Consider the following 57671-nt stretch of genomic DNA (forward strand, 5'->3'; position numbering starts at 1 on the left):
CATCATTCCAAGTGACTAATGTAAATGACTGCCCTGACCTATTCTTGTTAATTTGCATAAAAGGAATTCCATGCTCACGTAAATAATATGTAAACCGTACTTGCTCTTTCAATTGTTCATTTGATAACGTTCCAAAAGCTGGATTGATCGTTCGATTGCTATTTATAAACCTTGCGGAATATCGCTTTCCATTCACCATAATTTTATAGTGTAAATCTGTATTCCAACTATTATTATGTAATTCTTCTTCCACTGCTAGTGAATGAATTTCTTTAAAATAATTCATTACTACATTTCTTATTATGTGTTTCACCCCGTTCTCTCCTTCCATACAAAAAATTAGGGTGCATGTAATTCATTGCGCTCCCCATAACAAAATGTATTTCACTTCATTAAGCATAGCTAGGATATTTCAAATAGGAAATAGAATTATAGAAAATAGTAGATGGGAGGCCTATTATTGAAGAAATTAACATTCGGTATAATTGGAGCATTAAGTATCACCTTATTAATTGGATGTACAAGTAATTCAAATGAAACGAAAGCTTCCAATAAAGAAGCATCCATAACAGTGAAAGAAAAAGAAATTGCATCCGAAAACGTTATGTTTGAACAAAAAGAAGTGAAAAAACTTGAGATTAGTCCTGTGAATTCAAAAAGTAGTAATCAAGTAGTAAATACAGAAAATATGAAAACAATTTTCACAAGTATGGAAAGCGCAGAGAAAAAAACACTCCTTCTAGATCAAGAGGCCAAAAACTATATACATTCAAACATGAAGGTTACTTATCAAGATAATTCTATACAAAAATTCTTTGTTTGGATAGAGTCTGATGGTGACATCGTAATAGCAAAAGCTAGCGCTGAAACACACGGTGAAGGTTATGATATACGTGAAGATAATTCTAAAAAAATCATTCAGTTTTTCGAAAAAGAACCCCAGCAATAATTACAATACAAACAAAAAAGCCGCATTTGCGGCTCATAAACATATGTAACTATCTCATGCCTTACCGTTTAATTGCATCCACAATTAACGATGGGCAACCAAGTTTATCTCCTTGATTTCTAGGATCATATCTTTTTGATCGAAAAATAACACCATCGTTTGCGTCCGATTCATTGTAATAAAATTGCCCATTTTCATCACAGTATTCCAGTAAAACTACTTCAAATCCAGCTGTTTCAAACATTTTCGTTAATGTTTTATAATTATAAACGATTTTATGACTTGCAGCTGGATGGTCTTTCGGGCCAGGTCCGCCTACTTGCACTATATTTTGATATGTTTCATCTTGGAAAAATGCATCAGGGACACCGCACCGAATATGACCTGACGGTTTTAAAAACTTATAACAAATGCTAGCTGCTTTTACCCCTTCTTCAAAAGTAAGATGCTCCCATACATGTTCTGCTAAAATAGCTGAAATGGAGTTATATTCAAATCTTTCTTCCCACATTGTTTCAACTAATAAGTTAAGATCATCTTCTTGCGTTTGAATCCAGCCCGGATTGTTATTAAATGCCCCAGCTGCTACTACTACTTTCATTTCGTCTTGTTTTATTACCATTATTTTCACCTCGTATGAATTTTAAGTCGTTAGATTTTTCGTAAAATCGGATCTGAATGTCCTTTTCTTACATGTATAAATTTAGAAAACTACTTCTATATTCAACAAATTATTCAAATAGAAAATAATATCTTACATAATTAAAAACATTTGTAAACCCTACATTTTCCACAACTGCAACAGAAGACTTGTTCAATTCCATACAGTCCCAATATGGAATAATATCATTCTCCAAACAATCTTTCACAAAACTATGCGCTATCTTTTGAGCTAATTTCCTCCCCTGGTAACCCTCTATTGTTTCAATATCTATGCAGTGTATATTTTCAAATACAAACCCTGAAAAACAAACACTCACAATTAAATCGTCATAAACAATGCAATAACCGATTCCCTCATTGAAAAAACGATCCGATGAAGACCAAAACTCTAGAATTTTTGATTGTAAAAAATCAATATTCTTAAATGTATTATTACTATTTTCATAGAGAGCTTTACTCATTTTCAGCACAGTATATTCCTGTTCAATTTCAGGTTCATGATGATTTTCATAGTCCGTTTGTTTTAGCGTATACACTCTTTGATTCCAACTCTTTAAGTTACGGTGCTGAAATATCCCATCTATGGTTTTATTCCAGTTCGAATGATTACCAATTGCTTCAAAACAATCGAGTCCAACCTTCTTTGCTTCAGGTATTATCATTTTATCGATAAAATCATTTATTACATTATTAAATTCTGCGTTTTCAGCATCTCCAATAAAAAAGAAGCCATCATTATTACCTAACCAAATGAGTCCCGAATTAGGAGAAGACACGTTATCTACAAATATACGACCAGGATTCACTCCTGCAATTACAGCTTTGACTTCTAATTGACCGTGTTCATTTACTAAACTATTGCATTTATAGAAATCATTCTTGCTTAGTTCACAAATCATACGATACACCACCTTCTTTAAACTGTTCTATTCTAACTTTATCATTCAAACAGAATATTCTCAATTCGATTCGAGAACGGGTTAAAGCGATACAATAAATGAAATATACAGTAAAAAAGAGCCAATCTCCTATGCAATAGAAGATTGACTCTTTCCTTTATTCACCAAGTCAAAAAAATTGTTTCATACGTTGCAATTCAGACTACCCTTTTTCCTATCGGATCATCAAATCCCCAATGAACTTGTGAGGGTATAGTTGGGCACATATAATCCGTATGACTACAAAGAGTAACGACTAAATCAACACTATTTAAAACTCAACCAAGCATCCGCCCAGTCCGCATGATCATTTCCATTACCGTTACCTGCATCATCAACGACTAGTTTTAATTCTTTTTTACCTGTAAGATCAACATCAACAACCTTTGCTGGGGTATTATAGTACATTGTACCGCTATTAAATACTTCTGCCCCATCAAGCAGCACTTTAAATACGACCGAACCGCCTTTACCACCAGGCTCCTGGTCGATTCCTACGTATGAATGAAATCGTTTGTAAGTTGCATTTGATATGTCGTACGTAATTTCTGACTTCGAATGCGTTCCGATTCCTTTTTTGTACGTAATCGGTCCTGTCGTTCCAAGTAATGAAAGTGGGTTTTTATCAGTGCTTTTATCTTTTTGAACCGTTGCCCATCCAGCAGTTGCTTTTACCCATGAAATGTCACTAAGATAGATGCCGCCGGAAGCAACTTGCACTTTCGTTGATGTTACCACCGCATTCCCCAATTTTACAGAAACTCCAACTTCTTTTACTCCTTTAAACTCGGATGGCGGAGTTATAACAAATGAATATGTCTCCTCTCCTCCTGCCGATAATTGAAAGTCTGTCGCTAATGGATGTGCATTCCAGCCTTCTGGTAATTGCAATTCAATTTTTCCAGGTGTCACTTTTTCCTTTATTTCATTTTGGACCTTTACCTTTAATGTAGTCGAACCACCTTCACTACTAATTGGATGTGGGTCAACATTTGCCGAAATTAGCTTTACTGCTGGCGTTACTTCTATTTGATTGGATTTACGAATCGTCCCGCTATCTGTAGTTACCTCCGCTTCAATGGAATACTTATTAGCAACTACATCAATAGGGACAGGTAAATCTGCCTCAATTGTTTTCGATTGCCCTGGTTCAACGCCTTCAAAAGCTACTTTAATTGGCTTCACATTCCAGCTCTCTGGAGCCTTTACAACCACTTCTCCAGCTGAAGATTTCAACGTACCAAAGTTTGATAAGTTTGCCTTTACCTTAACTGTATTTCCTGCTGTTACACCGTTCGGAGATTCTAGATCGAAACTAAGCATAGACTCAATTTTATACTTTTTACCTGCTTCCGTTTTAAATGAAATCGTATCGCCATCCTTCGTAAATGGCACCGGTGTATTCGTCCCAACTTTTGTCACAGTAAACGGCGTATTGAACATTGGACTTTTTAACTTTACATCGTTTCCGTGATCAGAAGTCACCTGAATAACTGTAGGCGTGCCATTTTTCCAATCCGCATCAATCGTAAATGCACCGCGTGCTCTTAATCCTTTATAAGAACCGTCTTTCCAAGCTTTCGGAAGTGCAGGCAATAGTTGAATGGAGTCGGTATGGCTTTGAATTAACATTTCAGCAATTCCTGATGTTGCGCCAAAATTCCCATCAATTTGAAACGGCGGATGCGTATCAAATAAGTTGCTGAGCGTACTTCCAGTAAGTTGCCCTTGCAGAATTTTATACGCATGGTCACCATCTAACAAACGTGCCCATAAGTTAATTTTATTCGCTTTACTCCAGCCTGTTCCCTCGTCACCACGATGGTTTAAAGTAACTTTAGCTGCCTCTAGCCATTCTGGTGTATTGTGATTAATCATACTTCCCGGATATAGCGCAACTAACTGGGATATATGCCTATGCGTTTCGCCAGGGTCATCTATATCGTCCTTCCACTCTTGCACCTGACCATATCTACCAATTTGAATTGGCGGGAATAATTTATCCCTTTTCGCCTTTAACTCATCCCGAAATACATTATCAACCTGTAAAACTTCACTCGCTTCAATTACATTAGAGAACAATTCATATACTAACTGTTGGTCAAAGGCACATCCATTAGAAATGCCACCAAGCTCTGGAGACCAGCACGGAGAAACAACTAACTTCTTATTTTGATCTTCTACTAAAAACTTACTATGAAACACTGCCGCTTCTTTCAGTATCGGATAAATCTTTTCTTGTAAGTATTGTTTATCATTCGTAAACTTGTAATGCTCCCAAAGGTTTTGACCAATAAAGGCATTCGCACTAGGTGCCCATCCCCAGCCTAATCCCCATCCAGGCGCAGTAAATCCAAATGGATTATTCATCGTGTTAACGGTCCACCCGCCGCCTGTAACACCAAAATGTTTTTCTGCTGAAACCCTTCCCGGTTCTCTCAATGAATCAACATAATCCATTAATGGCTCAGCTGTTTCAGACAGATTTGTCACTTCTGCAGGCCAATAATTCATTTGGAGATTAATATTAAAATGATAATCACTTTCCCACGGTGGTGTGTTCGAATTATTCCATACTCCTTGTAAATTTGCAGGAAGCGTTCCTGGTCTTGAAGAAGAAATAAGCAAATATCTTCCATATTGGAAGAATAGTTCTTCTAAATACTTACTGTTTTCTTTACTGTAAGATGCTAGTAATTCATTTGTTGGAACGGATGGTTTTTCTCCTCCTAAATTTAAAGAAACACGATTAAATAAAGAGTAATAGTCTTTTATATGTGTATATTTTAAAACCTCATAACTCTTGTTAGAAATAGCGGACATAATTTTTTCAACCTTTTGATGTGGATCTTCCCCCTTATAACTCGGGTACTTATTTTCATAATCAGTAGCTGCAGTCATAATAATTGTTAAACTATCTGCATTTGCTACTTTAATTTTCCCATTCTCTGCTGTTAATGTACCACCTTCATTCAGTACTTTAAATTCCGATTCATATTTCATTCCATTATTCGCTATTTGTCCTTTTATCGTGATTTTGTTATCTTTGGACGTTACTTGCCCTCCCTGTGCACTCGTTGGTCTAACATCTAATGAAAGCTGTTTCGATTCACTAGCAGTTAAACGCATGACCATAACGCGATCAGGGTAACTTGCAAAATATTCCCTATTATATTGAACACCTTTATAGTTATAGGACACCGTAGAAATTCCCTCATTTAAATTTAATTCCCTGCGATAATTGGAAAATGAAGACCCATCTGGCATATTAAAATCTAAGTATATGTCCCCGAAATTTTGATAGGAACCAAAGCCTTTTTGGAGACCTGTGAGAAATTGCGTAGATTCCCTTTCTGCTCCTGATTTATCACCTTTTGATAACTTTTCTCTAATGCTACCTAAGTGACTCGCTGCCCCATCACGATTCCCGTACGTATACTCACTTGTACTGCTTGGTCCGCCAGTCCAAAGCGTTTTTTCATTAAACTGAATACGTTCTTGTTGGACTCCACCAAAGACCATTCCACCCATATAGCCATTACCGATTGGCAATGCTTGTTTTTCCCAATCTTTTGCTGGCTCATTGTACCAAAGTGATAGTTTCTTCCCCTCTGGTTTTGGATTTTCAATCGTAATAGGTGCTGTTGCTTTTGCTTTACTAAACTCTCCAGTGCTTCCTAAAGAAAATAATAAAGTACTAAAAAGCAATCCCCCTGTTAATACGTTTCTCAGTTTCAAATTTCCATCCCCTTTTGAAAAGCGAATGTAAAATGTCCCCTTCTGCACATTGACTTCTTTTATTCTCTCCTTGAAATTCGCTATTCTTTTATATGGAAGTATAAGAGGCAAAAAACATTTTCCTCTTATACTTCTTTTGAAATACCTTTTCACAAACGTAATAGTTATCTAGTAAATGCTGCTGTTACACCACCATCAACTGTAATCATACATCCCGTTGTTTTATCTGCCTTTGAGGAGGCAAAGAAAGCAATCGATTCAGCAATATCCCTCGAATAAATATTAACTAATAATGTTGTACGTTTACGGTAATGTTCCTCTAATTGATCAGGTTCGATACCATATGCTGCGGCACGTTCTTCGCGCCACTTTGAACCCCAAATAGCTGACCCTTGCAACACCGCATCGGGAAGAACTGAATTTACACGTATGCCATACTCACCGCCTTCAGCTGCAATACATCTCGCTAAATGCGTTTCGAGTGCTTTTACAGAACTGTATGCCGAAGCATTTTTCCCGGCATACACAGAATTTTTCGAGCCGACAAATACCATATTCCCGCCAATTCCTTGCTGTTTCATTTGCTTGAACGCTTCACGCGCCACTAAAAAGTAGCCTGTTCCAAGTACGTTCATATTTAAATTCCATTCTTGAAGTGTCGTTTCATCAAATGGACTAGACGTCGCAAGTCCTGCATTATTCACGATACTATCAACGCCTCCGTAAGTAAGAGCTGCCTGCTCAAATGCCGCCTTTACTTCTTCTTCTTTTGTTACATCCATTTTCACAGCAGTAGCACGACATGCGCCGTACTTCTCGTTAATTTCAGCCGCAACTTTTTCTGCCCCTTCAAAATTCAAGTCAGCAAGCACGACATGCGCACCTTCTGAAACGAGGCAGCGTCCCGTTTCACTTCCAATTCCGCCAGCACCACCTGTAATAAATACAACTTTGCGAGAAAATTCCGCTTCAGCCGGTGCTAACGATAATTTATACAGCTCTAGCGGCCAGTACTCCACATTGTAAGATTCATTTTCATTTAAAGAAACGAAACGTCCGAGCGTTGTAGCACCTTTCATTACCGAAATTGCCCTATGATACAGCGCACCACTTACTTTTGACATTGCCACATTTTTACCGGTATTCACCATACCGATACCAGGAATTAAAATAACGCGAGGTGCAGATTCAAACATTTTGTCTCCTTCGTATTTGTTACGTTCAAAGTAAGCTTTATACTCATCTTTAAAGTTTGTAACACCAGATTTAATACTCTCTATTAATCCGTCTACGTTTTTTGTTTGCGGATCCCAATCAATATAAAGAGGACTGCGCTTTGTATGAACTAAATGATCCGGACAAGCTGCTCCAACTTGCGAAAGCTCTCGTGCATCGTGGCTGTTTACAAATTGAAGTACTTCATCTGTATCATCATAGGATAATAACATTTTCTTCTCATCACTCACTGCCCCGCGAATAATCGGCATTACTTTTGCAAGAATGCTTCTACGCTCTTCTACTGAGAGTGTTTCGTATTTTTTACCTCCGAATACAGTATTTTCATTCACTCGTTCATTGATGTATTGTTCTGCCTCATTAATAACTGCAATTGTTCTTTCATAGCTTTCCTTCGCCGTATCTCCCCAAACGACTAGCCCATGTTTTTCCATTAACACGAGTTCAGCATTTGGATTATTTTTCACGCCTTCTGCAATCATTTTAGATAACGTAAATCCAGGTCGCACATACGGAACCCAAACGAAACGATTGCCGTAAATCTCCTCCGCAATTTGTCTTCCATTATGTGCGCAGCAAAGACTAATAATGGCATCTGGATGTGTATGATCCACATGTTTAAAAGGTAAAAAAGCATGTAATAATGTTTCGATAGATGCACGTGGATGCTTACTGTCAATCATACAATGAGCTAAATACTCTACCATTTCTTCATCTGACATTTCTTCACGCTCCATTAATAGGCGAATGTCTTCCATTCTTAAACCTGTAAAATTTTGTGCTTTCATCGTTGCTAAATCGGATCCACTTCCCTTAACCCACATCACTTCTATATCGCGGCCGCGGAAATCTTTTTCAAATGTCTTTACCGATGTGTTTCCGCCTCCCCAATTACATACAGCACGGTCTGTTCCAATTAAATTTGAACGATATACTAATTCGTCTACTCCTTGCGATAATTGTGATGCCTTTGTTTCATTCCATAAACTGTTAACCATCTTTTTACCCCCGTTGTTTTTTTATTGTTCTATTATTTCGGATACGAAAATAGTGTGTATCCATATGTTCAAGAGTTTCCTATTACTTGCGATTTTTTTAAACACTACAATTGTTACACTTTCATTCCAATGCGAAAAAATATGCTCTATAGTACCCCCCGACGTACTACGATCAGGGGGAATTTTTCACTTACTGATATAATGGACCAAAGTTTTGGCAGGCACGGTAATCTGCAGCTTCTGGATCTTTTGTTCCGAACATCCCCCATGCACTCGGTCTGAAGATGTCCTCTTCTTTGACGTTATGCATATTCACAGGAATTCGGAGCATGGAAGCAAGAGTAATTAAATCACTGCCAATGTGGCCGTAGCTTATTACACAGTGATTAGCACCCCAATTATTCATTACTGTGTAAACATTTTGAAAGGCACCTTCTCCCGTTAAATTTGGCACAAACCAAGTTGTTGGCCAAGTTGGATCTGTTCTCCCATCCAATACGTCGTGAACCTCTTCTGGTATTTCAACCGTATAGCCTTCTGCAATTTGTAAAACAGGTCCTAATCCTTTCACAAGGTTGAGACGAGCTGCTGTTACAGGCATATTTCCTTTTGTTAAGAAATCGCTCGAGAACCCGCCCCCGCGGAAATATCCTGTTGAAGCTGGTCGCCAGGAAGTAGCTGCCAAACATTTTTGCGCTTCTTCCTCTGCAATTTCCCAAAATGGTTTTATAGCAGGCTTTCCATCTTTCGTTTGTTGTCCTGTCCCGTCAAGTGCAGCCGAACCGGAGTTAATCATATGAATAAATCCATTTGCCGCCAATCCTTCAGGTTTATGTCCTGTCACGCGTTCTACTGCCTCTGGGCTCCAATACGTTCTTACATCTGCAAAAACTTGAGCTGTATTTGTTAATAAATGGCCAAATAGCATCGTAACTCCATTTAAACTATCATTTTCAGTAGCCATAATGTATGGCGGGCGAATTCCGTTCCAATCAAATGAGGAATTTAAAATCGTCTCCATAAAATCACCATTCGGGAAATGATCCGTCCATTGACGCTGGCCTTGGAAACCTGCGGAAATCGCGTTATGCCCTAGCGCTTCTTCACCATAACCAAGTTCCTCTAGTTTCGGATTTCCAACCATGAGATCTCTTGCAATTAACGTCATTTTCACGCTAGTTTCCCAGTCTTTATTCTTTTGCTCCCTTGATCGTTGCATCTCTTCCGCATTATTATCTGGACCTTCTAGGCAATACTCCTTCACCCAGTTTAAGGCTCTTTCATATTCTTCCTTATCATAAATCTCTTCATCTATCCTTCTGACAAATTCGGTCATATCAATATATTCATTTCTCATTCCTAAATAATCTTGGAAAAACTCGGGGTTAACGGTACTACCGGCAATCCCCATAGATACAGATCCCATCGAAAGATACGATTTTCCTTTTAAAGTAGCAACGACAAGACCAGACTTTGCAAATTGAAGTAATTTTCCCTGCACATCTTCAGGAATAGATGTATCACTTAAATCTTGCACATCTTTCCCGTATATGCCGAAAGCCGGAATACCCTTTTGATTGTGGGCAGCTAAGACAGCTGCAAGATACACTGCCCCTGGACGTTCTGTTCCATTAAATCCCCATACTGCTTTTGGAATGTCTGGATTCATATCCATCGTTTCAGAACCATAGCACCAGCATGGTGTAACAGTAATAGAAACACCAACTCCCTCTATCACAAATTTTTCAGCCGCTTTGGCCGCTTCCGCCACACCGCCAATACATGTATCAGCGATGACACATTCTACTGCCTCGCCATTATAATGGCGCAAGTTTTCGGTTAGTAGATTTGCTACCGATTTTGCAAGATTCATCGTCATATCTTCAAGAGATTCACGTACACCATTTCTTCTGCCATCAATTGTTGGTCTAATTCCGATTTTTGGTAATTTATTATAAAATCTATTATGAACTGTTTTCATTTTAAAGCTCCCTTCTTACTACATTGTTATCGATTATTTCAAGAAAACGGCCGTATGCTTCCTGCCATTCTAATTGATTTTGAGGTTGATAATGTTTAACAGGAAACGAGTTTTCAACAATGTCTCTACCTTCCTTTAAATCCTTTATTTTTCCTAGCGCGATCCATTGCGATAATGAATTTCCAATCGCACTCGCTTCAACTGGACCCGCTACAACAGGGCGGTTAGTCGCATTTGCGGTAAATTGACAAAAAAGATCATTCTGAATACCACCGCCGCCCATGTGGATGACTTCTATTGACTTACCAGTTAACACTTCTAGCTTCTCTAACACCCATCTGTACTTGAATGAAAGACTCTCCAAAATACAGCGGAGGAAACTCCCTTCCGTTTCAGGCGGCTGTTGACCACTCTTTATACAGAAATCTCGGATTTGTTTTAGCATATTTTCCGGATTGAAGAAAGAAGGATCATCTGGGTCTATGAAATGTGCAAATGGCTTTGTATTTCGAATCAACGTTTCTTCTTCTTCGTAAGTAAAAAGCTTGCCTTCTTTTGCCCAAGTCCCCCTACATTCTTGCATGAGCCATAACCCCATAATATTTTTAAGTAGTCGAAACTCGCCATCTGCCGTTCCTTCATTTGTAAAGCCCCATTCCAAAGCCTGTTCATTAATGACCGGATCCTTCACTTGAACTCCCATTAAGATCCATGTACCACAACTCATAAAAGCAGAATATTCTGACTTTATAGGCAATGCGGCAAGAGCACAGGCTGTATCATGTCCTGCACCAGCAATAACTTTAACAGGCTTCATGCCAAATTCGTTATGAATGGAAGAAAGTGTCGGACCGAGAGTTGTTCCTGGCATCACAATATTTCCCATGATTTCTTTAGGTAGCTTTAACTTAGTCATAAGGGCGGTATCCCAATTATGCTCATGAATGTGAAATAATGATGTCGTTGTACTAATCGTATATTCATTCGCCTTTTCGCCGGAAAATAAATAACTCAATAAGTTTGGTGTTAATAATAGAGTTTTTGCCTTTTCTATCAAATCTGGGTTATTCTTTTTTATCGTATAAAGCTGGCAAATCGTATTAATTGCTGCTGGCGTGACTCCTGTTCGAGAGAACAAAACATCCCTCGGAATGACTTCCGTAATTTCTTTTAAACTATCATTTGTATGCGGATCTCTATAAGAATAAGGATTGCTAAGCAATTCTCCTGTTGCAGAAAGAAGTCCGAAATCAACGCCCCACGTATCGATAGATAAACTTTCGATCGACTTATGACCGTTTTGAATACTTTTCCCTATTCCATTCTTCATTTCTTGGAAGATCCTTAAAATATCCCAATAGTAATGACCAGTTGCGTAAATAGGGCGATTGGAGAACCGGTGAACTTCTTCAAGATAAAGGCGTTTCCCATCAAATCCACTTACCATTAAACGCCCATTAGATGCACCTAAATCAAAAGCCCAAACTTTTTCCATTCCTTCACACCCCTCGGAAACACTTCAATTACTCCGCATCTTTTAATAGTTGTAATCTATATTTCTCAGAAGATAGATTTCTTAATTCGTGACATTCTTCCTCTGTCAAAATTCTTGGCACGCCCACCGTCGATGCAATCGTATATACTTTGGCCGCTTCTTCTAGAATTTGCATGAGAAAATATGCTTCTTTCATTGTTTTACCAACCGTAAGTACTCCATGATTCCTCATTACGACTACATCATTTTCTTCAATCACATTTGATACAGCGTTAGCCAATACTTCTGTAGTCGGAATCATATATTCAAGATAAGATACGCTTTTGATCATTGCTGGAAAATCTGGGAATAGACTCGGAATGGTATGACCAGTACATGATACACCTACCGAATAACTTGGATGAGCATGTAAAACAGCTGTTATATCAGGACGTTTACGAAAACATTCCAGATGCATTAATATTTCAGAAGATGGTTTTAAATCATCCAATATCTCACCAGTTTCAATATTGACACGTACCCACTCGTGGTCTTCTATCTCTTGCAAATCAAAACCGCTAGGAGAGATATACATCATATTTCCGTCTCTCATACTTAAATTTCCACCTGCTCCTACTACAAGACCCGTTTGGACAATCTTATTTGCATATAATTTCAAATCATTTATTACACTCGACAATAGTATGCACCTCAGTTTCTCTCTTATTTGCACCGCTAGTTTCGATTTAGATTTTATTGATATAGAACTTCCTTAATTTTTGGATCATCAATGTTCTTTTTATCGTACCAATAGAAACCAGTGTCAATTGTTTTGGATACTTGTTTCCCATCTAGGTTCCCAACAGCTGCTTTAACAGTTTCATAACCAATTCCAATTGGATTTTGCGTAATCGCACCTGCCATCACTCCGCTCTTAATCGCATCAATTTGTAGTTTTCCAGAGTCAAAGCCAACTACTACTACACTCTTTTTGTTCAATTCTTTAACAGCATTTACTACCCCTATCGCAGAACCTTCATTTGTACCGAAAATCCCTTTTACATTTGGGTGCGCTTGCATAATTGCCTTAGCAGCGTCAGTCGATTTTAATTGATCGCCGCTACCATATTGAATATCGACAAGTTTAATGTTCGGATACTTTGATTTGATTGTATTTACAAAGCCATCTCGGCGTTCAACACCTGTTTTACTTGTCTGGTCGTGAGCAACTACTGCTACTTCTCCTTTTTCACCAATTAATCCAGCCATTTTCTCAGCTGCAAGAGCTGCCGCCGCTTTATTATCTGTTGCTGCTGTTGCAACAGGTATATCTCCCTCAACGCCTGAGTCAAATGCAACAACCGGAATCTTTTTGTTTTTTGCTTGTTCTAATAAAGGAAGAGCTGCCTTAGAGTCTAATGCCGCAAACCCAATCGCATCTGGTTTTTTATCAAGTGTGCTACGGAGCATTTCAACTTGTTTATCCACCTGCGCTTCCGTTTCAGGACCTACAAATGTAATATTCACCTTATACTCATCTGCTGCTTGCTCAGCCCCTTTTTTAACTGCCTGCCAAAACTGATGCTGGAAACCTTTTGAAATAATCGCAACATAGCGCTTGCCGTCATCTTTTGCAGGAGCATCACTATCCTTACTTCCCGTGCTTGCATTATTTGAAGAACACGCTCCCATAAACATTGAGATTGCGAGAATTGATGATAAAACGATGCACTTTTTTGCTTTTTTCATCCAAAACTCCCCCTATATATTGTTTTATTTAAAAACAGTATCGCAGTTAATTCTTTGCTTTTTTGTTTCGTAACACATCTGCGTAAACTGCCAATAAGATAACCGCTCCAACAACTACTGTTTGCCACTCTTGCGGTACGGAAAGGATTTGAAGACCATTTGTTAACACACTCATAATCAATGCACCGATAACCGTACCAAGAATTGTTCCTTTACCACCACTTAAAGAAGTTCCTCCGATAACGACTGCTGCGATTGCTTCCAATTCATATCCCGCTCCTAAAGCTGGCTGGGCAGAATTTAGACGAGATGCCATTATGATCCCTGCAACACCAGTAAAAACACCTGCAAGCATGTAGATAATGATTTTCCACTTATCAACATTCACTCCTGAAAGCCTAGTTGCTTCTTCATTGCTTCCTAGTGCAAATGTATACCTTCCGATAATCGTTTTATTTAAAATTAAACTTGCGAAAATAGCCATTCCAAAAAAGATGAAAACAGCATTCGGAATAGCAAAGCCAGGGATAATAGAACCCATCGCAATTTTGTTAAAGCTTGGTATAGAAGTGAAATAAATTGGAGTGGCTTTCGAAATAACAAGTGCCAATCCTTTCGCGATCATCATCATCGCTAACGTTGCAATAAATGGCGGAATCTTCAATTTTGCAATTGCAGCTCCAGAAATTAAACCTACTACGGCACCTATTAAAATACCTCCGAGTACAGCTACCCAAACTGGTAAACCTAAGTTGACAGCAAACACACCTGTCATAACCGAAGACAAGGTTAGTACGGTTCCACACGATAAATCAATTCCACTTGTAACGATAATCATCGTTGCCCCTAAAGCAAGGATGCCTGTAACAGCTGTTGATAAAAAGATGCCTATAATATTATCAAATTGCAGAAAATTAGCTGAAGCAATTGAAAAAATGACAACAAGTACAATTAAACTTGCAAATGCTAGAAGCTGCTGAAGAGCATTTGTATTCATCCCTTTCCTCATCTTCCCTTCAACTGGAAGTTCGACTACCTTTTGTATTTCCATTCTTGTTCACTCCTTTATCATCCGTTAGTATCCATTACATAATACGTTTTGTTGCAAGAGTCATAATCGCTTCTTGCGATGCTTTTTCATCATTTTTCAATTCTCCTGTTATTTTTCCTTCACACATGACAATGACACGGTGACTGATTCTTAAAATTTCAGGAAGTTCCGAAGAAATCAGAATAATAGATTTTCCTTGCTGTGCTAAATCATGTAGTAACTTATAAATTTCGTCTTTTGCCCCAATATCAATCCCGCGAGTAGGCTCATCAAAGATTAAGATATCTGAATCTCTAGTCAACCACTTGCCTATAACAACTTTTTGCTGATTCCCTCCCGAAAGATTTTTCACTAATTGATTACCTGATGGTGTTTTTATTTTTAACCTCTTAATTAATTCCTCAGATTGTTGATCCACTTTCGATACATGCATCCAGCCGAAAGGTTTCACATAATCTTTCATCGATGCCATTGCAATATTTGTTTTGACATCCATCCCAACTAGAAGTCCAAACTGTTTTCGATCCTCAGATAAATATCCAATCCCATGTTGCACTGCATCGGAAGGATTTTTAATATTCTGTCTTTTTCCTTTAATAAAAATCTCCCCTGAATCTAGTGGGTCTGCCCCAAATATGGCACGGGCTACTTCTGTTCTTCCAGCACCCATCAATCCAGCAAAGCCAACGATTTCCCCTTTATACAGTTCAAAACTTACATCTTTTATCGTGTTCCCTCTCTTTAAATTTTTTACTTCAAACACCTTTTCTCTCGATCTCTCTTTCATTTCTGGTTTTTGATTGTTATCAATTTTCCTTCCAACCATCATCGAGATAATTTGTTCAATCGTTGCATCCTTTGTATGCATCGTTCCTATATATGTACCGTCTCGCATAATCGATACACGGTCCGTAATTTTCTTTAGCTCTTCCATACGGTGAGAAATATAAACAATTCCTACACCGTCCTCCCGTAATTTCCGAATCATCACAAATAATGCATCGATTTCAGTATCCGTTAAAGCTGCTGTTGGCTCATCCATAATCAATACTTTTGAATCAAAGGATAGAGCCTTAGAGATTTCTACCATTTGTTGTTTCGCAACTGTTAAATTGCCTACCAATTCTCTTAGGTCTAGATGAATGTTTAACCTTTCAAATAGTTTTTTTGCTCTGTTATTTAGTTCTTTTTCATCCAAAAAAAGATTAAATAGCCCTTTAGGTTCTCTTCCAATAAAAATATTTTGGGCAACTGTTAAATGCGGAGCTAAATTAAGTTCCTGATGGATTATACTGATTCCAAGTCTTTGTGCTGCTTTTGTATCGGGAACCTCGATTTCTCTTCCTTCGTATGCAATCGTTCCAGTATCCCTTTGATAAATCCCTGTTAAAATTTTCATTAATGTAGATTTTCCGGCTCCATTCTCTCCCAAAAGTGCGTGAACTTCGCCTTTTTTCAATTCAAACCGCACATTAGAAAGCGCTTGCACTCCAGGGAACGCTTTACTAATTCCATCCATTTTCAGTAGCAATTCACTCATCCTATCACCTACTACCCTATCAATTTTTTATTCAAATACTATATTAGTTTCATCATGCGTTAATCCGTAACCACGCCCTTTTTTAAAATCATATTGGCATAGAGAGCACTTTCACTCGTTGCAACAATCGCATACGCCTTCTTTGCCCTCTCATAAAACGCAAAGCGGTCAATCATCTCAAACCCATCAAAATGAGTATCATATTTTTTAATTGTCGCATCATACGTTTCCCAAATGGAGGGAGATACATGATCCCCCTTTACAACCTTCATTAACGAAACAGAATGATTACTATACGTATCGAGTGGAAAGAATTGCAAAATTGCCTGTAATACTTCAAGAACCCCATGACCTTCACATCGAATGAGCTTCGTCCCGCAAGAGGCAGCGGGGAAATTGCCATCCGCTAAAACAATCTCATCCCCATGCCCCATTTCTAAAAGAACTTTCATTAAATCTGGACTAATTATTTTCGGTATTCCTTTTAGCATTTCTATCTCCCTTCCGATTTTTATCTTAACGAAAATACATTTCAACTACTTACACTTTGTGCATCTATTAATAACTTTGGTGTAAATATTTCATGAAAGGGACCTTCTTCATTATTTAAGCGTTTCAGTAATATATCGCCTACCCTTTCTCCCATTTCATATGGTTTGTGAGCGACTGATATAATCCCAGGCGCTTGTAATAATTGTGCGGCTTCCACATCACCAAAAGAAGCGATCACGATGTCCTCTGGTACAGAGTAGCCTCTCCTCGTTAATTCAAGAAGAACACCAAATGCCATTTCATTGTTCAAAGATAGAATAGCTGACGGTTTCTCAGTGAAATTAAGAAAATAATCAACTGCTTTCATACCACCTTCTCTTGTGAAAGTGCTATTAAACGTATAGTTTTCATCTTCTTGAATCCCAAACTCTTCTAAAGCTTTCTGAAATCCTTCATAGCGCTCTTTACCTGTACTAACGTTTAACAATCCATTTACAAGACCAATCGACCGATGCCCCTGTTGTAAAAGATAGCTCGTTAATGTATAAGCACTTTCAAAATTACTTTCTACAACCGAATCTAATTTTGAATCTCCAATCTCAACAGTCCGATCAACTAAAACGATTGGTACACCAGCTTGATGAATACTTCTCACTCTTTCTTCACAACCTCCAGCAGTAGCCAATACAATCGCATCCACCCGCTGTTCCACTAATAGTTGCAACAATTTATCCTCTTTTTTAGGATTTTCATGACTGCTACAGAAAATAAGGTTATAGCCCTTTTGCTGTACAATATCTTCAATCGCCTTTGAAATTGTCATGTAATAATGGTTTGTAATATCCGGAATCACAACACCAATCGTGTATGTTTTATCTTGCTTTAAACTTCTAGCAATCGCATTTGGTTGATAATTCAATTTTTTCACAGCTAAATGAACACGATCTTTAATGTCGTCACTTACAAATCCACTTTCGTTTAACACACGAGATACTGTAGCTGTAGACACATTCGCTTCCAATGCAACATCTTTAATTGTAGACTTAGCCATTTCATCACTCTTTCTAAATTTTCAAGAAATCGTTTACTTCAGTTTTGTTTAAACCCTTATTTTATCCATGTAAACGATTACTTAGTAGTTTACATGGATAATAATAATTTAATTTTCAGAATATTTCAAGGCTTTTTATAAACATTTTTTTCACAAAAATACACCTATTCATCAGATAACCTGAAAAACGTGAATGGAGTCGTTTTTTTCGTGATTAAATCCACGTTTATTACACATTCTACTGCCGTCATACCGTTCTATTTTGAAGTTTCATAGTACATAAAAAAAGAGCCAAATCGATTGAGTTGGCTCTTTCCTTTATTTACTACTCCCCTGTTTCAGAAAATCGTTTTATACGTTCACCAATTTCATCACGAACACGTTGAAATTCGGACCATTCTTTTCCTGCTGGATCATCAAATCCCCAATGAACACGATTCACATCCGGCGGAGTAGATGGACAAACAGAATCCGCATGACTACAAAGCGTAACGACTAAATCAGCACGATTTAAAATATTTGCATCAATTATATCTGATGTTTGATTTGTTATGTCGACATTTACTTCGTTCATTGCTTTAATTGCGTTTGGATTTACTCCATGTGCTTCGATTCCTGCAGAATATACATTCCACTTATCTCCTAAATATTGTTTGCCCCATGCTTCTGCCATTTGGCTTCGGCATGAATTTCCTGTACATAAAAAGTAGATTGTCTTTTTGTTCTCCATGTTGTTTTCCACCTTTATTTTTAAATTTAGACTGATTGATCATTAAAATATTTACGTTTAAACCAAAAAGCAACGTTTACAAGTGCAATCATGACAGGTACTTCAACTAAAGGACCGATAACAGCTGCAAATGCTGCGCCCGAATGAATACCAAACACACCAACTGCTACAGCAATCGCTAACTCGAAATTATTGCTACCTGCTGTAAATGCTAATGTTGTAGTCACCGGATAATTTGCACCAATCTTTCTTCCCATAAAGAAAGAAACAAAAAACATTACGATAAAATAGATTAATAACGGAATCGCTATTCTTACCACATCTAGTGGCACGCTAACAATCATCTCTCCTTTTAAAGAGAACATAACGATGATCGTAAATAGCAATGCGAGTAGTGTAAGTGGACTAATTTTAGGTATAAACACCTTTTCATACCACTGTCTTCCTTTTAACTTAACGAGTACAAAGCGTGTCAACATACCTGCTATAAAAGGAATTCCCAAATAGATAAATACTGATTTTGCTACTTCTATCATTGTAATATCGACAATAGCCCCTTCAATCCCTAACCATTCTGGAATTACCGTTACAAACACGTATGCATAAACCGAGAAGAATAACATTTGAAATACCGAATTAAAAGCGACTAAACCTGCCGCATATTCTTTATCACCATCAGCTAGATCGTTCCAAACAATGACCATTGCAATGCAACGTGCTAACCCAATCATAATGAGACCGACCATGTATTCTGGTTTATCAGGGAGAAAAATAATTGCTAACACAAACATAAGTACCGGACCAATAATCCAGTTTTGTATTAAAGATAGAACTAACACTTTAACATCTTTAAATACTCGGCCCATTTCCTCATAGCGAACTTTCGCTAATGGTGGATACATCATTACAATTAAACCAACAGCAAGCGGAATAGACGTCGTTCCAACCTGTAATGTATTCAGTCCGTCTACTACACTAGGGGACAAAAACCCTAAACCAATCCCAACAGCCATCGCTAGAAAGATCCATAGTGTTAAATATCGGTCTAGAAAAGATAAACGTTTCATTTTATTTTCCATCTCCTATTAACAACAAGAATTTTTAGCTACCTCATTTGAAGTCGTGCAACAAGATGGATCTTCAATTTTATGAACATCACTATGTGCTTTCGTATAAAAGAACTCCCACTCATTCCCATCAGGGTCTGTTACCCAAAACTTATCTTGCACTGCATAGCAACAAGTCGTATCCATCTCATCACGCGCGAAGAAACCTTCTTTTTCTAATCGTTCTTTATGTAATGTAATTTCTTCAGCTGTATCCACTTGGAAACCAAAATGATTTACCTGATTTCCATTCACTTCATCTCGCACATTCAGCGTGAAATTAAGTCCTGGCATCTCTAATAGAAATTTTGCATAATCCGTTTTCACTTTAACTGGTGATACACCAAATACTTTTTCATAAAATTCAATCGACTTCTCTAAATTCATAACGTTTATACCGACGTGAACATATCTCATACCTTATTCCTCCTCTTTACATATCCTTAATCAAGTTTTTTTGATTAATATCTCAAAATTTTAACAGCAGCTACCTTTGCCTGTTTTTCTAAAGATACAGCACAATTCTTCTGATAATAAATTATTCACTTCCGCATCATTTAAATCATAATAACTCCACGTACCTTTTGTTTCTTTTACAATTAAACCTGCGTCTAATAAAATCTTTAAATGATAGGACAACTTAGATTGTGTCATTTCAAAAATCTCTGTTAAATCACATACACACGTCTGGCCTCGCTGACAAAGTTCATACATGATTTCTAGACGTTTCTGATCCGCCAACGCTTTAAACTTTTTCTCATAGAGCTGAAAATCTTGTACCACTGTAGTTCACTTCCCTTCATCAACTTTTTTTGATGTTTATAGTATATATGTAGATGAGTTCTATATGCAACTAGTTAATCAAGTTTTTTTGATTTATCAAAAAAACTTCCTCGCATCATCACTTTGCTACAACTAAAAAAGGCCATAGCCTTTTCAAAAATGAAAAACTATGGTTCTTTTTACAACTTAATAGTTACAACATTTCCGAGAAATGGAGTCTCTATAACTATTTTTAATTTTAATTTGATCATTATAGAGTAGTGCCCCGTCACCCTCAATCTAAGAAAAACAAATACCCCAAAATGAGAAAAATCAATATAACTCTTGTTTTTGGTGCATATTCATAAAAAGCACGTTACCCTTTCTCATTAACATAAGAGAATAGTAACGTGCTTTTTATTTCAAAAATAGTCTAAATCCTTAAGTTGATGGTTGTGGGGCGGGACCCTAATAAGAACGGTATCTAAGGTTGTATGAGTGGTGTTCGTTCCATTCCAAAGGCCTCTGCCGACGATTAACTCAAGTACCGGTTTCGGATAACCCCCATGTGATGAAGCTCGTGTCCTGCAATGCTGTACGCGAGGGCGCGCGCCGTAATGCTTAGGTTGTTGGCTGTGCCCTTGCGGATCCACGCCTCCGCTGGTAGCCCGCGCAGTAATGTAATCGTTGATTGCCGTACGGCCCGGTAGTCTTCGGCCAATTGCGCGGTTGTCCAGCTTCCGAAAGGAGGTATGAATAATTCCTGATCGAAACCGGTCAAAGGCGTCTGGTCCCCTCTTGCGAACCGGAGCAGGCGGTAGGTCATGACGCGTTCCGCGTCTGTAATGTGGCCCACAACTTCTTTCAGTGTCCATTTTCCTTCCGCATACCGATATGCGGCCTGGCTTTCGGTCAACGATGCCAGGAGTTCGGTCATTTGCTTTTCCTGAGCGAGCAAAATGTCGATGATGTTACCGTCTGGCACCAAACGGATATATTCGCCGGAGCTCCCAGCGTATTCTTCTTCTGACGGTCTTTGATTCATGCGTAGTCACCTCTTTATGTATATATAGAAAATTATAGCACTCGTCTATGTCTAATCAATTCGTGAAATGATAAAACTTCCCTTCTAATAAATGAGGATAAGCAACTATTTAGTCGGTCGCCACACTATCCTGATTCGTTAGCACAATAAGCAATGCTAATCAATAATGCATAAAAATTAGAAGTTATACAATATTTCAAAGTTATGAATATATATTAGTTTATTCCACAACATACATAAATACATTTTGTCGAAACTATTAAAAAGGTAAATTTTCTCTAGCTGGAGAATTAATAATTGTTTTACCAATATGTAAACATCTCAATTTAAAACTAAAGGAGAACAAAATGGGAAAAATAATTGTATCGATGTACCTCTCACTAGATGGTGTCATGGAGGAACCAGCTTGGACTGCTCCATACTTCAATGAAGAAGTAGCAAAGTTTCAATCCAATTTACTGTTTGAAAGTGAAGCTCTTCTACTAGGGCGAGTAACCTATCAAGGTTTTGCAGCTGCCTGGCCTTCTATGACTGATGAAGAAGGTTTTGCTGATAAGATGAACAGCATTCCTAAATTTGTTGCTTCAACAACTTTAGAAAAAACCGAATGGAATGCAAATCTTATCAAGGATAATGTTATAGAAGAAATATCGAAACTGAAGGAACAGCCCGGTCAGAACCTTTTAATCTATGGCAGTGGTGATCTTACACAAACATTAATGCAACATGACCTCATTGATGAATATCACTTTATAGTCAATCCCGTTATCGTAGGAAGCGGAAAGCGTCTCTTTAAAGACCAGAGCAATACAAAAGCATTAAAACTTATAGAAACAAGAACGACCAGTTCAGGTGTCGTTATTCTTTCCTATCAGTCGGAGAAAAAAGAATAATTATTGATAAATTATATAAACAAAAAAACTCATCAGAATAAATCCTGTTGAGTGTTTTCAAACAATGGACAAAACTTTTTTACATCCTGGCTCACTAGGATGTAACCATGAACCATTTCGCTCAACACGGTATTGTTAATTTTGATGCTGGGCAATTCTCTGTTGAATTGAAAAAAGTACCATATGATAACGAAAACTTTATAAATCAATACTTAAAGTTACAAATTCCAGATTATAAAACCATTTTAAAGATTTTTTATGGGAAGAACATATAATCTAATTAAACTAGTAGCTCTATTGACTTCCGAGTTTAATGATTATATAAGAGGAACTAAGATTTTGCACTATCTATAAAACAAAAAAGACGTTATCCTTCCTGTAGAATTATAGGAAAGAATAACGTCTTTTATTCATTTTAAGAGTATTTCTTTTTATTAGCTTAAGAGCGATATGGCTGTACTCCTATAATAAGATCGGGTTTTAAAGGGTCTTTTTTATCGTAATATGTATTATTGTAATACGTATTATTGTAAAATATTGTATATGATTATTTTTTTAGGAGTGTTGAGACATGAGATATTTGATTTATGGAGCAGGAACAATAGGTACAGCCTATGCTTGGTTGTTATCACACCAGCATGAAGTAGACGTTTATGTGAGAAACGAAGATAAAAAAAAGGAATTTCAAAAAAGGAAACTGTATGTAAAAGATCTGCGTGTAAAAGAAACAACGTACAGCGAGAAAAATATTTCTGTAAATTGTATAACAGAAATAACTAATAAATATGATGGTATTTTAGTAGCTGTTAATCGGTATCAATTACGTAACATACTCCCACAACTTAATTCTTTAAAAGAAAACACTAATTACTTTGCTTTCATGCAAAATAATTGGAATATAAAAGAAGACTTGGAAGATTACTTTAGTGATGAAGAATATATTATAGCATTTCCATCTTCTATAGGTGGAGGACGTGAATCTAATAAAACAGAAATAATTATCTTTGATGAAGCAACCAGATTAGGTGGTTCAACTAAAGGAAGTATAAATAATATGGAGGAATCGCTAAAAAGAGTTAATATTAAAACCAAGTTTGATAAAAACATATTTGATTGGTTAAAAGTTCATTATTTACAACAATCTATTACAGCAGGAGCGGTTCTTGAAGCCGGTTCATATTTAAAATTTGCAAACGATTATAAAAGCGTAAAAAAAATGGTTTTAGCTTTTAGAGAAGGAATCAATGTATGTAAAGCTTATGGTGTACCCACAAATAAAATATTTCCGTCTAAATTCTTTAACCTTCCCCTTTTCATAGTTGCACACTTAATACAAAAAATGTTTTTATCTGAAAATACTATGGAAATGGTGGAAAATCATATGAAAGAAGGCTTATCAGAATGGGTATATGGATATAACGAAGTATTGAAAGAAGGATTAAAAATGGAAATATCTATGCATGATTGGGCTTCATATGAACCATACATTATGTCATGGCTCAAAAAATCTTAAAAACTTCGATATTTCATTTTAATGTTTCACATTATTTTACATAAATGATATCAAATTTGATAGGGCAAGACAAGAATTCGTTCTTTTTTGAGTCACTCACAAAAAACCAAGGTAAATCCAATCATTTTGTCGAGTTTTCCTTGGTTTTTAATTAATGAAAAATTTTATATCTCTACTGTTACTCATAAGAATTCAGGTCATTTTTTTCGTTTTGGGGTATTTGCTTTTCTTAGCTTGATAGCGATGGGGTAGGACCCCAAAACAGTACGATTTTATTTCAAAGACACAACGATCTTACTACACACTTTTTATTTATCCCACACTCTCATCTACTAGTATTACTATTTTTTATTACTAATGTTGCCGTTTCACTCGGATGGCTAAGAGGAAAATGATGGCCATATGGAACAAAATCAACCTTACCAAGATGCGATGGAGCAGAATAGGCTCTGTCATAATCCCCCCAAATAATGTGAAGATTATACTTTGTTACTTCATTGAAATCACCTTGATCGTTTTTCAGTAGTAAACTGTTAAGCTGAACCGTAGTATTTAAAATTCTAGGAGAAGTAAAACTTTTACTTATCTTTTCAATATAATGTTCAGGGATGCTCTCCATACTTTCAAACAAACCATTACTTAATAAATAACGCCCTATCAAATTAGTAGTTGCCAGTTTTAATGTCCATTTGTTCATAAATTGAGGAACATTTAGGGATTTAGCATTTTTTTTAACAACAGGTGGCTGAAGTAAAGTGATTGCATACTTCTTATCTATGTACTCTTGTACCAATGCTTCCAGAAGAATAAACGCACCGAATGAATGTCCAATTAGATGTGCACCATTCGTAGCTTTCTCCAATAACTTTTTCACTACATTCAAATAGATATCTAGAAGATTTTTCTCTCGTTTAAAAGGAGAACATCCCAAACCTGGAAGATCCAAAATCCATACAGGTTGACCAGTTTTTTCATGAAGCTCTTGTGCTAAAGGAAATAAATCCTCTCCATCACTCAATAAACCATGTAATAATATAAACGGTTGACCCTCTCCTTGTAATTGGTAAAGGGTATTGTTATCGCATAATGTTCGTTTAAATAAATGATTATGCTGGCCATTTTGATACATCATTCGATAATCCAGATCAGCTACTACGGCAGGGAGAAATTTCATTACACTCGTCTTCTTAAACCAATCTCCTCCCATAATTTTTTTCGCTGAAACATTTGAAAATTTTTGTTTTGTAATAAAATTCAGTCCATCAGAAGGAATTTTTGTTATTTTACTTACTCCACTATTCATAATTGCTTTCATAAGTGGCATCGGGACAGAGATTTTTGGTGCCCTCATATTCATACTTTCCGACATAATACTTAATAATTCAGCAATGTTTTGATCGTGCTGTTTGTCTTCAACAAGTGTATATGTTTGAATAGTCGGTTGCTCCAATCTGAAAACCTGCACAATAAACTTCGCAAGCTCATCGTTTGAAATAAGTGGTAACCTATATCCCTTACCTCCAGGAATCACTGGCATGATCCCTCTTCGCATACTCATCACAAGCAAACCTAATCCTGCTATCTGCTCTGTACTCCCTGTTTTACTACTACCGACTACAGTTGGCGGATTAATTACAGAAAGCGGATAACCTACTGTTGATGCCTGCTGACGGATATAAAGATCTGCTAAAAATTTTGTTCTCTCATATGGATTTTTTATTTTTAAATAATTGTTTCCTTCTTTAAACACATCAATTGCAATCTTGCTATTTTTATCATCAAAGGGACTCATATAACCTACAACATGAATAAATTGTTGCAAACCCTTCAATTGATGAATACTTTTAGCTAATTCACTAATATGTTTGGCGCCATTTAAAAATACGGAAGCTGCCTCTTTACTTGTCGCTTGAATATCCATGGGGCCTCCTGCGTGAATAATCACATCCGTTTTCAATACCCTCTCCTTATCTTCACCACTTAGACCTAAATCTATTTTCGTCAAATCACCTTCAATAAAGTGCATAACATCCTTTTTTAAGATGCCTCTTTCTTGAAAAATGCTTGTTGCTTTACTTTTCGACCTCACTAAAAGAAGAATTTTAACATCCTCTTTGGCTAATTCTTTCACTAATTGCTTTCCAATAAAGCCTGTTCCACCAGTTAAAAATACTGTTCTCATATAAGATCCCCTTTTTAGTACTACTTAGTACTAATTTGATGTAAAAAAAATGCTTCTTTTATCGAAGCAATTTTAAAAAATGATCTGCTGTTTTCGTGATTACAGTTGCATCCTTCAATGTTTCTGAAATAAATAACGCCCCTTCAAGATTTGTAATAAAAAGGGATGCAACCTCATCAATATGAATCGTATTTCTGAATTCTCCATTCTCTATCCCTTGTTTAAGTAATAGAGAAACTTTCTTTTGTAATCCTGTAAAAAAAAGACCTATTTTTTCTTTTATTTGCGTGGCCTGTGTAGGACTTTGAATATAAAGAGTAATAAATGGACAGCTTCCCTTATACTCTCTCGATTGAACTCCTTGTGATAATTGCTTTAAAAACAGTTGGATACGATCTTCAACTAAAAATTGGTTCTGAGAAATTACGTCATCAATTGCAGATTGATACATTTCAATCCAATAATCAACGACCGCTTCTAATAATACTTCCTTATTAGAAAAGTGATAATACACATTAGACTTTGAAACTTTGCTTACACGTACTAATTCATCCATACTTGTATAAGCAAACCCTTTTTCTAAAAATAATGTTGCAGCTACTTCAATCACATGTTTTTGATTCATTAATTTTACCTTTGTCATAATTAGAACTATATAGTACTAATTTAAATATCGCAAGCATTTATGTTAATTTTTAAAAAAGTTTAATTAAAAAAGTTCCACTAACATTGATTTTACTGCAAAAAAATCTTATTTTGAATAAAGTTGAACTGAACCCCGAAATTGTTCATTCACTATTGTCTAATAGAGGTCACCATACATACCCATCACAACTTTAGAAAAAGAAATACCCCCAAAACAAAAAATGAACGGCTTCTCAGAATAATTATCTGTAGAGAAAGAAAATTTTAATTTAGGGGGATATGAAAGTATTAGCTTGATGGTGATGTGGTGCTCTCCCAATATGTAAATAAAAAGTAGGAGGAGCCTATATTAACAGACTCCTCTTTAAAATAGCCATTCTATACATGTTAGAAATAAATTCATTTTATTAATAATGAATATTCACCGTTTTTATCATCGAATTTATATACATTTAAATAATATTTACCTGGTTTCGCTGCGAATTTCCCCTTTATAACATTTCCTTCATCTTCACCACAAGCTACATAATTTTGCATGTCTGATTCATGATAAAGCACCCATGTCATCCCAATATTTTGTTCATTTACCACAGAAATATCTACTTCTTTTGGATCTGTAACATTAAACGTATAAACATCTGTTTGATCAGGAGTAATCAGATTTCCTTTTACAAGCGTATTAAACGGGAGTACCTTCTCCTCTTCATAAGATTCACCTGTTTGCGGATCTTGTTTTACAGTAACTTTTGTTTGTTCTTTGCTTTCTTTTCCTCTACTATCTTTTACTGTTAGTTCCACAGTGTATGTTCCTTTTTCTCCATATACATGGGTAGGATTTGCTTCTGTACTTGTAGTACCATCTCCAAAGTTCCATAGATAAGAAATAACTTTTCCATTTTCACTTTTTGTACCATCGCTATGAAATTGAATCTCTTCATTTACTATCCCACTGTATGGTCCATTCATATTTACTGTAGTAGTTGTTTTTTCCTTTTCCTCTGTTGCAACACCATGAAAAACAATATCATATTCAAACTGGTTAGCTGCATTCACACGATAGTTTACAAAATAGGCTGTAACTGTTTTATAACCACTCCAACCTTTTTGGGATAACTGCTCTAAAGTTTGGTTTACTTGTTTACTCATCGCTTTCCAATCTTCAGACTCACCTTTTGATGTACCACCTGTGTACTTGCCTTCCACGGTAAATGTATTAAAGAATTGCGACTCATATTTTGTAATTTTGGCATCTTTTATATTTGCTACATCCACAATTTCGTTTTTCACTTCAGCTAGCGGCTTTGGTGCGTGTTGAATTAAATAATCATTTGTTACTTGCGGTACATTATATTTTTCTTGATTATCAATCAACTGCTGCATATACGCTTGATATTCTGCATTCAATTGTGTATTGTTGCTCAATGATTCACGATATGAGTCATAATTTTTCACATCGTTTGTACGGATTAAATCTTGAAGCTTATCAAATGTTTCAAATTGATGATTATACAAATATGACTGTAGTGCAAAGGAATACTTATAAAAGTCCCATGATCCATATTTTGAGAACAAAGTTTGCTTTGCTGTATAACGGCTTGCTGGATTAGATGATAAGCCACTTATCATACTTTTACGCGGAACAACATTATTTGTACGTGTAGATCCTGCAAAAAATTCTGCATTTCCTTCTTGGAACCAAGTTAATCGTTCATTTTGATACATTTCTCCGCTTCCAAATAAACCAGGAACCTCATACCTTCCTTGTAAATAATGAGTGAATTCATGACGGAATAACTCTTCTAAACTATAAATGCTCTGCTTTGGCGTACGCTCATATGTAAAGAAGGTCCCCTTCTCTTCAATATAAATTCCACCGTTGTTTGTTTCATATCCATATAATTGTCTATTTAATTGATATTCATCTGGATTATTATAAATTACTATTGTTAGTACATCATCAGCGTTACCTGGTTCTAGCGCTTTATCATTACCAATTACACGGTGATATTGTGCTTTTACTTCTTTGGCTGCCCAATATAATTTCTTAATTTTTTCTTCTGTTACTTTATCTCCCGTCTTGAAGACAATTGATCCGTCATCAAATGTATATGTTTTAGGTAAGTATTGTCGTTTCCCTTCTTCACGTATTTTCTGTAGATCTACTGCATTTCCACTATAATCTTTTCCACCATAGTTTGTTTTCATTTGTTCTACTGCTACAAAATAAGGTCCACTTAGACGAGGATACAAGCTCATCGCTTGTGTAATAACTTCCAATCCTTTGTATGGATTACTATGAAATTTCCCTAAACGACCTGCATAATAAATGCCATTATTAATTAGCCAACTATTTTCATTTGTTATATTCCCCACGAGAGCAATTCTATTAACCTCATTTATAAAGTTATCAATCTTTCCATACCACATTGTTTCATTAGGTTGCTTATTCGTATCCTGCAAATAAGACTGTATATCATAATCAATTCCTTTTACAATTTCATATACGGCTTGTCCTTTCGCATAATCGCTTTCATACGTAGAAAGATTATCATTATATTGTTTTAAAATATTTACCGCATACTGTACTGTTTCAGTATCACTAGAGGCATTACCAATTAATTTTCCATACGCAGTTACGACTCTATCTTGCTCAGCTGTACCTAATTTGAAGTTTGGATTTTTCGCAATCGCTTTCAATGCGGGTAAACACTTGTCATGGAAGCTTCTCTCTTTTAAGTAACTTAATTCATTATTATAATATCCCACATAAAAAGCAGAACGTAATACTTCAACAAATGTTTCAATGCCCTTTGAATTTTCTTTCGTAAACGTCCTTCCTCGTTGTCCTAATTCATTAATGATAACGTTCATGCGTTCTTTATTCTGATAAAATGCTTTCGTATCTTGATTGAATTGAAATAAATCCGTAATTTGATTCCAAGAAATTTTTGATAATGTATCAATGAGTTCGCTATTAGGCATTTTATTCAGTTCTGCCAAAGTATAGCTTTGCTTTAATTGAATTTCATCACGTTTCATAACCGGAGTAGGACGTTGTGAAAAATCTCCTATTTTTAAACGCTCTTCAAAAGTCAAAGTTTCGTCCGCTTTTGTAGCATGTACAATTTCATCTTTTGAAGTTTCTGTCCCCATTGGTTTCATCTGTAAGATATTATAGGGTGCTGTTTCTTCTGCTGATACCTGTGTTTGAATACTTCCAAATGATAATGCCATTGTACTAATCCCAATCATCATTTGGGTGAATTTTAAATTCTTGTTCATTACATTTCCTCCATTTATATATTCCATCCAAAAATATAACATTTTATCTTAATAAATCATTATAATATGTATTATTTCATATTTAATTACATGAATTTCCCTATAAACTGATATTAAATAAAACATTATAGAATTTTTTTCTTTTTTCATTCTTACTCATGAATTGGGTATATCTTTTGTTTGAAATTTACGGGTTCATCGCAAGAAACCAAACTCTCTGGCAAGATTTCGTAAGATATTTAGCGATAAAAATCTTTGAATTTCTTAAGTAAATAGTTGTAATTCATCGGATACAGAAATAGACATACAAAAACGTCATCCTTTCTTATTAATTTTACAAAAAGAATAACGTATTTTTTCATAAAAAATACTCGTCAAAGTGTAAAACAAAAAGGCTATCTCAGCCCTTTTTGTTTTATAAATCCTCTATATTATATTCGGTATATCCCTCATGATAGTAAATAATATTAATACTTTTCATGAATATTTCATGACTATTTATTTCGTCTACTAATGCATTTTGGAGTAAATGCTTAATTTCAATATCTTTAATTGGGCTGCGTTCCATTGCAGTAAATAATCTTCTTTATCAATTTTATTGCAGTCGACCACCTGATGAAGTTCATTTTTAAAGATTAAATCTAGCCATATTCTATTCTCTCTACCGTTTCCTTCTCTAAAGTGGTGGCTATATATATATTCATTTCAACTTAAAGAGAGTCTGTGTTTTGGCACAAGCTCTTTTTTATTGCATTTCAAATATATTCAACAAGGTGAGTCTTTTTCAATTACAGCAATATAGAAAAAAAGTCTGGTTCTGATATAAAAACTTCAAAATAACCGCAATTAATCTATAAAACTCGGACATACTAATGAAGAAGCATTCAAACGAATCTGGGCTGTTTAAATTTGATTATAAAACTATTTTTCTCTAGCAAAATAAAGCAAGGCTATGGTCGGAAAAGCGATTCCTATCCATAATGTTAGATTCCATCCTCCTAAGGCATATGCCCATCCTCCAATAAAGGATCCAACAGCACCTCCTAAAAAGAAAATAGCCATAAATAGTCCATTTAATCGACTACGAATTTCTGGACTCAACGAGAAAATTAAACGTTGGCTAAGCACAAGGTTTGCAGATACTCCCATGTCCAACAGAATTGCAGCAATTACTAAAACAGCTATTCCAAAGGGCGAGCTACTTTGAATAAAAAGTGGGAGTATTAAAGAAATAATAACAACAGTGAGAGCTATCCCAGTGGCGGGTCGTGTCCAGCCAAGATCAGCTAGACGACCACCTATTGGAGCGGCTATTACACCTGTAATTCCGACAAGTGCATATAATGCTATGGCAGTCTGAGAAAAATGAAAAGCAGGACTAGATAATAATAATGGAACAGTGGTCCAGAATAAACTAAAAGCCCCAAATACACAAGCATGATAAATGGCGCGACGGCGTAAAATTGGAGTAGTACGTAGCAGTTGCCACATTGAATTAAGTAAGGCTATATAATTTGTTTTTGCCTTTGGTTTCCTAGTAGGGAGTACTTTCGATAATACAAACGCTAAAACAATAATTACAGTAGCAGATAAAGCAAATATTGCATTCCATCCCCACATATCGGCTACTAGACTAGATATCGGTCGCGCAAGCATAATACCTAATAGCAGACCACTCATGACATTGCCAACTACGCGACCGCGTGCATTCTCAGATGAAAGATATGATACAAGAGGTACGAGCACTTGCGCTGCGACCGAACCCAGGCCGATAAAGAATGAAGCAATTAACAACAAGGTTGCGCTTTTTACAAAAACCATAGAAATGAGTGCAAATGCACTTAAAAATAACAATATAAGTATCAATTTTTTATTCTCAACAATATCCCCCAAAGGCACAAGAAATAATAAGCCAACAACATATCCAATTTGAGTTAGCGTTACAATTAATCCAGCGCTACTATTAGAAAGCCCAATTTCATTACTAATTAGCCCAATTAAAGGCTGTGCATAATAAAGATTAGCCACAATAATACCACATGCAGTTGCTAAAAGAATGATTAAACCTGATGAAATGTCCTTATCAATTGCTTTATTTTTAAAATTAGACATAAGTATTTCCTCCCATACTTTTATTTCAAAATTACTAAATCACTTTGGCAAGTACTACTGCGATGCCATTTTTTATTGTAATAAATTAAGTCTGAGCTAATTTCCATTCTGCTTTTAAAAGGTCCAATTTCCTCTCTTTCCCCCCCTTTTCTAAATGTTTTTTAGCAATGTAATTTGTGATTTTTGGAACCTAAATATATCCATACCATTACAAGATGTTAGTTAATTAATAAACTGAACGTACAGTTCATTAATTAACTAAAATATATACTAAACGTTCAGTTTTGTAAATAGGCTATTTCGTTTTTTGTTCGTATTAAGTATACTAAACGTATAGTTTATGTTTTGAAAGGAATGATTAATGTGCAAAGTAAAAGAGGTCGACCACGTAATATTGAAACCCAAAAGGCCATCCTTTCTGCGTCCTATGAGTTATTATTGGAAAGTGGCTTTAAAGCAGTCACAGTCGATAAAATTGCAGAACGTGCTAAAGTCAGCAAAGCTACGATTTATAAATGGTGGCCAAATAAGGCTGCTGTGGTAATGGATGGTTTTCTTTCTGCTGCTGCTGCCAGATTGCCTGTACCTGACACAGGTTCAGCGTTGAATGATATTTTAATTCACGCCACAAGTTTAGCCAATTTTTTAATCAGTCGAGAAGGAACCATTATCAATGAGTTAGTTGGCGAAGGACAATTTGATTCGAAACTAGCAGAGGAATATCGTGTTCGATACTTCCAACCACGTCGACTGCAAGCAAAGCAACTTCTGGAGAAGGGAATTAAAAGAGGAGAATTAAAAGAAAACCTCGATATTGAATTAAGCATCGATCTCATTTACGGACCAATTTTTTATCGTTTGCTAGTAACTGGTGAAAAGTTGGATGATTCCTATGTACATGATTTGGTTATAAACGCCTTCGAAGGGATACGTTTGAGGTAATTAACATATAAACAAAGATTTAGATTTCCACTGTTTCCTATACTGATGTAACTAGTATTAACTTGGTAAATAAAGTATCTAATGTTTTAAAACTGTTGTATATGGGGTTTTCCCCCATATGCATCAGTTTTAAAAAAGGCTTAATCTACAAGCTATTTTGATAACGTAGTATTAACACATCCAAGCTTTATTTAATACCGTTTTTATCATTAACAAAAACCCTGATTTTTGCTAACACAATTAAGTCTTATTGCCGTTCTTGTTCCATTACTACAAAGACCCAAGTTCCGCTATGATATATTGGAATGAAGTGAAAGATAACATGTTTGTAATAAAATTGTGTACAATGCTAGGATTACCAAAATTGACATTCTATCTTTTGAAAACACAGCGTAAGGATCTACAACAAAATAATGAATCTTGCAATAAAGATGTATCTTATTATGCGATATTACGATTTATTATCGTGAATACATCATAAAACCTAACAGATGTAGAACAGTTCATGAAAAATCAAACTACATACACTTTAAAGCTCTCTCAAGTCTTGTTACTCTTTCTCTGGTTTCCCGCATATTATCCGCCCTTAACTTTTCAAGTAATTGTAATAATTTCTCTTTCTCTTGAAATTCTAAAAGGGATAAGTATTTAGCAATATGCTCATTACGAGCGATAATAGTTTCTTCAACTACAGATTCTCCTTTTTTTGTTAGTTCAATGATAACGGCGCGGCGATCTTCTCTATCGTGATAACGATTGACTAATCCTTGTTCAATTAATCGATTAATTGTAACTGTAATTGTACTTGGCTTTACATTCATTTCTCTCGCCAGCTCACTTGCTCTTAATGCACCGTAATAGTTTATAATTTTTAAAATATAAAACTGTGATGTTGTAAGTTTTGGTACTGGTATTTGCTCAAATAACTCCATTTTCATTTTCTTTCCAATGGAAATTACCATTGCTTGAATTTTATCAAGATTATTCATTTTATTACCTCTTTATTTTAATCAGTCAATTTTTAATAAAGTTAAATATTTAACACGCGTAATTTCTTACCTATAAAAAAATCGTCAATCCTTACGTAAAAAGGTTTGCTGATGCTCATACTTTTGAAGTAGTAATAAATTAGAATATTTTCCTTCTCCATAACGCCAGCGCTATCCATATAATAAAAATTATTGATAAAACAATTGTTTCCCCCCATGAAGTTTGAGGTATAGAGACATTCATTCCAAAAAAACTAAATACAAGTGTTGGAACAGTTAAAAAAACGGTGAATAAAGTGAGAGTTTTCATGATATTATTCATCTCATTTGAGATTACCGATGAATATGAATCAGTTATACTGTCCAAGAGAGTCAGGTCGGAGAAAAGTTTATATGATAACTGCGGAAGGAAGTGCCATTTTGAAAATGGAGCAAAATAGGCTATTACATATTTTATCCCTGTACGAAGGAAGTGAATCGAATGAAGAAAGCTAAGATATTTTTTGATATAGAAAAAGAGGAGCAATGGCTGAATGAGCAATTACAAAAAGGCTATCGTTGTACAAATATTAGTGGATTAGGAATATACACTTTCGAAAAAACCGGCAAGAGATATGTGATGCGACTGGATTATCAAGATTGCAAGTTCTTCTAAAAATACAGGTGTAATATATCGTTGTAATTCTTCCGCAAATGGTTGTAGTTCTTCTTGAAGCGAGAGATTCATAAGAAAATGTCATCCTTTCTAGTCTAGCTTTTTTAGAAAGAATAACGTTTTTTTACACTTAGGGGTAGTGAAAATTCTTAAGTTGATGGGTATAGGGTATCGCCAGTATTTTTGAAAAAATCACGCTAAGCAAAATATTAGTAACATTAAGTTATGACACCGTTTGTTATAAAAAAATCCCCAAAAGCCGATTTCTAAATTAAGAAACCGACTTTAAGACATCTTATTCAATATTTAATAATCGTTTATATCTTTCTATTCTTTCCTTTGCTACCCTTAATCTTTCGTTTTTTAATAAACTCTCATGCCTCTGTTGTGATGAAAAACCAGTCACTTCGAGAATATTTATTTCAACATTAAAATTCCAATCATTTATTTTATAATCAATGGGATACTCAATTTGACCAATATCCTGTTCAGCGTCTACTGCTATATATTTACCATCTTTTAAAAAGAACTTATAGCTTAACCCAATTGTATATATCCCTAACAATTCTCCTAATTCAGAATGCGTTATCTTTAATACCTCTCCACGCACTTCAATGTCCTCATTGTTAATTAAATTATTTGCAAATGATTTTTTATCTTTAACAAGATAAAAATAATCAGTGTTACCTACAACTATAGTTTGATCTAATTCATACCAACTTGGTTTCCAGTTAAAAATCATAATACAACACCTCTAAAAATTGATTATTCAACTACTTAGGGGACTTGTGGCAAAACGCGGATTTTATACGCTAAGATAGTTACTAAAAGTAAAATGTAATATTTACTACTGTAAAAAATAAATAGTCCCACGCAAAAGATGTTAATTGACGTAAAATTCGTTGTAGGAAACTAATTTTTAATATTAAAGCAAACTCTTCCCCGAACAGAGAGGAGTTTGCTTTTTTCAACACTATAAAAACAATTAAATTGCTTGTTTCTTATACTCATTAATGTATCTGAACAATAAGGTTGTACCCGCTATATTAGATACAATGCTCACTCCTAACATTACAGCCCATGTAACATTCTGAATGTTCATTGTCAAAGTTAACATGAAAAAGCACATACCAACCGCAACAAACAAGAAACCTAAAAGCTTATTCATTATTTTACACCTTCTCTTTCATTTTAACATTATAATCAAACGATATCTCGCGTGATTTTGAGTGTATATGGTATTCATGTTAAGTCAACATAATGTCTCATTATTGTTAGCAAGGAAAAATGAGGAACCCTACTCTAACAAGGGAAGCTCCTTTTGTGTTCTATCTACCTATATAATTTTTATACATCCCTATTATAGTGCAGTTTTAGGTTCCTTGTTTGTTACTGAATTAGTCAAAAAACTGTATAAAATCGTTCATAATCTTAACGTGGAGGTTTTTCAAAATACTGGAGGTATTCTTTTGATTATAAAACAAAAGTATCAATTGAATAGGCTTCTTTAGCATCCCTACCTTTCTAGACATCACCAGATATGAAACGAGGGTCGTCTCATATCTAGTAATTTACTTGGTTAGCTTAATAGGTATGGAGTAGTGCCCCTACAAACAAAACCCACCAGAAACATCTATATTCTGCCCCGTTACCCAGCGGCTATCAGAAGAAGCAAGAAATGCTACTGCATCTGCAATATCTTCAACTTGCCCAATTCGTCCGAACACAGATGAATTCGTAGCAAAATTTCGTATTTCCGGATCATCTAGCAATTTTGCATTGATATCTGTCTTCGTATATCCAGGCATAATTGTATTCACTGTTATACCTCTTTCTCCAAGATGTTTAGCTAGAGGCAGTGTCATCGTATTTAAAGCACCTTTACTTAAGCCGTATGCAATGGACCCTGTAAAACCAAGTCGTACTTCAGCTGATGAAATGTTAATAATGCGCCCCTCTGCTCGTAGTAACGGTAATGTTTGCTGAATTAAAAAGAATGGCGCTTTCATATTTACGGCCATAATTTCATCAAAAACTTCTTCTGTCGTATTTTCAATCGTCCCTTGTGTACCTATCCCTGCATTGTTTACTAAAATATCAATCTCTGATGTACCAACTCTTATTTGTAATTCACTCTTTAATTGTTCTACTAGCTTTTTGACACCATCAATTGATTTGAGATCTGCTTCAATTAAGAACGCCTTTCCTCCATTAGATTCAATCTCACAAATTGTTTCATCTGCAGCTGACTTATTTCGTCCGTAGTGAATCGCAACTAATGCACCGTCGTTTGCCAATCTCATCGCAATCGCGCGACCAATTCCTCGACTCGCTCCTGTTACTAACGCTACTTTCCCATCAAGATTCTTCATTTTTTCCATCCTTCCTAAATTTACGTTTGATAAAAACCTATACTTATATTTTTATGTAAAAACCAATTATTTTAAATATATATTTATAGGTAATTTAGTTCGTTCACTTATGATATTATAGTTATAGTTTGTGATTCACTTTAAAAAATAAAATAAGGAGGCTACACAATGCAAAATGCAGTAAAACTAGATGAAATTGACCATAAAATAATGAACTTGTTGTATGAAAATGCAAGAATTTCTGTTTCAGAAATAGGACGAATTATATCCATGACGCAACCTGCTGTAAAGGAGCGTATGAATAAACTTGAAGATCAAGGCGTTATAGCGGCTTACCGAACAAAATTTGAGCCTTCTAAAATTAATAAAAACATTCAAGCATTCATCATGTTTAAAACGAGCCAATGCTCTGATTTTATCCAATATTGTAATGCCGCTCCTGAAGTAACTGATTTATATCGAATTAGCGGGGAATTTAATTATATGATGAAGGTCATGAGCGATTCGATGGATTCTCTCGCTGCATTTTTAGACTCTTTAATGCAATTCGGCTTATCGTCTCCTTTAATTGTTTTAAAGAGTGAGTTTGAGGAGAAATTGTCGTTCTAATAAAGTGATAGGCACCAGCTTTCCAAAAAAGAAAAAGGAGTGGATCATCCACTCCTTTCAATCACCTATCCCTGATTTCTCTGCGCCTCTCTAAACTCCTCCTTCACCTTCTCTAACAACCCTTCTTCCGTAATTAATCGATACGCCGTATTTGCTAATGCTTTTGCGGATGTAATTAATGCTTTATCCCCTAATTCTGAACGTGCCGCTTCTCTAAATTCATTCGTATGTGCAATTAAATCATCCGGACCAATTTTAATGTACGGGTGGATTGTCGGTACGACTTGGCTAACGTTTCCTGCATCGGTTGAACCAATACCAAGTCTTTCTTTACGGTTTACATCTTCACCTAGTAACTCTAGTTCTTCAGCTACGATGTCGTTATATGTTTTTGTTACGAGTAGTTCATCGATTTCATTTTGGAATTGATGGATTTTTACTTTTGTGCCTGTTGCTAGTGCTGCCCCTTGTGCGATATTTTTTACTTTTTCTGTTACTTCCGCACATCTTTTTCTCGTTGCTGCACGGATGAAGAATCTTGCTGCGGCGTAGTCGGGAATAATGTTAGGTGCTTTTCCGCCTTCTGTAATAACGCCATGAATTTTCACGTCTGACGGAAGTTGTTGGCGAAGTGCGTTAATACTGTTGTACAGCTGAATCACCGCATCTAATGCGTTAATTCCTTCTTCAGGTGAAGCTGCAGCATGAGCTGTTTTTCCGTAAAAATGAAAATCAAGTGGATCGACTGCTAGTGAAGGACTCGTTGTTGCTGTCTTTCCGCTCGGATGAATCATAAGCGCCGCATCAATATTTTTAAATAAGCCTGCCTTTACATAACTCGATTTTGCGCTACCGTTCGGTCCTCCTTCTTCAGCTGGTGTTCCGAAAACGACAACTTCCCCGCCAATTTCTTCAAGCGTTTCTGATAACGCGATTGCTGCTGCAACGCTAATGGTGCCGATTAAATTGTGACCACACGCATGGCCAAGTCCTGGTAAAGCGTCATACTCCGCTAAAAATGCGATTGCTGGTCCTTGTTTTCCTGAACTTTTTCGCGCAATAAATCCCGTTTCATGTCCAGCTATATTGTGCTGCAACTGAAATCCTGCACTACCTAGTAATAAACTTAACGTTCTAGATGCATAAAACTCTTGGTTACCGATCTCCGGATTCGCATGAATATCATGACTTGTTTCTATGTACTTTTCCTTATTTCTTTCGATACTCTCTTCAATTGTTTTTCTTTGTGACGCTACTCCTGTCGCTCCCATTTTTCTTCCTCCTTTTATTTTCACGTAAAAAAGCCTCTTTCTAAAAGATAGAAAGAGGCTTCTGTATATACAGTCAAACTGAGCTTCTTTCTTATCTTTCAAGTTACCTTGCTGGAATTGGCACAGTATTCATAACGAATCCGCTGCCGAGGTATCATAGGGCCAGTCCCTCCACCTCTCGTGATAAGAATTTTCATAAAATTATATTAAATTATATTCATTCTAAGTTCATTCCAAATAAAAGTCAAGAAATTCCTATCCGAATTTACCGAATATCTAAAAATCCTTTTAATACACCAATTGTCTCAGGTGCTTGCAGTCTTGCACATACGTACGGAAATTCCGTACTCCCTTCAAATATCATTTGAGATGTGAGCGGTGCGCCTGCCCAGAAGATTTCATCATCAATTACGATAAACGGGAAAGCTTTATTTTGTCTTTGTAACTTTACATTTTTCAGTGGAACTGGTCCGTCACTATACACTGTTATCTGTGCATTTGTACGCATTAACGCTTGCCATACTCGCTTATCCACTTGTTTTGTACTTGGAAGCGAAATAATAATTTTTCGTTTTGCTGCTAAAATATCTTTTAATAGCCCTTTCGTTTCCTCAAGATTCATTTCCATAAACCAACGTAATCGTTTCGATATTTTTCGTTCCCACAATTGTCTTGATGTCGTGCGATCATACACATCTCCGTGACGTTCTATATGAGCTGTTAATTGTGACAACGCTTGTTTTCTCGAAAGATTTTTACGCATATAATGGCAATCTGATAATTGAATAAACTTCCCTCTCGCTCTTGTCACTGCTACATTGACGAGGCGATGGTTTTTATGGTCAAAGAATAATACGCCAGGTCGTTCTTGCGGATAACTATCTACTGTATCAAAAATCATCATATCTCTTTCAGATCCTTGGAACTTATGAACTGTCGCTGCTAAAACAGGTATGTTTTGGTATTTCGTTCTCTGTAACATTTCTCTAATACACGTTGATAAAAAGCGAGACTGCGCCCTGTAAGGCGTCACAACACCAATGGATTGCACACCATCTAACAGTCCAATTAACATCATTTGCATTGCTACTAAACCAGACATAATGTTAAAACGAGATCCTGAAGCAGCGTCTTTTAACGAAAAAGCTCCCATTTGGCTCGTATCAAATAAAACACTTGCTTCATTTGCGAACGGCTGCAATTGCGCAAGTTCTTTACGTTCTGAAACAGACGGATGGTCGTATACTCTATTTTTATAAATAAATGAGTTTGTAAACTTAGATATATCCGCATGCATACGTCTTTGTTCCTGCAACATAAACAGGTTCGGATGTGCTTCTGATTTATTAACAGACTCCACAATCCCGGCATGGTAAAACATATCTTCGCCAAGCCATTTGCGAACGAGTTCATGGTTTGCCATCGCAATTGGAGGTAACTGTAAAAAGTCACCACAAACGACGATACGTTTTCCAAGTGAAGCAGCTAATGCAATTTGCGGAACAAACGCCATACTTACTTCATCTACGACAACTAAATCAAATGTACGCTCATAAATAAGTGAATCAATAGCACATTTCGATAAAGTTGCGCCGATTACTTTCGCATTTTCAATGTATTCTTTTTCTACTTCTTTAATTTTTGCCTTTTGCTTTCGAAGATCACTTTCTATCTCTTGTATACGCTTCTTATCAGCAGATGTTGCTTTATACGATAAAATCTTTTCACGAAGCTCTTGTCGTGTCTCTTCTAAATAGAGTCTTTCTTCTCCCCAAGATCCGTTCGTCGTTTCAACTAACTTCGACGCAAGTAACGTTTCATGATTTCGTATATGTTCATGCTGACTATAACCGTAACGAACAATTTCACCAGGCGTCCATTTCTTTTTCTTTTCAATTTGCTTTGTTACTTCACTCATTAATACGTCCACTGCTGCATTACTATGAGCTAACACAAGTACCGACTTTCCTTTTTGATAATGAGCCGAAATAATACGTGATAAATTGTAAGACTTCCCTGTTCCAGGTGGTCCCCATACGTACGTTGTCGGATTATAAAACGAGCGATACGCCAATTCATTTTTCGGATTTTTCATCTTCTCAATATGTTTCGGACTACTCGTCCCATCAACAAGACGCTTTATACGATTACGTTTCAGCTTATCTTTACGCGCTTCCTTCAACCTCTCTTGCAGTTGCTCTAAAAGCTGCCACGGTTCACTGTATAAAACAGCTTCTCGTATTTCACCTTGTATATAATCATTTAATTTCAGTTCTATTTCTAATCCATGTACAGATAATACTTCCCCTGTCGCTTCCTCACCATCGAACTCAATTCGAATCGGTGAACCTTCAGGTAAGCTTACTTCCGAAATAAGCTGAAATACATATACTGTACTTTCATAATCTGTATATAAAAAACGACCATTCATGATAGAAATTTTACTACCACCTATCGTTTTCCAATGTTTAATTTCATACGCTAATGCATAATGCCACTCTTTCATCGTTTCCGATAATGAAGGAGTTTGAGTAGGTGTATTCATCGTATAATCTCCTTCCTTCTCCCCAAACATACTTTCTCACTATACCATATAACACGCTAAAATTTGTAAGGTTTTTATCTTGCTTATTTTCTTAATTTTCAATAACATATTGTATATAATTTTCAGAAAGAAGGAATCTACATGCCAGTTAGAAGAATCGAACACGTTGGACTTATGGTTGCAAACCTAGAAACATCTATCGCATTTTATGAAGAAGTAGTTGGCTTACAACTCATTAAGAGAATGGGACACCCGAATCCAGACTTAAAACTCGCTTTTTTAGGTGTAGAAGAATCAAAAGAAACGATACTCGAATTAATTGAAGGCTACAACTCTTCCCTTCCGGCAGAAGGAAAAGTACATCACATTTGCTTTAAAGTGGATTCATTAGAGGATGAAATTGAAAGACTAAAGAAACATGCAGTAACCTTCTTACTAGGAGAAGAAATCGAAACATTACCGGATGGAACACGTTACATATTCTTTGCGGGTCCTGATGGGGAATGGATTGAGTTTTTTGAGACGGAGAGATAAAACGAAGCTTTAGTCAGCCCACAATTAACGGGATTATAACTTTATGATCCATATAAGGAGTAGAAACTGATGAATACAGTTTTTATTATCGTTTTTTGGGTACTTATACTATTTCCACTTCTTTATATAATACTGATAAAGAAGTGGAATATAAAAGTAGCTGCTTTATTTGTTGGAAGGATTCTATTAAGCATTGTCTATTTCATAAATGGAATGATGTTAGGACTGCAACGAAATTGGGTAGAACCTCCCTATGAAACAGAATGGGATTTCTTTGTAAAGTCTTTACTAAACGGAAAAACTGATGCACTTATGCACTTGTTACTTCTAATTATTATCATTACTTTGGATTTAGTCGTTACATTTTATTATATTAATAAAAAGAAATAGGATATCCACTCCTATTTCTTTTTTTATGGGTAGCGCCACATTGCTATCAAGCTAAGAGTTTAAATGTAATATCATTTAAGGGAATACTTAAGATACAAATAAAATATCTTTTCCAAGTAATACTGTTTTATTAAAGTCTATCCCGAGTTGTAACTAGTTCAATGCGACTGTAAATTCTGAGTTCGGTGCGCCAGTAAATACAACGGTTCCGTTCTCTGGTAGTTTTACTTTGTTATTGTCACTAACAACAGTAAAATTGACGCATACTCCATTCTCATCATACACCGCGAATGAACTTCCTGATGGCAACTCCACAGTCATCGTTTTCCCTGCTGCCTCTTGCGGAATCGTAAACCATTTCGCATGCCCATTTTTTTGCAGCGTAACTTTCGATAATTGACCTGTATCAAGGGATTTTACGTTAGATTCACTGACGTATAAAAAGCTGGCCATCTCCATATATTCAGTACCATCCTCTGTATAGAAATGAGCTTCCTTTGTATCCCGCCCATTCATCACAGGAATTTGAATTTGATGCGTCGCCGTATTCGGACCTGTAATTTTTTTGCCGTCCCAATACCCATCCTTGATCGTAATTTTTGTGTTAAGAGGCATTAGTTGTCCTAGATAGTTCATAGAATTAAATTTTTCGTTAACGAGGTAGAACTTGCCACCCTCACGCTTCGCCCATGTAGCAGCTGTTTTCTTCGGTAACACATTGTTTTCTAATTTCTGGGCTAAATAGTGAGTCAGCACACTTTGCCCCAATCCCGGTGATAATTCATATGTGCTCTCTCTCAAATAAACTTTTCCATTCTTCTCAGTGACAAAGTTAAGCTTGGAAGTACCCTTCTCATTTATAAAGCTTCCATCCGCCGTATATACATATTTTTCTTCCGGTTTAGTTGGTAAAAACAGTTCTCCCTTCTTCGTAATTTCTATTTTGAAATTGCTGTAGCTATTTCCATAAAATCCTGCTTTTTTTACCACGTCTTGGGGCACTTTAGCCTTGACTGGCTTGCCAAAGGATTTGTCTGGTTTTATATCCTTAATTGTCCCTTTCTCTTTAAGCCTAGCTAGCAGTAATTTGTTTGCCAACAGTTGATTTGTCATGCTGCTGCCGCCGGAGGACAATACAGCTGCTGCCATCTTTTGTTCTGGAAGCACGACCAATGTAGCATGTTGCAGTATCGTATCCCCACCCTTAGTCAACGCTTTTATCCCATATTCACTAAATGGGTATAGTTTCACACTATCCCAGCCAAGACCATAGTTGACCACATTTTCGCTATCTCCCGGCCACATTCCTTTTTTATACTCTTCTTGTTCCATCGCCTTGACTGCTTTATTAGAGAGAATTTCTTTTCCCTGTCCCATAAATATTTGTGAGAATCGCACCACATCTTCTGCAGTAGAAGAGATTCCTCCCGTACCAATCACATTTACCATTTCACTAGGAAGCTGTCCCTGGTATTTCGGAGAATACAGTCCAGCCCGCTTTTCGTCTTCCCATTTGTCTTGCGATGTTATCGTATGATTCAGTTTTAATGGCTCTGTAAACTTTTGATGTAGAAATTCAGTAAAATTCATACCGCTGATTCTTTCTACCAAGATCTCAGCCAGCGTAAAACCGTCATTACAATACACTGAGAACGCGCCAGGATCTGCCTTCAAGTTTTGGTTGGACAATTGTTGCAACAAGATATCATGGGCATAAGTATCATTATCTTTAAATAAAAATGAATTATTGAACGTCGAACCTTGCAAACCCGAGGAGTGATTCAACAGCATACGCGGTGTAATATGCTTATATCGTTTATCTTTCATTTTGAAATCAGGAATATAGCGGGCAACAGGAGCATCCAAATCAACTTTTCCTTCGTCTACTAGTTTCATAACAGCCGCAGCCGTATATACCTTACTGGTTGAACCAATTCCGTATAGAGTATCTTTAGTTAGTGGTTCTTTCCCTTCTATGTCGTTCTTACCTGTCTGCCCCGACAAAATAAGTTTACCATTATCAATCAGCGCATACTGTACGCTAGTCGTCTCATAGGACTTCGTGAGCAGTGCAGCATTCTCTGCAGCAATCTTCTCCAAATCTTTGCTAGCAACTTCTTGGCTAGATACAACCGAAGTCTTACTGCTAGAAGACGCTATTGCTCCTGTTGGTAAGCTCATCGTTAGAGCCAAAGTAGCGGCTAACACCCCAGATAATTTATTTTCCATAAAAAAATGCCCCCTTAGATAAATGATCAATTTTATCTTTTATTTGTTCAATTACAAACATCACATAAACTACTATTCTGGTTTTATCCATACTGTCGTAACAAACGGTAAAACCTCTCTTTTTCACATGTACGTTAGTACCATAAATGATTTTTTATTTAGAATGCGCTTATTACTAGTTTGGTTTTCGTATAAATAAATCCTATTTATCCTCCCTCTTTTGTACTTCCCTATATTTGTATCCTACACAATAAAAATTTCTTTTTTCTTATGCATTTCTTACAATTTCCTTACGTTCAAATCACTTCTATAATTAGATAGGTTTTATTTTAAAATCTTCAGGATAATAAATGCTTATATAATCGCACGTTATGCATCATTGATTACTGATAATGCTGCTTTATGTAAATCATACAGACAGATGGAAGTATATAGCTCTTCTTTTATGGTACACTTCAATAAAAGGGGGACAAATTTTGAAAAAGTGGATTAAAATCACATCAAGCTTAGTTATTGCTATAGCAGTTGGTATTTTTACTGGTTACAAAGTCGGTACATATGCAGGTTCAGACGTTAAGGAAAAGCAGACTGAAAGAATTAAAGGGGAAGATGTAATACTTGACCTCAATTCTGATCGTCATATAATCAATGCAATGCACAAAATGACTCATCAAAAAGTCTTATCTCACGAAAAACAAGGATTTATTAAAATGACTCCAGAAAACATCGAAACAGTACGTCGAGTAATTGATGAAAGTAATAGTGGAACCTTACAACATAAAGAACAGTACCTCAAGATTTTGGTTCGTTGGTATGAAGGCGATTTCTCTCAATCGATTGAGGAGCATAATTTATTATGGGAATGGGACAATAACAGCACTGGTAAAGCATACGAATTAGCGACACCGGAACAAGAAGAAGCATACATTCTAGAACAAGCGAAGTCTGAAAAACAATAACAAAAACGGACCTGTTATCAGGTCTTTTCTCACATTTTCTCTGTTATAACCCTTTAAAAACAGCTTAATTCATCCAATCTTCGTTATCTTTAGTTACTAATCAACAGATATGTTCACATTTTTGTAACATGTATAGACAAGCGTACGTGTTATAATCAACTTAGCAAATTACAAATAAATTTGCATTTCCTGTGACCCTTACCTCCCAGTAAGGGTCTTACTCTTTTATAAATAATTATTTCAGTCCAATTTTCACAACGACACTTTCACAAATGTAAGAATTCTCATATATTAGACTTCATACAACCTTTTCCAAGGAACAATATACCGATACACAAATCCCTATTTATATAGGGATTTTTTTGTACGAGTTCCTCACCATCAATGTAAGAATAAAAAAAAGAAGGGGATTATCCCCCTCCTTTTACGCTTGCTCCGACTGCCGGAATTATTTCGTATACCCACGATTCAGTTTCGTTAACTTTTCATTGATGTTAAAAATTCTTACTCTAATATCTTTAACACCAGCTGCTTCAAGTCTGTTCTTGTGCATTTCCACGTATTTTTCAGCATCTTGTTTTTCTTCAAATACATAAATGCCTCCAGCTTCTTTTGTTTCTTCATTCTCTGTCCATATTTTCCAGTGGAATCCTTCTTCTTCATTAATACTTTTTGCTAAATCCCAAAATCCTTTTTCCATTTCTTCACCAAAAGGACCTTCAAACGGAAAATCAACTTGTAATAAATATGCCATCTTTACTCACTCCTATTTTTAATATAAAATTCTTACCATTTCTTTTACTAATTATAATTTTTTTGATTCTAACGATGATACTGTTTACATTCGTATTGCTATTATTCCACCACTAATTTGAAAATCATACTATTTATAAAATACCCACAAAACGGTAGCAATTTGAACGCAAACAGTTTTAAGTTATGTTTAAAAAATATGATACAAACTTATCCCTAAACTAAGAACAAACAAAACAAGCGCAGGTATTGCTTTCTTAAAGGGATCTCTCGCTAGTACAATTAGAGTTAATGCAGCTGCCAGCATCGTACCGCCTAACAACAATCCTGCTAATAAAGCTACTGTTGGAATCCAAATTCCTATTAACATTCCAATCGCTCCTACGATCTCAAAAGCTCCAGTTAAGAAATTAAAAAACGAAGGTAAACCAAATCGCTTAAACTCATCTGCCATTTTCCCAGATATAATTTTCGTACCTGTCATTAAAAAGAACAGAAATAATACAACTTTTACTACATTGATTAATATTAAAATAGCAATCACATCTTTCTTATTTATTTGATACATTTACATGCTATAGCATATACAATACAAAATTTTGACTGGTACTAGGAAAAACGTGATCCTGAATCGAATCTCATACAAAATAAAGATATCTCCAACATTCCTTAAAACAAAATTATATGCTATAGCATATATAATACATAAAATAAAGTTTGTTCCTTATGAATAGCATCAATAAGGAACAAGTATTAATAGCGTGTATCATATAATTTGTTTAATAATGATTGTAATACTTTAATTTCTTCCTCACTCAAATTACTCGTAACGAAATGGTGAGCGTCTGTCACTACAGGCAAGATTGTTTTCTTTAACTCGTCACCTTTTTCAGTTAAAAAAAGTTTATGTGAACGTCGATCTTGCTCATTCAAAGCTTTCTTTACAATCCCTTTTCTCTCCATTGACTGTATCATTCTTACGACAGTAGTTTGATCTTTATCAATCGCTTCTGCTAACTCTTTTTGAGTAGTGGCCCTTTGGCTACAAAGAACACTAATAATCCCCCACTGCTCTGGCGTAACTCCAAAAGGCTTTAATTTCTTCGTAAAATAATTCGTCATTTTCACATCAGTACGATGAACAAGATAGCCTATTAAATCATGTAAGTTCATATATCACCTCTATAAATTAATATATAAAAGAGTATAGCATACCAGTCAATTATTCACAGTGAATGTATTCATTTTATTAATTATATGCTATAGCATATATATTATAGTAGGTCATTTTAATTGTCAAATGAATTACCTATTATTTTTTTATGTCAAAACCACCTCTATATATTATAGAAGAAATGAATAATTTGATATATTCCTCTGACGATTTCTCCCTTTTCGTTTTGTAATGCTCTAATAACATTTGATAAAATATGAAACTTACAGACAACCCAAACACCTCTAAGGATATCTTACCCAGTTCTTATTGCCACAAGATAAGAAACATATAATTAATTAATCACCTACATTAGCAACTAAAACATCAAGAAAAGACATTCCAAATATGGAACGCCTTCTTTTTTATAAAATCATTCACTTAAATCTTCTATTTAACATAATCACTCATTTATCTAAAGAATTTGATTACGTGCATAACGCCCTTCTAACGTTTCCTGCAAAAATTAGTGAATCATCAATGTCTTTGATATTAACGTAAATTAAATTCAAATAATCACATAACCACTCATGGTGTATAGACGAAACAATTATTCCTCGTTTAAGAATTGTAGCAATAAATCTATTGACTTTTTTTGTAAGAGCGCTACCCGTCCTAGACATAATGCCCTTCCAGTGTTATTATCTCTTGATTTGAATGAGGAGGAATTTGTTATTCTAAAACGTTTTCCTAAGATAGTTGCCTTTATTTTATGCTGATTTATTGTTGCCACGCATTTTCCACCAACGAATCCTTCTTGGCCACTGATAATTCTGGCAAGCTGTTGAGAAATTGGTTCCTCATTAAACACCATACCTTCAATCATCCCCCTTTTACTGTAAGGTTATGAATGAATACATACATTTGAAACAGCAATAAATCTTTTCAGTTACAAGAAGAAAATAACAATCTAATGAAACCTGTTAACTCAATTATATTAATGGAGTTTAATGGTATGATTTGAATAACCATCCTTTTGCATTTCAATCATCTTCCACCTTACTTCTTCTAAATAATGAACTCTTATTTTCAAATGAAAAAACTTGATTAACTTTGCATACTTAGCATGCGAATTCAATCAAGTTTTTTTTCATACACCACTATTCGGGTTCACTTCAGTTATTTGCTTTGTTGCTTCTTTTTTACACTTTAAATTTTGATTATTTTTCTGACAATTTAACACAAATTACATTGTTTTGTATGAAACAATCCTAACGTTATTAAAATCTCTTGTTTCAATAGTAAAATGTATACTAGAGGCTTTCTCATAGCCAAGAGTTTAATGGTGGTTTGTCTTTTAGCGAACTAGAATCATAATTTGATTTGGTCCTGTACGTTTCATAACACGATATCCTTTAGTTGATGTTGTAGCAATTCCCTCATCATTGGACTTACAATAACCATCTACTTGACAGGTACCATCATCTCGAACCAGAAGTTTACCAACAAGACCAACTGGAACCCATTCAGGTCTTTGTAGACGTGGGATATACTCTTGTGAAGAGTCCCACTCAGGATTTAATATAGGTTCACTTTTTGTAAAGGAAGGGTGAATCACTCTTCCTTTGTCATCTTTTATTTCTGGCACAACAACTTCATGATATTGAGTTCTTCCCCATTCGTCTGTTACGAAAAGATTATGCCAACGTAAATCACTTGCATCTGCAATCATTGCTGGATTCGCACTTACTACTCCTAGGATATAATTATCATTTGCGTTTGCTTTTCGTATTTTGTCCCCGTCTAAAGTTACAAAGTATCCGACATCGATTGGATTTTTATCAACCGTCTCAAACATTTCTGCATAATCCGCAGCAGCAGAAAAGAATACAGTACCGTCGAGATAAAGATTTCCTGTTAGCCCTTCAATTACAGCGGAATTTAAGGATGGTCCAACAGCAAGACCATTTGCTAAATGCCAAGAAAATGGGAATCTGGTGACTCCATTTTGCCCCATAATATGAGAACCTGTATGAATTGAATTTACTACGGTATTTAGCCCTTCTGCATGGGAGTAATTTGCATTTGCTATTGTGTTTGCTCCCTCTGCATGGGAAGCAAATCCAAGCGCTGTTGTGTCTGCTCCCTCTGCATGGGAAGCAATTCCAAGTGCTGTTGTAAGGGATCCCTCTGCATGGGAGGCAGTTCCAACTGCTGTTGTGACTGAACCTTCAGCGTGGGAGGCAATCCCATTTGCTTTGGTATTTTCTCCTTCCGCATGAGAGTAATCCGCATCCGCTATTGAGGACACTCCTTCTGCATGGGAAGCGGTCCCATTTGCACTTGTGTTTTCTCCTTCCGCATGAGAGGCATTCCCACTTGCTGTTGTGAGAGTCCCTTCCGCATGAGAGGCATCCCCACTTGCTGTTGTGAGAGTCCCTTCCGCATGAGAGGCATCCCCACTTGCTACTACATCTGTCCCCTCCGCATGAGAGCTTCTTCCACTTGCTCTTGTGTTTTCTCCTTCCGCATGAGAGGCAATTCCACCTGCTATTGAGGATACTCCCTCCGCATGAGAGGCAAATTCAAATGCTATTGTGAAGTTTCCTTCCGCATGAGAGTCATCTCCACTTGCTACTGTGTTCTCCCCTTCCGCATGAGAGGCAAATCCCTCTGCTAATGTGGCTATCCCTTCTGCTACAGAACATCCGTTATTCGGATCAGTTCTAATACAGATTGTTGCGGTTGGTCCGGTGTTTCCCGTTGGGCCGGTGCTTCCTGTTGGGCCAGTGCTTCCTGTTGGGCCGCTGTCTCCCGTGGATCCGGTGTTTCCTGTTGGGCCAGTGCTTCCTGTTGAGCCGGTGCTTCCTGTTGGCCCAGTGTTTCCTGTTGGCCCAGTACTTCCTGTCGGTCCAGTGTTTCCTGTTGGCCCAGTGTTTCCTGTTGGCCCAGTACTTCCTGTTGGGCCAGTGTTTCCTGTTGGCCCAGTACTTCCTGTCGGTCCAGTGTTTCCTGTTGGGCCAGTGATTCCTGTTGAGCCGGTGCTTCCTGTTGGTCCGGTGTTTCCTGTTGGTCCAGTACTTCCTGTCGGTCCAGTGTTTCCTGTTGGTCCAGTGTTTCCTGTTGGTCCAGTGCTCCCTGTTGGCCCAGTGCTTCCTGTTGGTCCAGTGCTCCCTGTTGGCCCAGTGGTTCCCGTTGGAAATGTTATAGGAGGGATAGGTGGTAATGTAGGACCAATCAAATTTGGATCTAATGCAGCTGCACTCAAAAAATCATCTGATATAAGACCTTCCCATTTTTTCTTATTTAACATGATTCACCTCCAAAAAAACTTTTATCATAACTAATAGATGCACCGAATCAACAAAATAAAATCAATAAAAAAACATTCCATCATTTTTATGAAAAATAAGATATTTAAATACTTAAATATTATATTCATATAAGATTAATGTAATATTTCATTATCAGTAGCTAGGAAAAAGGAGGAACGATACTTTCACAAGGGAACCTCCTTTTTTATTCTATGAATCTATTCATTTTTTATACATTCCTAATCTAACGTAGTTTTATGATTCTCGTTTGTAACTGGATTATCCGAAAAACTGTATAAAATCTTGCATGTTCCTAGCATATATTTTTTCGGAATGCTGACGGTATTCCATGCCCATTAACTTAAGAAAAGTACACACCCCAAAAATAAAAAATGAGCTCATTTCTCAAAATAACTAACTATAGAGAAATAAAATTTCCATTTAGGAAGTACTGTAAAACCTTAACTTGATAGCAATGTGGCGATACCCCTATATACTAAAAGGGGCAGTAGAATCAAAATACACGTTAAGATAAGCGGGTGATTCAGTGACGTCCACCGTGATTCAAATCTGACTCTGAGTTCATCTCATACGTTATAGAAAGTATACCTAATTTAATAAATTCCCCAGCGATTTAACAATGTGCTAAAAACTGTTCAACCAGTGCGCAAAGGTTTATATTTTAAATGACGTGTTTAACACCGTACTCATCAAACTAAGATTATATAGCTTTAGTTTCATATGAGATTTTTTCTTTTCCTACAGTATCCGTCCAGCTTATTAAAAATAATAAAATCCCGTATTGAATAAAAACACGGGATTGTTATAAATGAGTTATTCACTTATTTGAAAGACGTTCATTCGTTACATATTACTTATTTAATTAAGAAACATTCATATACCAGCCCAAACATCTTTTCCATATCGCCCTTCATCTTGCAAACGATCCAACCAATTCCTTGCTTCTTGTTCACTAACTTCATGAAATTCTTGATAGGCTTGACAAAGGGTATCTTCTACGTCAGGAGCCATTTTACTTCCATCACCACATATATAAAGATGGGCCCCATTATCTAATAACGAAATTAAATGGATTCTATCTTCTTTTATTATATGCTGTACATATGTTTTAGGATGTCCTTCTAAGCGAGAGAAAGCTGTGTGTAAAGAGATTAATCCATCTCTTTCATCATTTTCTAGTTCTGTACGATAGAGATAATCCTTTTCAGGATGACGACAACCAAAGTATAGATGTGCTTCTCCTACCTTCATACCTTTTTGCTTTTGAACGCGACGCGCTTGTAAGAATCCACGGAATGGTGCAATTCCAGTACCTGGTCCAACCATGATAATTGGTGTTTCTGGATTTTCAGGTAATTGAAAGTTTGATTGTGGCGTTCGAATGAAACAGATAATCTCATCTTTATTATGACGCTGAGCTAAATAATTAGAAGCGACTCCTTCATATGTCCCTTCCCCGCTCCATGCAGGCGCATTTACAACACCGACCGTAATGCTCAGACGATCCTGTGCAACGAGTGGAGAGCTTGAAATTGAATAGTAACGCGGTTTGAGCGCCGGAAGAAGTTCTAAAAAGCGTTCAAATCGGATTTCACAAGCCTCATACTTTTCAAGAAGATCTAACATTGAAATACGTTTCTTTAATATTTGTTCTTGATAAACTCCCTCTTCCAATAATGATTCCAATTCCTTTTTATGAGGAGGGCATACTGTGAATGTCACCATTTCTCGTATTTGTGCTCGAGTGGCTGCTTCTTGCACTTCGACACTGTAACTAAGAAGGTCATATAAACGAACAGGACTGTCTAAAGGTATGTGATTTACACTGCGCCCACTTGCGCTTAATATGACTTGATCCTTCCCGTTTAATCCAAAGCGTTTTAAAATTCGGTTGACATTTTTCTCACTATTAATTGGTAGTACCCCAAGGTGGTCTCCTTCTTTATATGTAGCCCCTTCTGGCAAGGATATTTCAATATGTCGCGTGCTTCTTTCACTGCTAGATGATTGAAGTTCACGATTTTCTAATATAGATGCATAAACTGCTTCATATGTTTGCGCAAGAGGAGATCCTCCAAGACGGCTGACAAATTGTAGGCTCAAAGTACTGCGTTCTTTCTCCATGTTTTTGTTAAGTTCCAATCCAAATGCCTTCATCGCATCAGACCACATACTTTGTTTCCATTGCTCGAGCTGTTCCTCGAAATCACCACTTGCATCTGCTTCTCCGCGTTTAGAAAATCTTGTTGCTCCTTTTTGAGCCATTTGCTCATCAATGTATCTTGGAATTCGCTGATAAGTACTAGCCCAATTATGATCTCCACAACCAAAAACTGCGTATTGAACACCTTTTAGCTCATCCGGTTTTAATTCCTCCAGCCACTGCACAAACTGCCCTGCATTACTTGGCGGTTTTCCATTATAAGAAGAAGTTACAATAAGAACCGCTCCTTCTTTCGGCAAACTTCCAATTCGATCGTTAAGAGCTGCCACTTCCGTTTGAACACCTTCTAAACTAGCTGTATCTGCTAGTTCTCTTGCAATACCTTCTGCTACCCCTGTATCCGAGCCATACAGAACAAGAAGTGAAAGATTATCGGCTCCAATAATGGAAGGAGTCTTCTGAACTTGCTGCTTGGTTTCATGGTTTTTCAGTTTCTCCTCTGTAGGCGCAAGAACAGTAGTATGGCTAATAGTTTCATTTCGAGGTACAATCCTAATTTTAAAATCACCAGGCTTTAGCGTTAATGTTTGTTTTACGTCCAGCTGATAGTCTTCATAATCGATGAATTCAAAATGTTGAAGAAGCATTCCCATTACGAGTGTCGCTTCATGAAGTGCAAACTGCATACCGATACATGCTCGCTGACCATTTCCAAATGGTTTATAAGCATGATGAGGAACCTTATCCAGCTCTTCAAATCGTTCAGGTTGGAATTCTTCCACATTGTCTCCCCACGCGTCTTTATCCCTATGTAGCTGCGGAATAAGGACAGAAATACGATCCTCGCCTTTCTTAATTGGATATTTCCCACCAATTACTGTATCTTCTTTTGCATAGAGACTGAATGCTGGAGCAGTCGGCCATAGACGTAGTGATTCATTTAAAATCATCCGTATATACTTAAGCTTCATAACTTGTTGGTATGTTGGAGTGGGATCTGTCAAAACACGGTCTACTTCTTCATAGGCTTTTTTCAATTTATCCGGATTCTTTAATAAAAAATAGATTGCAAAAGATAATAATCCACTTGTTGTTTCATGCCCAGCTATTAAAAAGGTAATAATTTGGAAACGAATATTTTCATCATCTAATTTTTCACCCGTTTCCGGATCCTGCACATTTAACATACGGGAAAGTAAATCATTTTCTTCCTGATTTCCACTACTTTTACGTTCAGCAATAATATTATCTACTAAAGAAAACATAGATTGAATATCATGCTGAAATTGACGTTTCGTTCTCCACATGAGTTTGTCTTCTATATCCAGTCTCTGCAATTGGTGCATCGCCTCATCTAGAGCACGGGTCATGCTAGTGATAAAAGGATGAGAGGTCTCACGATAAAAGCTATTGAATCGGTAATTAAAACCACATAGACCAATTGTATCTAATGTAAGGCGAGTCATATCCCCTGGGACATCTACATTTTCATTCGGATTCAGTCTTGCCCATTTTTGAACGAGTTGCACGGCAATATCGACCATCATAGCATGATAATCTTTCATTGCCCGTTGACTGAATGTAGGCATCAAAATATTATGAGCTTTTTTCCAGTTAGGCTCGTCAGTCTCGCTTGTAAATAGTCCGTCTCCAGCAAAGGCACGAACCTTTGCTAAAGCACCCTCTATACTTTTATCAAATCTTGTTTCATCACAAACTTCCGCTACCAGTTCATGTCCAGAAACGACAATGATGGTATCACTTAAAGTTTGAATTTGAAAAATAGGACCATACTCTTCTGCCAGCTTAATAAACGATAGAGTCGGTTTATCTTTATCGATTAATGGGAGATTCCCCAGCGGTCCATATGTTTTCGGCTGAGGAATGGCAGATACTTTTTTATCCATTACAAACACCCTTTCAAAAAATACTAAAATATCCCATTCAATAAAAAGAAGATAGCAATGAATCGCCTGGAATAAAGTTATGTAATTGATTACCTTATTTTATCTTTTCCCTAACTATTCACGATTATGATATTACTTATAAGGTTGGTAATCTAAACCGTCTATTGACATTAGATTTATACCTTGCAGAAAAAATAATATATTACAATGAGGCATATTATTATAATGTTTATTAGAAATTGAGAGCTAAAGATTGTAGTATTAGGGAAACCAGTAGTTTCTCATGTCAATTCAAACAAATACGATAAGCAAGTATACTCTGTTGCTAATGAAAAAGGATTTGATATTCATATCAAATCCTTTTTCATTCTGTGTAATTATTTCACTTTTTCTTTCATCTCTTTTCCCCTTTTAGTAGAAATCATCATCTCGATTTTTATTTTGCTCTATCGATTTAACCTCTCGACAGCTTCCGCGCTTGTATCTACACGTTTAACGAAAAAAACTAATAGTAGCGCAACAACATTCATGCCAAGCGCTACATAGAATGAATGCTGAATTCCGGATAACAAAGCCTTCTGCGTTACCATTGCCTTCGTAGCTTCTGTAAAGGTTGTTGGATCTACATGAGCCATTAAACTTTCAGCTTTTGTTTTTGTTACAGAATTCATAATCGTAACAAGAATAGCAGTACCAATCGAACCGGATACTTGTTGAGCTGTATTATTAACAGCTGTACCGTGCGGATTTAAGCGCGTTGGCAATTGATTAAGGCCATTTGTCATAAGTGGCATCATCACCATCGCCATCCCAAACATCCGCAGTGTGTAAATAAGAATAATATGTGTGTGACTAGAATCGATTTGCAGATTTGCCAACATATAAGTTGAAACAGCTGTAATGGAAAGTCCTACTATACCAAGTAGCCGAGGGCCATATTTATCAAATAGTTTACCTGTAATCGGTGACATAACTCCCATTATTACCGCACCTGGAAGCATCATCAGCCCAGAGCTCAGCGGCGAAATACCACGGACATTTTGTACATAAGCCGGTGTTAAAATCATCCCCGAAAACATAGCCACCGCATTAACAATTGCAATTACAGACGCAAGTGCAAACATTGGGTACTTATAAACACGTAAATCCAATAACGGTTCATTCATTTTTAATTGACGAATAATGAATGCAATTAGGGCAATAGCGCCTATGATTAAGGTTATTACGACAACTTTATTTGTCCAACCATCGGAGCTTGCAGAACTAAATCCATATAACAAACCGCCAAAACCGACAGAAGATAATAGTAATGAAAGATAATCAAGTTTTGCATTTTTGTTTTGTCTCATGACATTCTCAGATTTCCAAATCCCTAACAGTAAGCTAATGATTGCTAGCGGTAAAATCATTTCAAAAAGCAAACGCCAGTCATAATACTCTACAATATAACCTGATAGTGTCGGTCCAATTGCTGGAGCTGTAATCATAACTAACCCAAAAATCCCCATTGCTGTTCCCCTTTTTTCTCTCGGAAAGCTTACTAGCATAATATTCATTAACAAAGGTCCCATCACTGAAGAACCTGCTGCTTGAACCATCCGACCAGTAAGTAATAAACCGAAGTTCGGTGCTACAGCCGCTAAAGCCGTACCAAGGATAAAAATCAACATGGATGTAATAAATAAACTCCTATTGGAGAAGCGGGTTATTAAAAATGCTGATGCCGGAATTAATATACCACTTACAAGCATATATCCTGTAGAAAGCCACTGGATCGTTGAATAATCTTGAATTTCTAAATCCTTCATTATTGATGGCAAGGCCACATTTAAAAGCGAGTTATTTAGAAATGAAACAAATGCCCCAATAAAAAGGATTACAAGCATTACATATGGTGGTTTTCTTTTATGTAACGTTTCACTCATAGATTGATTTACCCCTTCATTATCAATTCCATTGATTAATTTAACTCGTTTGCATATTTGCACGAGAATTTATTACCCTTGCAGTATTTTGCCAAACTCTTCGAATGGATATTCTCTTTTTAGCAATTCTACTTACCCAGCTTAAAATTTTGAATGAATATGTAAACACGTTTGTTAACCGAAATTACATTAGGCTAAAATAAACAAAAAGAGCTAATGAAAATACCCTTCTAAAATAAAGCGAAACTTTAATCCATGTTTTTTTACTGACAGCCCACACACCCATTCCTTTAAATACAGGCTTGGAAATCTAGTTATGTAACCATCCATAAAAAGAAATATTACATAGGCTAAGTCTAACATTACATTTTTAAAGTAAGGGGAATAAGCTTATGCACCAATATTGGTATGTGAATTCAAAGGAAAACGAGGAACAATATAATAACCAAAATTCAATGTCATCATTATATTCACAGCCCCAAATAAATAAAGCTGACGAAATGAGTGGTTTGAAGATTTGTGAGGATTGGAGTTGTCGCTTCTATCCAATTGGTTCGGATTCACCAGCCAATTATATGACTTTCACTCCCGATCCTCCTCCCTTCTCTTTTGGTCAGCCAATCCATTATGCAGGGATGATGCCACAAGGACATCCTGCTAATTGGACCCCATTACCAAGCCATGCAGGTTTTAATTATCAAAAACCTCCCATCCCCTGGGCTCAACCATTCAACCATACAGGGATGTTCGCACAAGGTCATCTTGCCGCCTTACTCTCACCGCCAGCTAAAGCTTTTAAATTCAGTAAC

Annotated in this window: 44 protein-coding genes, 7 pseudogenes and 1 riboswitch (2 of these 52 running past the window's edge); of the genes and pseudogenes, 12 read left to right on the forward strand and 39 right to left on the reverse strand. The window is 36.2% G+C overall.

Translation table 11 applies throughout. The annotated features are described in order from the left end of the window. A protein-coding gene (locus tag PQF83_RS09635; RefSeq protein WP_000398206.1) for a phosphotransferase enzyme family protein crosses the window boundary here: on the reverse strand, nucleotides 1-331 show its 5' end (the start). Its footprint begins 671 nt before the window's first position; only the first 331 of its 1002 coding nucleotides appear in the window; the start codon lies at nucleotides 329-331; its stop codon lies beyond the left edge, outside the window. A gap of 129 nt (nucleotides 332-460) precedes the next feature. Here PQF83_RS09635 and PQF83_RS09640 point away from each other — a divergent pair, with 129 nt between their 5' ends. Further along, complete coding sequence (locus PQF83_RS09640) at nucleotides 461-949, forward strand: hypothetical protein (protein WP_000736928.1); 489 nt, start codon at nucleotides 461-463, stop codon at nucleotides 947-949. A gap of 61 nt (nucleotides 950-1010) precedes the next feature. Here PQF83_RS09640 and PQF83_RS09645 read toward each other — a convergent pair whose 3' ends face one another. The 18 genes and pseudogenes from PQF83_RS09645 to PQF83_RS09725 form a co-directional block, all read right to left on the reverse strand. Next, the gene (locus PQF83_RS09645) at nucleotides 1011-1571 is read right to left on the reverse strand and encodes a class I SAM-dependent methyltransferase (protein ID WP_000234931.1); all 561 of its coding nucleotides are present in this window, start codon (nucleotides 1569-1571) and stop codon (nucleotides 1011-1013) included. Nucleotides 1572-1680: 109 nt separating this feature from the next. Further along, nucleotides 1681-2511, reverse strand: a complete 831-nt coding sequence (locus tag PQF83_RS09650) for a GNAT family N-acetyltransferase (RefSeq protein ID WP_000562835.1) — start codon at nucleotides 2509-2511, stop codon at nucleotides 1681-1683. Between the two features lie 209 nt (nucleotides 2512-2720). Next, nucleotides 2721-2828 (reverse strand): annotated as a pseudogene (locus PQF83_RS28565) (arsenate reductase); the annotation flags it as partial. Next, nucleotides 2818-6288 carry a glycosyl hydrolase family 95 catalytic domain-containing protein gene (locus tag PQF83_RS09655; protein ID WP_196240806.1) on the reverse strand — a complete coding sequence of 1157 codons (3471 nt, stop codon included), beginning with the start codon at nucleotides 6286-6288 and terminating at the stop codon, nucleotides 2818-2820. The pseudogene PQF83_RS28565 and the gene PQF83_RS09655, both read right to left, overlap by 11 nt. Nucleotides 6289-6452: 164 nt before the next feature. Further along, nucleotides 6453-8522, reverse strand: a complete 2070-nt coding sequence (locus tag PQF83_RS09660) for a bifunctional rhamnulose-1-phosphate aldolase/short-chain dehydrogenase (protein WP_000248238.1) — start codon at nucleotides 8520-8522, stop codon at nucleotides 6453-6455. A 190-nt stretch (nucleotides 8523-8712) separates the two neighbouring features. Next, the gene (locus tag PQF83_RS09665) at nucleotides 8713-10503 is read right to left on the reverse strand and encodes an L-fucose isomerase (RefSeq protein WP_000859472.1); all 1791 of its coding nucleotides are present in this window, start codon (nucleotides 10501-10503) and stop codon (nucleotides 8713-8715) included. A gap of 1 nt (nucleotide 10504) precedes the next feature. Continuing rightward, nucleotides 10505-11998 (reverse strand): rhamnulokinase, encoded by a 1494-nt coding sequence (locus PQF83_RS09670; RefSeq protein ID WP_000416984.1) that lies wholly within the window; start codon nucleotides 11996-11998, stop codon nucleotides 10505-10507. A gap of 28 nt (nucleotides 11999-12026) precedes the next feature. Next, nucleotides 12027-12677: a class II aldolase/adducin family protein gene (locus tag PQF83_RS09675; protein WP_000099999.1), complete on the reverse strand. Its 651-nt coding sequence runs from the start codon at nucleotides 12675-12677 to the stop codon at nucleotides 12027-12029. Nucleotides 12678-12730: 53 nt separating this feature from the next. Then, nucleotides 12731-13726, reverse strand: coding sequence for an ABC transporter substrate-binding protein (locus tag PQF83_RS09680; protein ID WP_000709391.1), 996 nt, complete (start codon nucleotides 13724-13726; stop codon nucleotides 12731-12733). 46 nt (nucleotides 13727-13772) lie between these two features. Next, nucleotides 13773-14777, reverse strand: a complete 1005-nt coding sequence (locus PQF83_RS09685; RefSeq protein ID WP_000405464.1) for an ABC transporter permease — start codon at nucleotides 14775-14777, stop codon at nucleotides 13773-13775. Nucleotides 14778-14811: 34 nt separating this feature from the next. Beyond that, on the reverse strand, nucleotides 14812-16317 hold the full coding sequence (locus PQF83_RS09690) for a sugar ABC transporter ATP-binding protein (RefSeq protein ID WP_272792296.1): 1506 nt from the start codon (nucleotides 16315-16317) through the stop codon (nucleotides 14812-14814). A gap of 59 nt (nucleotides 16318-16376) precedes the next feature. After that, nucleotides 16377-16808, reverse strand: a complete 432-nt coding sequence (gene fucU / locus PQF83_RS09695; RefSeq protein ID WP_000911706.1) for an L-fucose mutarotase — start codon at nucleotides 16806-16808, stop codon at nucleotides 16377-16379. A gap of 41 nt (nucleotides 16809-16849) precedes the next feature. After that, nucleotides 16850-17860, reverse strand: coding sequence for a LacI family DNA-binding transcriptional regulator (locus PQF83_RS09700; protein WP_001140123.1), 1011 nt, complete (start codon nucleotides 17858-17860; stop codon nucleotides 16850-16852). A gap of 325 nt (nucleotides 17861-18185) precedes the next feature. Then, complete coding sequence (gene arsC / locus PQF83_RS09705) at nucleotides 18186-18590, reverse strand: arsenate reductase (thioredoxin) (RefSeq protein ID WP_000428361.1); 405 nt, start codon at nucleotides 18588-18590, stop codon at nucleotides 18186-18188. Nucleotides 18591-18616: 26 nt separating this feature from the next. Beyond that, nucleotides 18617-19657 carry an ACR3 family arsenite efflux transporter gene (gene arsB / locus PQF83_RS09710; RefSeq protein WP_000826527.1) on the reverse strand — a complete coding sequence of 347 codons (1041 nt, stop codon included), beginning with the start codon at nucleotides 19655-19657 and terminating at the stop codon, nucleotides 18617-18619. 18 nt (nucleotides 19658-19675) lie between these two features. Next, on the reverse strand, nucleotides 19676-20113 hold the full coding sequence (locus PQF83_RS09715) for an ArsI/CadI family heavy metal resistance metalloenzyme (RefSeq protein ID WP_001270986.1): 438 nt from the start codon (nucleotides 20111-20113) through the stop codon (nucleotides 19676-19678). 60 nt (nucleotides 20114-20173) lie between these two features. Then, a complete protein-coding gene (gene arsR, locus PQF83_RS09720; protein ID WP_002163599.1) occupies nucleotides 20174-20479 on the reverse strand; it encodes an arsenical resistance operon transcriptional regulator ArsR in 306 nt (101 codons plus the stop codon). A 514-nt stretch (nucleotides 20480-20993) separates the two neighbouring features. Beyond that, nucleotides 20994-21503 (reverse strand): DinB family protein, encoded by a 510-nt coding sequence (locus PQF83_RS09725; protein WP_001076313.1) that lies wholly within the window; start codon nucleotides 21501-21503, stop codon nucleotides 20994-20996. Between the two features lie 347 nt (nucleotides 21504-21850). Between PQF83_RS09725 and PQF83_RS09730 the strand changes: the two genes are divergently transcribed. The 3 genes from PQF83_RS09730 (at nucleotide 21851) to PQF83_RS09740 (ending at nucleotide 23909) form a co-directional block, all read left to right on the forward strand. Next, the gene (locus tag PQF83_RS09730) at nucleotides 21851-22396 is read left to right on the forward strand and encodes a dihydrofolate reductase family protein (RefSeq protein ID WP_000516234.1); all 546 of its coding nucleotides are present in this window, start codon (nucleotides 21851-21853) and stop codon (nucleotides 22394-22396) included. Nucleotides 22397-22503: 107 nt separating this feature from the next. After that, nucleotides 22504-22671 carry a hypothetical protein gene (locus PQF83_RS09735; protein WP_001015238.1) on the forward strand — a complete coding sequence of 56 codons (168 nt, stop codon included), beginning with the start codon at nucleotides 22504-22506 and terminating at the stop codon, nucleotides 22669-22671. A gap of 296 nt (nucleotides 22672-22967) precedes the next feature. Continuing rightward, nucleotides 22968-23909, forward strand: a complete 942-nt coding sequence (locus PQF83_RS09740) for a ketopantoate reductase family protein (RefSeq protein ID WP_001269750.1) — start codon at nucleotides 22968-22970, stop codon at nucleotides 23907-23909. A 325-nt stretch (nucleotides 23910-24234) separates the two neighbouring features. Here the strand turns inward: PQF83_RS09740 and PQF83_RS09745 are convergent, their stop codons facing one another. From PQF83_RS09745 to PQF83_RS09765, 5 genes and pseudogenes are all read right to left on the reverse strand, one after another. Beyond that, complete coding sequence (locus PQF83_RS09745; protein WP_001261155.1) at nucleotides 24235-26091, reverse strand: alpha/beta fold hydrolase; 1857 nt, start codon at nucleotides 26089-26091, stop codon at nucleotides 24235-24237. A gap of 58 nt (nucleotides 26092-26149) precedes the next feature. After that, nucleotides 26150-26716, reverse strand: a complete 567-nt coding sequence (locus tag PQF83_RS09750; protein WP_001072132.1) for a TetR/AcrR family transcriptional regulator — start codon at nucleotides 26714-26716, stop codon at nucleotides 26150-26152. 419 nt (nucleotides 26717-27135) lie between these two features. Continuing rightward, on the reverse strand, nucleotides 27136-30018 hold the full coding sequence (colA, locus tag PQF83_RS09755) for a collagenase ColA (RefSeq protein ID WP_001038986.1): 2883 nt from the start codon (nucleotides 30016-30018) through the stop codon (nucleotides 27136-27138). Between the two features lie 415 nt (nucleotides 30019-30433). Then, nucleotides 30434-30708: pseudogene (locus PQF83_RS09760) on the reverse strand (protein adenylyltransferase Fic); the annotation flags it as partial. Nucleotides 30709-30939: 231 nt separating this feature from the next. After that, nucleotides 30940-32130 (reverse strand): MFS transporter, encoded by a 1191-nt coding sequence (locus tag PQF83_RS09765; protein ID WP_000064483.1) that lies wholly within the window; start codon nucleotides 32128-32130, stop codon nucleotides 30940-30942. Between the two features lie 363 nt (nucleotides 32131-32493). On the opposite strand from PQF83_RS09765, the gene PQF83_RS09770 reads away from it, so the two are divergent. Continuing rightward, nucleotides 32494-33072, forward strand: a complete 579-nt coding sequence (locus PQF83_RS09770) for a TetR/AcrR family transcriptional regulator (RefSeq protein WP_001190900.1) — start codon at nucleotides 32494-32496, stop codon at nucleotides 33070-33072. A 550-nt stretch (nucleotides 33073-33622) separates the two neighbouring features. On the opposite strand, the pseudogene PQF83_RS09775 reads toward PQF83_RS09770, so the two are convergent. Together PQF83_RS09775 and PQF83_RS09780 are read right to left on the reverse strand one after the other, a co-directional pair. Further along, a pseudogene (locus PQF83_RS09775) lies at nucleotides 33623-34061 on the reverse strand (MarR family winged helix-turn-helix transcriptional regulator). Between the two features lie 139 nt (nucleotides 34062-34200). Then, nucleotides 34201-34431, reverse strand: a pseudogene (locus PQF83_RS09780) (CorA family divalent cation transporter); the annotation flags it as partial. Here PQF83_RS09780 and PQF83_RS09785 point away from each other — a divergent pair. Together PQF83_RS09785 and PQF83_RS09790 are read left to right on the forward strand one after the other, a co-directional pair. Then, nucleotides 34431-34556 (forward strand): annotated as a pseudogene (locus PQF83_RS09785) (PadR family transcriptional regulator); the annotation flags it as partial. The pseudogenes PQF83_RS09780 and PQF83_RS09785 overlap by 1 nt on opposite strands. Further along, nucleotides 34543-34701, forward strand: a pseudogene (locus tag PQF83_RS09790) (DUF2812 domain-containing protein); the annotation flags it as partial. The pseudogenes PQF83_RS09785 and PQF83_RS09790, both read left to right, overlap by 14 nt. A 310-nt stretch (nucleotides 34702-35011) precedes the next feature. On the opposite strand, the gene PQF83_RS09795 reads toward PQF83_RS09790, so the two are convergent. The 3 genes from PQF83_RS09795 to PQF83_RS09805 form a co-directional block, all read right to left on the reverse strand. Next, entirely contained in the window at nucleotides 35012-35458 is a 447-nt protein-coding gene (locus PQF83_RS09795) for a hypothetical protein (RefSeq protein ID WP_000577089.1), read from the reverse strand. 243 nt (nucleotides 35459-35701) lie between these two features. After that, nucleotides 35702-35884 carry a hypothetical protein gene (locus PQF83_RS09800; protein WP_001037653.1) on the reverse strand — a complete coding sequence of 61 codons (183 nt, stop codon included), beginning with the start codon at nucleotides 35882-35884 and terminating at the stop codon, nucleotides 35702-35704. 439 nt (nucleotides 35885-36323) lie between these two features. Then, on the reverse strand, nucleotides 36324-37088 hold the full coding sequence (locus PQF83_RS09805) for an SDR family oxidoreductase (RefSeq protein ID WP_000792673.1): 765 nt from the start codon (nucleotides 37086-37088) through the stop codon (nucleotides 36324-36326). 168 nt (nucleotides 37089-37256) lie between these two features. Here PQF83_RS09805 and PQF83_RS09810 point away from each other — a divergent pair, with 168 nt between their 5' ends. Then, nucleotides 37257-37697 (forward strand): Lrp/AsnC family transcriptional regulator, encoded by a 441-nt coding sequence (locus PQF83_RS09810; RefSeq protein ID WP_001178573.1) that lies wholly within the window; start codon nucleotides 37257-37259, stop codon nucleotides 37695-37697. A 65-nt stretch (nucleotides 37698-37762) separates the two neighbouring features. Here the strand turns inward: PQF83_RS09810 and PQF83_RS09815 are convergent, their stop codons facing one another. Continuing rightward, on the reverse strand, nucleotides 37763-38968 hold the full coding sequence (locus tag PQF83_RS09815; RefSeq protein ID WP_000501353.1) for a M20 family metallopeptidase: 1206 nt from the start codon (nucleotides 38966-38968) through the stop codon (nucleotides 37763-37765). An 88-nt stretch (nucleotides 38969-39056) separates the two neighbouring features. After that, nucleotides 39057-39158: riboswitch (SAM riboswitch) on the reverse strand. A gap of 75 nt (nucleotides 39159-39233) precedes the next feature. Beyond that, nucleotides 39234-41543 carry an AAA domain-containing protein gene (locus tag PQF83_RS09820; RefSeq protein WP_001997799.1) on the reverse strand — a complete coding sequence of 770 codons (2310 nt, stop codon included), beginning with the start codon at nucleotides 41541-41543 and terminating at the stop codon, nucleotides 39234-39236. A gap of 111 nt (nucleotides 41544-41654) precedes the next feature. Here PQF83_RS09820 and PQF83_RS09825 point away from each other — a divergent pair, with 111 nt between their 5' ends. Together PQF83_RS09825 and PQF83_RS09830 are read left to right on the forward strand one after the other, a co-directional pair. Continuing rightward, entirely contained in the window at nucleotides 41655-42047 is a 393-nt protein-coding gene (locus PQF83_RS09825) for a VOC family protein (RefSeq protein ID WP_001145273.1), read from the forward strand. 69 nt (nucleotides 42048-42116) lie between these two features. Then, complete coding sequence (locus PQF83_RS09830; RefSeq protein ID WP_001098762.1) at nucleotides 42117-42437, forward strand: hypothetical protein; 321 nt, start codon at nucleotides 42117-42119, stop codon at nucleotides 42435-42437. Between the two features lie 153 nt (nucleotides 42438-42590). On the opposite strand, the gene PQF83_RS09835 is transcribed toward PQF83_RS09830, so the two are convergent. Beyond that, nucleotides 42591-44666 (reverse strand): serine hydrolase domain-containing protein, encoded by a 2076-nt coding sequence (locus tag PQF83_RS09835; protein ID WP_000428457.1) that lies wholly within the window; start codon nucleotides 44664-44666, stop codon nucleotides 42591-42593. A gap of 476 nt (nucleotides 44667-45142) precedes the next feature. Here PQF83_RS09835 and PQF83_RS09840 point away from each other — a divergent pair, with 476 nt between their 5' ends. Beyond that, on the forward strand, nucleotides 45143-45625 hold the full coding sequence (locus PQF83_RS09840) for a PRK06770 family protein (RefSeq protein WP_000758843.1): 483 nt from the start codon (nucleotides 45143-45145) through the stop codon (nucleotides 45623-45625). A gap of 448 nt (nucleotides 45626-46073) precedes the next feature. On the opposite strand, the gene PQF83_RS09845 is transcribed toward PQF83_RS09840, so the two are convergent. From PQF83_RS09845 to PQF83_RS09875, 7 genes and pseudogenes are all read right to left on the reverse strand, one after another. Then, nucleotides 46074-46379 (reverse strand): monooxygenase, encoded by a 306-nt coding sequence (locus PQF83_RS09845; RefSeq protein ID WP_000323759.1) that lies wholly within the window; start codon nucleotides 46377-46379, stop codon nucleotides 46074-46076. Nucleotides 46380-46568: 189 nt separating this feature from the next. Continuing rightward, nucleotides 46569-46946 carry a DoxX family protein gene (locus PQF83_RS09850; protein WP_000284352.1) on the reverse strand — a complete coding sequence of 126 codons (378 nt, stop codon included), beginning with the start codon at nucleotides 46944-46946 and terminating at the stop codon, nucleotides 46569-46571. A 185-nt stretch (nucleotides 46947-47131) separates the two neighbouring features. Continuing rightward, a complete protein-coding gene (locus tag PQF83_RS09855; protein WP_001048552.1) occupies nucleotides 47132-47551 on the reverse strand; it encodes a MarR family winged helix-turn-helix transcriptional regulator in 420 nt (139 codons plus the stop codon). A gap of 468 nt (nucleotides 47552-48019) precedes the next feature. After that, nucleotides 48020-48405, reverse strand: a pseudogene (locus PQF83_RS09860) (DUF1259 domain-containing protein). Nucleotides 48406-48888: 483 nt separating this feature from the next. Next, nucleotides 48889-50844 (reverse strand): peptidase G2 autoproteolytic cleavage domain-containing protein, encoded by a 1956-nt coding sequence (locus PQF83_RS09865; protein WP_000932714.1) that lies wholly within the window; start codon nucleotides 50842-50844, stop codon nucleotides 48889-48891. A gap of 895 nt (nucleotides 50845-51739) precedes the next feature. Further along, complete coding sequence (gene cypD, locus PQF83_RS09870) at nucleotides 51740-54937, reverse strand: bifunctional P-450/NADPH--P450 reductase (protein ID WP_272792297.1); 3198 nt, start codon at nucleotides 54935-54937, stop codon at nucleotides 51740-51742. Between the two features lie 446 nt (nucleotides 54938-55383). Continuing rightward, on the reverse strand, nucleotides 55384-56862 hold the full coding sequence (locus PQF83_RS09875; protein ID WP_000005131.1) for a DHA2 family efflux MFS transporter permease subunit: 1479 nt from the start codon (nucleotides 56860-56862) through the stop codon (nucleotides 55384-55386). Between the two features lie 392 nt (nucleotides 56863-57254). On the opposite strand from PQF83_RS09875, the gene PQF83_RS09880 reads away from it, so the two are divergent. After that, a protein-coding gene (locus PQF83_RS09880) for a hypothetical protein (protein WP_000554439.1) crosses the window boundary here: on the forward strand, nucleotides 57255-57671 show its 5' portion. It continues 186 nt past the right edge of the window; only the first 417 of its 603 coding nucleotides appear in the window; its start codon is at nucleotides 57255-57257; its stop codon lies off the right edge, out of view.

This window comes from Bacillus sp. FF-1 (assembly GCF_028548245.1).
GTDB classification, from domain to species: domain Bacteria; phylum Bacillota; class Bacilli; order Bacillales; family Bacillaceae_G; genus Bacillus_A; species Bacillus_A paranthracis.

Coding starts and splice junctions, on each gene's coding strand:
- PQF83_RS09645 (WP_000234931.1), bottom strand. CDS start 1,571: ATGGTAATAAAACAAGACGAAATGAAAGTAGTAGTAGCAGCTGGGGCA.
- PQF83_RS09650 (WP_000562835.1), bottom strand. CDS start 2,511: ATGATTTGTGAACTAAGCAAGAATGATTTCTATAAATGCAATAGTTTA.
- PQF83_RS09660 (WP_000248238.1), bottom strand. CDS start 8,522: ATGGTTAACAGTTTATGGAATGAAACAAAGGCATCACAATTATCGCAA.
- PQF83_RS09665 (WP_000859472.1), bottom strand. CDS start 10,503: ATGAAAACAGTTCATAATAGATTTTATAATAAATTACCAAAAATCGGA.
- PQF83_RS09670 (WP_000416984.1), bottom strand. CDS start 11,998: ATGGAAAAAGTTTGGGCTTTTGATTTAGGTGCATCTAATGGGCGTTTA.
- PQF83_RS09680 (WP_000709391.1), bottom strand. CDS start 13,726: ATGAAAAAAGCAAAAAAGTGCATCGTTTTATCATCAATTCTCGCAATC.
- PQF83_RS09685 (WP_000405464.1), bottom strand. CDS start 14,777: ATGGAAATACAAAAGGTAGTCGAACTTCCAGTTGAAGGGAAGATGAGG.
- PQF83_RS09690 (WP_272792296.1), bottom strand. CDS start 16,317: ATGAGTGAATTGCTACTGAAAATGGATGGAATTAGTAAAGCGTTCCCT.
- fucU (WP_000911706.1), bottom strand. CDS start 16,808: ATGCTAAAAGGAATACCGAAAATAATTAGTCCAGATTTAATGAAAGTT.
- PQF83_RS09700 (WP_001140123.1), bottom strand. CDS start 17,860: ATGGCTAAGTCTACAATTAAAGATGTTGCATTGGAAGCGAATGTGTCT.
- arsC (WP_000428361.1), bottom strand. CDS start 18,590: ATGGAGAACAAAAAGACAATCTACTTTTTATGTACAGGAAATTCATGC.
- arsB (WP_000826527.1), bottom strand. CDS start 19,657: ATGAAACGTTTATCTTTTCTAGACCGATATTTAACACTATGGATCTTT.
- PQF83_RS09715 (WP_001270986.1), bottom strand. CDS start 20,113: ATGAGATATGTTCACGTCGGTATAAACGTTATGAATTTAGAGAAGTCG.
- PQF83_RS09725 (WP_001076313.1), bottom strand. CDS start 21,503: ATGAATCAAAGACCGTCAGAAGAAGAATACGCTGGGAGCTCCGGCGAA.
- PQF83_RS09730 (WP_000516234.1), top strand. CDS start 21,851: ATGGGAAAAATAATTGTATCGATGTACCTCTCACTAGATGGTGTCATG.
- PQF83_RS09735 (WP_001015238.1), top strand. CDS start 22,504: ATGAACCATTTCGCTCAACACGGTATTGTTAATTTTGATGCTGGGCAA.
- PQF83_RS09740 (WP_001269750.1), top strand. CDS start 22,968: ATGAGATATTTGATTTATGGAGCAGGAACAATAGGTACAGCCTATGCT.
- PQF83_RS09745 (WP_001261155.1), bottom strand. CDS start 26,091: ATGAGAACAGTATTTTTAACTGGTGGAACAGGCTTTATTGGAAAGCAA.
- PQF83_RS09750 (WP_001072132.1), bottom strand. CDS start 26,716: ATGAATCAAAAACATGTGATTGAAGTAGCTGCAACATTATTTTTAGAA.
- colA (WP_001038986.1), bottom strand. CDS start 30,018: ATGAACAAGAATTTAAAATTCACCCAAATGATGATTGGGATTAGTACA.
- PQF83_RS09765 (WP_000064483.1), bottom strand. CDS start 32,130: ATGTCTAATTTTAAAAATAAAGCAATTGATAAGGACATTTCATCAGGT.
- PQF83_RS09795 (WP_000577089.1), bottom strand. CDS start 35,458: ATGATTTTTAACTGGAAACCAAGTTGGTATGAATTAGATCAAACTATA.
- PQF83_RS09800 (WP_001037653.1), bottom strand. CDS start 35,884: ATGAATAAGCTTTTAGGTTTCTTGTTTGTTGCGGTTGGTATGTGCTTT.
- PQF83_RS09805 (WP_000792673.1), bottom strand. CDS start 37,088: ATGAAGAATCTTGATGGGAAAGTAGCGTTAGTAACAGGAGCGAGTCGA.
- PQF83_RS09810 (WP_001178573.1), top strand. CDS start 37,257: ATGCAAAATGCAGTAAAACTAGATGAAATTGACCATAAAATAATGAAC.
- PQF83_RS09815 (WP_000501353.1), bottom strand. CDS start 38,968: ATGGGAGCGACAGGAGTAGCGTCACAAAGAAAAACAATTGAAGAGAGT.
- PQF83_RS09820 (WP_001997799.1), bottom strand. CDS start 41,543: ATGTTTGGGGAGAAGGAAGGAGATTATACGATGAATACACCTACTCAA.
- PQF83_RS09825 (WP_001145273.1), top strand. CDS start 41,655: ATGCCAGTTAGAAGAATCGAACACGTTGGACTTATGGTTGCAAACCTA.
- PQF83_RS09830 (WP_001098762.1), top strand. CDS start 42,117: ATGAATACAGTTTTTATTATCGTTTTTTGGGTACTTATACTATTTCCA.
- PQF83_RS09835 (WP_000428457.1), bottom strand. CDS start 44,666: ATGGAAAATAAATTATCTGGGGTGTTAGCCGCTACTTTGGCTCTAACG.
- PQF83_RS09845 (WP_000323759.1), bottom strand. CDS start 46,379: ATGGCATATTTATTACAAGTTGATTTTCCGTTTGAAGGTCCTTTTGGT.
- PQF83_RS09850 (WP_000284352.1), bottom strand. CDS start 46,946: ATGTATCAAATAAATAAGAAAGATGTGATTGCTATTTTAATATTAATC.
- PQF83_RS09855 (WP_001048552.1), bottom strand. CDS start 47,551: ATGAACTTACATGATTTAATAGGCTATCTTGTTCATCGTACTGATGTG.
- PQF83_RS09865 (WP_000932714.1), bottom strand. CDS start 50,844: ATGTTAAATAAGAAAAAATGGGAAGGTCTTATATCAGATGATTTTTTG.
- cypD (WP_272792297.1), bottom strand. CDS start 54,937: ATGGATAAAAAAGTATCTGCCATTCCTCAGCCGAAAACATATGGACCG.
- PQF83_RS09875 (WP_000005131.1), bottom strand. CDS start 56,862: ATGAGTGAAACGTTACATAAAAGAAAACCACCATATGTAATGCTTGTA.